This is a genomic window from Clostridioides sp. GD02404 (assembly GCF_045898275.1).
GTDB classification, from domain to species: domain Bacteria; phylum Bacillota; class Clostridia; order Peptostreptococcales; family Peptostreptococcaceae; genus Clostridioides; species Clostridioides difficile_A.
The window spans coordinates 1-57,671 of the sequence record NZ_JBJOCA010000025.1; the positions used below are offsets into that span (position 1 = coordinate 1).

Annotated in this window: 62 protein-coding genes, 3 riboswitches and 1 other annotated feature (1 of these 66 running past the window's edge); of the genes, 21 read left to right on the forward strand and 41 right to left on the reverse strand. The window is 27.5% G+C overall.

All coding sequences use genetic code 11. The annotated features are described in order from the left end of the window. Positions 1-272: 272 nt before the first annotated feature. Entirely contained in the window at positions 273-1,037 is a 765-nt protein-coding gene (locus tag Q3287_RS14425; protein WP_054270200.1) for a 1-acyl-sn-glycerol-3-phosphate acyltransferase, read from the forward strand. A 62-nt stretch (positions 1,038-1,099) separates the two neighbouring features. Then, the gene (locus Q3287_RS14430; RefSeq protein ID WP_021384547.1) at positions 1,100-1,384 is read left to right on the forward strand and encodes a hypothetical protein; all 285 of its coding nucleotides are present in this window, start codon (positions 1,100-1,102) and stop codon (positions 1,382-1,384) included. A gap of 75 nt (positions 1,385-1,459) precedes the next feature. Here Q3287_RS14430 and Q3287_RS14435 read toward each other — a convergent pair whose 3' ends face one another. The 19 genes from Q3287_RS14435 to recQ all read right to left on the reverse strand — a co-directional run bounded on the left by Q3287_RS14435 (position 1,460) and on the right by recQ (position 21,876). After that, entirely contained in the window at positions 1,460-3,004 is a 1,545-nt protein-coding gene (locus Q3287_RS14435) for a hydantoinase/oxoprolinase N-terminal domain-containing protein (protein WP_407964305.1), read from the reverse strand. 19 nt (positions 3,005-3,023) lie between these two features. Continuing rightward, positions 3,024-4,103 (reverse strand): DUF917 domain-containing protein, encoded by a 1,080-nt coding sequence (locus tag Q3287_RS14440; RefSeq protein ID WP_054270198.1) that lies wholly within the window; start codon positions 4,101-4,103, stop codon positions 3,024-3,026. A 53-nt stretch (positions 4,104-4,156) separates the two neighbouring features. Then, on the reverse strand, positions 4,157-5,446 hold the full coding sequence (locus Q3287_RS14445) for a cytosine permease (RefSeq protein WP_054270197.1): 1,290 nt from the start codon (positions 5,444-5,446) through the stop codon (positions 4,157-4,159). A 162-nt stretch (positions 5,447-5,608) separates the two neighbouring features. Then, positions 5,609-5,820 (reverse strand) — a binding site (T-box leader). A 454-nt stretch (positions 5,821-6,274) separates the two neighbouring features. Next, positions 6,275-6,706 carry an MOSC domain-containing protein gene (locus tag Q3287_RS14450; protein WP_054270196.1) on the reverse strand — a complete coding sequence of 144 codons (432 nt, stop codon included), beginning with the start codon at positions 6,704-6,706 and terminating at the stop codon, positions 6,275-6,277. Positions 6,707-6,739: 33 nt separating this feature from the next. After that, positions 6,740-7,210, reverse strand: a complete 471-nt coding sequence (gene moaC, locus Q3287_RS14455) for a cyclic pyranopterin monophosphate synthase MoaC (RefSeq protein WP_054276629.1) — start codon at positions 7,208-7,210, stop codon at positions 6,740-6,742. 3 nt (positions 7,211-7,213) lie between these two features. Further along, the gene (moaA, locus tag Q3287_RS14460; RefSeq protein ID WP_054270194.1) at positions 7,214-8,173 is read right to left on the reverse strand and encodes a GTP 3',8-cyclase MoaA; all 960 of its coding nucleotides are present in this window, start codon (positions 8,171-8,173) and stop codon (positions 7,214-7,216) included. Positions 8,174-8,219: 46 nt separating this feature from the next. Then, positions 8,220-8,723 (reverse strand): molybdenum cofactor biosynthesis protein B, encoded by a 504-nt coding sequence (locus Q3287_RS14465; protein ID WP_407964306.1) that lies wholly within the window; start codon positions 8,721-8,723, stop codon positions 8,220-8,222. Between the two features lie 478 nt (positions 8,724-9,201). Beyond that, the gene (locus Q3287_RS14470; protein WP_054270192.1) at positions 9,202-9,528 is read right to left on the reverse strand and encodes a heavy metal-binding domain-containing protein; all 327 of its coding nucleotides are present in this window, start codon (positions 9,526-9,528) and stop codon (positions 9,202-9,204) included. 141 nt (positions 9,529-9,669) lie between these two features. Further along, complete coding sequence (locus tag Q3287_RS14475) at positions 9,670-10,041, reverse strand: CoA-binding protein (RefSeq protein WP_054270191.1); 372 nt, start codon at positions 10,039-10,041, stop codon at positions 9,670-9,672. A gap of 47 nt (positions 10,042-10,088) precedes the next feature. Then, positions 10,089-10,592, reverse strand: a complete 504-nt coding sequence (locus Q3287_RS14480) for a molybdenum cofactor guanylyltransferase (RefSeq protein WP_407964307.1) — start codon at positions 10,590-10,592, stop codon at positions 10,089-10,091. Between the two features lie 128 nt (positions 10,593-10,720). Further along, entirely contained in the window at positions 10,721-12,088 is a 1,368-nt protein-coding gene (locus tag Q3287_RS14485; RefSeq protein ID WP_054270190.1) for a GTP pyrophosphokinase family protein, read from the reverse strand. A gap of 400 nt (positions 12,089-12,488) precedes the next feature. Further along, positions 12,489-13,883, reverse strand: coding sequence for a YfcC family protein (locus Q3287_RS14490; RefSeq protein WP_054270189.1), 1,395 nt, complete (start codon positions 13,881-13,883; stop codon positions 12,489-12,491). Positions 13,884-14,060: 177 nt separating this feature from the next. Continuing rightward, a complete protein-coding gene (locus tag Q3287_RS14495; protein WP_407964308.1) occupies positions 14,061-14,762 on the reverse strand; it encodes a thiamine phosphate synthase in 702 nt (233 codons plus the stop codon). Continuing rightward, on the reverse strand, positions 14,763-15,866 hold the full coding sequence (gene thiH, locus Q3287_RS14500; protein WP_407964309.1) for a 2-iminoacetate synthase ThiH: 1,104 nt from the start codon (positions 15,864-15,866) through the stop codon (positions 14,763-14,765). A 16-nt stretch (positions 15,867-15,882) separates the two neighbouring features. Then, a complete protein-coding gene (locus Q3287_RS14505) occupies positions 15,883-16,653 on the reverse strand; it encodes a thiazole synthase (protein ID WP_054270186.1) in 771 nt (256 codons plus the stop codon). 62 nt (positions 16,654-16,715) lie between these two features. Next, positions 16,716-17,519 carry a thiamine biosynthesis protein ThiF gene (gene thiF, locus Q3287_RS14510; protein WP_079739718.1) on the reverse strand — a complete coding sequence of 268 codons (804 nt, stop codon included), beginning with the start codon at positions 17,517-17,519 and terminating at the stop codon, positions 16,716-16,718. Beyond that, on the reverse strand, positions 17,512-17,706 hold the full coding sequence (gene thiS, locus Q3287_RS14515; protein ID WP_054270185.1) for a sulfur carrier protein ThiS: 195 nt from the start codon (positions 17,704-17,706) through the stop codon (positions 17,512-17,514). The genes thiF and thiS overlap by 8 nt, the downstream gene beginning before the upstream one ends. A gap of 44 nt (positions 17,707-17,750) precedes the next feature. Beyond that, positions 17,751-19,052, reverse strand: coding sequence for a phosphomethylpyrimidine synthase ThiC (gene thiC, locus Q3287_RS14520; RefSeq protein WP_407964310.1), 1,302 nt, complete (start codon positions 19,050-19,052; stop codon positions 17,751-17,753). Positions 19,053-19,192: 140 nt separating this feature from the next. Continuing rightward, positions 19,193-19,304: riboswitch (TPP riboswitch) on the reverse strand. A gap of 88 nt (positions 19,305-19,392) precedes the next feature. Beyond that, complete coding sequence (gene recQ, locus Q3287_RS14525) at positions 19,393-21,876, reverse strand: DNA helicase RecQ (protein ID WP_407964311.1); 2,484 nt, start codon at positions 21,874-21,876, stop codon at positions 19,393-19,395. Positions 21,877-22,063: 187 nt separating this feature from the next. Continuing rightward, positions 22,064-22,185, forward strand: a riboswitch (FMN riboswitch). Between the two features lie 132 nt (positions 22,186-22,317). On the opposite strand from recQ, the gene ribD reads away from it, so the two are divergent. The 4 genes from ribD to ribE all read left to right on the forward strand — a co-directional run bounded on the left by ribD (position 22,318) and on the right by ribE (position 25,910). After that, entirely contained in the window at positions 22,318-23,430 is a 1,113-nt protein-coding gene (ribD, locus tag Q3287_RS14530; RefSeq protein WP_074178306.1) for a bifunctional diaminohydroxyphosphoribosylaminopyrimidine deaminase/5-amino-6-(5-phosphoribosylamino)uracil reductase RibD, read from the forward strand. A gap of 32 nt (positions 23,431-23,462) precedes the next feature. Then, positions 23,463-24,128 (forward strand): riboflavin synthase, encoded by a 666-nt coding sequence (locus tag Q3287_RS14535; RefSeq protein ID WP_407964312.1) that lies wholly within the window; start codon positions 23,463-23,465, stop codon positions 24,126-24,128. Between the two features lie 22 nt (positions 24,129-24,150). After that, positions 24,151-25,344 (forward strand): bifunctional 3,4-dihydroxy-2-butanone-4-phosphate synthase/GTP cyclohydrolase II, encoded by a 1,194-nt coding sequence (locus Q3287_RS14540; protein WP_407964313.1) that lies wholly within the window; start codon positions 24,151-24,153, stop codon positions 25,342-25,344. A gap of 104 nt (positions 25,345-25,448) precedes the next feature. After that, positions 25,449-25,910 carry a 6,7-dimethyl-8-ribityllumazine synthase gene (gene ribE, locus Q3287_RS14545; protein ID WP_021384489.1) on the forward strand — a complete coding sequence of 154 codons (462 nt, stop codon included), beginning with the start codon at positions 25,449-25,451 and terminating at the stop codon, positions 25,908-25,910. Between the two features lie 186 nt (positions 25,911-26,096). Here the strand turns inward: ribE and Q3287_RS14550 are convergent, their stop codons facing one another. Next, on the reverse strand, positions 26,097-26,711 hold the full coding sequence (locus Q3287_RS14550; RefSeq protein ID WP_407964314.1) for a hypothetical protein: 615 nt from the start codon (positions 26,709-26,711) through the stop codon (positions 26,097-26,099). Between the two features lie 271 nt (positions 26,712-26,982). Between Q3287_RS14550 and Q3287_RS14555 the strand changes: the two genes are divergently transcribed. Then, positions 26,983-27,411, forward strand: coding sequence for a hypothetical protein (locus tag Q3287_RS14555; protein WP_074178310.1), 429 nt, complete (start codon positions 26,983-26,985; stop codon positions 27,409-27,411). A 177-nt stretch (positions 27,412-27,588) separates the two neighbouring features. On the opposite strand, the gene Q3287_RS14560 is transcribed toward Q3287_RS14555, so the two are convergent. Further along, positions 27,589-29,040 (reverse strand): sodium:alanine symporter family protein, encoded by a 1,452-nt coding sequence (locus tag Q3287_RS14560; protein WP_054270179.1) that lies wholly within the window; start codon positions 29,038-29,040, stop codon positions 27,589-27,591. Positions 29,041-29,508: 468 nt separating this feature from the next. Here Q3287_RS14560 and Q3287_RS14565 point away from each other — a divergent pair, with 468 nt between their 5' ends. Continuing rightward, positions 29,509-30,774 carry an ArsB/NhaD family transporter gene (locus Q3287_RS14565; RefSeq protein ID WP_054270178.1) on the forward strand — a complete coding sequence of 422 codons (1,266 nt, stop codon included), beginning with the start codon at positions 29,509-29,511 and terminating at the stop codon, positions 30,772-30,774. A gap of 38 nt (positions 30,775-30,812) precedes the next feature. Next, on the forward strand, positions 30,813-31,268 hold the full coding sequence (locus Q3287_RS14570) for a hypothetical protein (RefSeq protein ID WP_054270177.1): 456 nt from the start codon (positions 30,813-30,815) through the stop codon (positions 31,266-31,268). 134 nt (positions 31,269-31,402) lie between these two features. Here Q3287_RS14570 and Q3287_RS14575 read toward each other — a convergent pair whose 3' ends face one another. From Q3287_RS14575 to Q3287_RS14630, 12 genes are all read right to left on the reverse strand, one after another. Next, complete coding sequence (locus Q3287_RS14575; RefSeq protein WP_223195934.1) at positions 31,403-31,774, reverse strand: NifB/NifX family molybdenum-iron cluster-binding protein; 372 nt, start codon at positions 31,772-31,774, stop codon at positions 31,403-31,405. Positions 31,775-31,776: 2 nt separating this feature from the next. Beyond that, positions 31,777-32,145 carry a helix-turn-helix transcriptional regulator gene (locus Q3287_RS14580; protein WP_054270175.1) on the reverse strand — a complete coding sequence of 123 codons (369 nt, stop codon included), beginning with the start codon at positions 32,143-32,145 and terminating at the stop codon, positions 31,777-31,779. A 273-nt stretch (positions 32,146-32,418) separates the two neighbouring features. Next, positions 32,419-33,297, reverse strand: a complete 879-nt coding sequence (locus tag Q3287_RS14585) for an NAD(P)/FAD-dependent oxidoreductase (RefSeq protein WP_054270174.1) — start codon at positions 33,295-33,297, stop codon at positions 32,419-32,421. A 16-nt stretch (positions 33,298-33,313) separates the two neighbouring features. Further along, positions 33,314-33,631, reverse strand: coding sequence for a thioredoxin (gene trxA / locus Q3287_RS14590; protein WP_021384467.1), 318 nt, complete (start codon positions 33,629-33,631; stop codon positions 33,314-33,316). Positions 33,632-33,786: 155 nt separating this feature from the next. Next, on the reverse strand, positions 33,787-35,019 hold the full coding sequence (locus tag Q3287_RS14595; protein ID WP_407964315.1) for a sensor histidine kinase: 1,233 nt from the start codon (positions 35,017-35,019) through the stop codon (positions 33,787-33,789). Continuing rightward, complete coding sequence (locus tag Q3287_RS14600) at positions 35,009-35,680, reverse strand: response regulator transcription factor (protein WP_054270172.1); 672 nt, start codon at positions 35,678-35,680, stop codon at positions 35,009-35,011. The genes Q3287_RS14595 and Q3287_RS14600 overlap by 11 nt, the downstream gene beginning before the upstream one ends. A gap of 15 nt (positions 35,681-35,695) precedes the next feature. After that, a complete protein-coding gene (locus tag Q3287_RS14605) occupies positions 35,696-36,565 on the reverse strand; it encodes a hypothetical protein (protein ID WP_054276619.1) in 870 nt (289 codons plus the stop codon). A 25-nt stretch (positions 36,566-36,590) separates the two neighbouring features. Then, on the reverse strand, positions 36,591-37,244 hold the full coding sequence (locus Q3287_RS14610) for a DNA-binding protein (RefSeq protein WP_407964316.1): 654 nt from the start codon (positions 37,242-37,244) through the stop codon (positions 36,591-36,593). Between the two features lie 13 nt (positions 37,245-37,257). Beyond that, on the reverse strand, positions 37,258-37,986 hold the full coding sequence (locus Q3287_RS14615) for a DNA alkylation repair protein (RefSeq protein ID WP_407964317.1): 729 nt from the start codon (positions 37,984-37,986) through the stop codon (positions 37,258-37,260). A gap of 160 nt (positions 37,987-38,146) precedes the next feature. Continuing rightward, positions 38,147-38,836 (reverse strand): radical SAM protein, encoded by a 690-nt coding sequence (locus Q3287_RS14620; RefSeq protein WP_407964318.1) that lies wholly within the window; start codon positions 38,834-38,836, stop codon positions 38,147-38,149. A 5-nt stretch (positions 38,837-38,841) separates the two neighbouring features. After that, positions 38,842-39,405 carry an ECF transporter S component gene (locus tag Q3287_RS14625; RefSeq protein WP_407964319.1) on the reverse strand — a complete coding sequence of 188 codons (564 nt, stop codon included), beginning with the start codon at positions 39,403-39,405 and terminating at the stop codon, positions 38,842-38,844. A 1-nt stretch (position 39,406) separates the two neighbouring features. Beyond that, a complete protein-coding gene (locus Q3287_RS14630) occupies positions 39,407-40,375 on the reverse strand; it encodes a nucleoside hydrolase (protein WP_407964320.1) in 969 nt (322 codons plus the stop codon). 101 nt (positions 40,376-40,476) lie between these two features. Continuing rightward, a riboswitch (PreQ1 riboswitch) is annotated at positions 40,477-40,520 on the reverse strand. A 340-nt stretch (positions 40,521-40,860) separates the two neighbouring features. Here Q3287_RS14630 and Q3287_RS14635 point away from each other — a divergent pair. The 7 genes from Q3287_RS14635 (at position 40,861) to pcp (ending at position 45,641) form a co-directional block, all read left to right on the forward strand. Next, positions 40,861-41,481, forward strand: a complete 621-nt coding sequence (locus Q3287_RS14635) for a TetR/AcrR family transcriptional regulator (protein WP_407964321.1) — start codon at positions 40,861-40,863, stop codon at positions 41,479-41,481. Continuing rightward, positions 41,465-41,866, forward strand: a complete 402-nt coding sequence (locus Q3287_RS14640; protein WP_054270164.1) for an FMN-binding protein — start codon at positions 41,465-41,467, stop codon at positions 41,864-41,866. Before Q3287_RS14635 ends, Q3287_RS14640 begins: the two co-directional genes overlap by 17 nt. 2 nt (positions 41,867-41,868) lie before the next feature. Then, on the forward strand, positions 41,869-42,345 hold the full coding sequence (locus tag Q3287_RS14645) for a flavodoxin domain-containing protein (protein WP_054270163.1): 477 nt from the start codon (positions 41,869-41,871) through the stop codon (positions 42,343-42,345). Between the two features lie 205 nt (positions 42,346-42,550). Then, entirely contained in the window at positions 42,551-43,147 is a 597-nt protein-coding gene (locus tag Q3287_RS14650; RefSeq protein WP_054276611.1) for a GNAT family N-acetyltransferase, read from the forward strand. A 212-nt stretch (positions 43,148-43,359) separates the two neighbouring features. Continuing rightward, positions 43,360-44,025: a DUF969 domain-containing protein gene (locus Q3287_RS14655; RefSeq protein WP_054270161.1), complete on the forward strand. Its 666-nt coding sequence runs from the start codon at positions 43,360-43,362 to the stop codon at positions 44,023-44,025. A gap of 21 nt (positions 44,026-44,046) precedes the next feature. Beyond that, positions 44,047-44,979 (forward strand): DUF979 domain-containing protein, encoded by a 933-nt coding sequence (locus Q3287_RS14660; protein WP_407964322.1) that lies wholly within the window; start codon positions 44,047-44,049, stop codon positions 44,977-44,979. Between the two features lie 20 nt (positions 44,980-44,999). Then, a complete protein-coding gene (pcp, locus tag Q3287_RS14665; protein WP_054270159.1) occupies positions 45,000-45,641 on the forward strand; it encodes a pyroglutamyl-peptidase I in 642 nt (213 codons plus the stop codon). Positions 45,642-45,755: 114 nt separating this feature from the next. Here the strand turns inward: pcp and Q3287_RS14670 are convergent, their stop codons facing one another. Beyond that, entirely contained in the window at positions 45,756-46,088 is a 333-nt protein-coding gene (locus tag Q3287_RS14670) for a helix-turn-helix domain-containing protein (protein ID WP_054270158.1), read from the reverse strand. A gap of 169 nt (positions 46,089-46,257) precedes the next feature. On the opposite strand from Q3287_RS14670, the gene Q3287_RS14675 reads away from it, so the two are divergent. Beyond that, positions 46,258-46,878 carry a flavodoxin family protein gene (locus Q3287_RS14675; protein WP_054276609.1) on the forward strand — a complete coding sequence of 207 codons (621 nt, stop codon included), beginning with the start codon at positions 46,258-46,260 and terminating at the stop codon, positions 46,876-46,878. Between the two features lie 220 nt (positions 46,879-47,098). Here the strand turns inward: Q3287_RS14675 and Q3287_RS14680 are convergent, their stop codons facing one another. The 6 genes from Q3287_RS14680 to Q3287_RS14705 form a co-directional block, all read right to left on the reverse strand. Continuing rightward, positions 47,099-47,914, reverse strand: a complete 816-nt coding sequence (locus Q3287_RS14680; protein WP_231301345.1) for a TraX family protein — start codon at positions 47,912-47,914, stop codon at positions 47,099-47,101. An 11-nt stretch (positions 47,915-47,925) separates the two neighbouring features. Continuing rightward, entirely contained in the window at positions 47,926-49,329 is a 1,404-nt protein-coding gene (locus Q3287_RS14685; RefSeq protein ID WP_407964323.1) for a sensor histidine kinase, read from the reverse strand. Positions 49,330-49,332: 3 nt separating this feature from the next. After that, positions 49,333-50,058: a response regulator transcription factor gene (locus Q3287_RS14690; protein ID WP_054270154.1), complete on the reverse strand. Its 726-nt coding sequence runs from the start codon at positions 50,056-50,058 to the stop codon at positions 49,333-49,335. 111 nt (positions 50,059-50,169) lie between these two features. After that, on the reverse strand, positions 50,170-50,943 hold the full coding sequence (locus tag Q3287_RS14695) for an ABC transporter permease (RefSeq protein ID WP_219673101.1): 774 nt from the start codon (positions 50,941-50,943) through the stop codon (positions 50,170-50,172). 5 nt (positions 50,944-50,948) lie between these two features. Continuing rightward, on the reverse strand, positions 50,949-51,836 hold the full coding sequence (locus tag Q3287_RS14700; RefSeq protein WP_054270152.1) for an ABC transporter ATP-binding protein: 888 nt from the start codon (positions 51,834-51,836) through the stop codon (positions 50,949-50,951). A gap of 12 nt (positions 51,837-51,848) precedes the next feature. Next, positions 51,849-52,871 carry a hypothetical protein gene (locus Q3287_RS14705; protein WP_054270151.1) on the reverse strand — a complete coding sequence of 341 codons (1,023 nt, stop codon included), beginning with the start codon at positions 52,869-52,871 and terminating at the stop codon, positions 51,849-51,851. A 1,096-nt stretch (positions 52,872-53,967) separates the two neighbouring features. Between Q3287_RS14705 and Q3287_RS14710 the strand changes: the two genes are divergently transcribed. After that, complete coding sequence (locus Q3287_RS14710) at positions 53,968-54,144, forward strand: hypothetical protein (protein WP_009889562.1); 177 nt, start codon at positions 53,968-53,970, stop codon at positions 54,142-54,144. A gap of 680 nt (positions 54,145-54,824) precedes the next feature. Beyond that, the gene (locus tag Q3287_RS14715) at positions 54,825-55,145 is read left to right on the forward strand and encodes a TIGR04076 family protein (RefSeq protein ID WP_054270150.1); all 321 of its coding nucleotides are present in this window, start codon (positions 54,825-54,827) and stop codon (positions 55,143-55,145) included. Positions 55,146-55,558: 413 nt separating this feature from the next. Here Q3287_RS14715 and Q3287_RS14720 read toward each other — a convergent pair whose 3' ends face one another. Next, complete coding sequence (locus Q3287_RS14720) at positions 55,559-56,521, reverse strand: PLP-dependent cysteine synthase family protein (RefSeq protein WP_054270149.1); 963 nt, start codon at positions 56,519-56,521, stop codon at positions 55,559-55,561. 190 nt (positions 56,522-56,711) lie between these two features. Between Q3287_RS14720 and Q3287_RS14725 the strand changes: the two genes are divergently transcribed. Both Q3287_RS14725 and Q3287_RS14730 read left to right on the forward strand, forming a co-directional pair. Further along, positions 56,712-57,263: a helix-turn-helix domain-containing protein gene (locus Q3287_RS14725; RefSeq protein WP_054270148.1), complete on the forward strand. Its 552-nt coding sequence runs from the start codon at positions 56,712-56,714 to the stop codon at positions 57,261-57,263. Between the two features lie 174 nt (positions 57,264-57,437). Further along, positions 57,438-57,671: the 5' portion of a glyoxalase/bleomycin resistance/extradiol dioxygenase family protein gene (locus tag Q3287_RS14730; protein ID WP_054270147.1), read on the forward strand. 132 nt of this gene lie beyond the right edge of the window; the window shows 234 of its 366 coding nt (coding positions 1-234); the start codon lies at positions 57,438-57,440; the stop codon falls past the right edge of the window.

The following is a 57,671-nucleotide window of genomic DNA, read 5'->3' on the forward strand; positions in this document are numbered from 1 at the left end:
AATAACGTATGTAAGAACCGTAGGAACTACGGGGATAGCCTGTGGAGAATTGGTAAGACATATTTTAGTATGCGAAATTCTATGAAGCAGGAACCCTGTGACTTCAGTCATGGGAGGTTCAGAGAATATAACTGGTAAAATTAAAAGTATAAAATTTTAATATCTGTCTATTTTAAATATAGATTATATAACTGAATTAAAATAGACTTAAATTTTATTTTATGTTAAAATCTTTACAGTAATAAATAATTTTATTTTAAGGAGATAATTTTATGAATAATTACTTAAAATTTGCTACATATCAACTTATAGGCTTTACATCTTCTATACCTAGACTTATTAAAATTAAAAAGAATCCTGATAAATTTAGCTTAAAAGAAAAATTTGAATTTATGCAAAAGCAAGCTAGAAAATCTTTAGATATAGTAAATATAGACCTTAATATAATTGGAAAAGAAACATTACCAAAAGAACCTCTTCTATTTGTTGTAAATCATTCTAGTATGCTTGATAGTTTTATATTAGCAGCAAGTGTGGAAAGACCGATTGGATGTGTAATTGCAGACGAACCAGTTTGGAGAAATATACCTATATTTAAAGAATGGGCGAAACTATTAAGATGTGTATATGTAAACAGAAAAAACAATCGAGAAGGTATAAAAAGTATATCTGAAGCTTCTCAAAATATACTTAAAGGTCAAAGCATGGCTGTATTTCCAGAAGGAGATTTGACATGGATTAAAGAACCAAATTCATTGGTATCAGATTTTAGAAGTGGGGCCTTAAAAATAGCATACAAAGCAAAATGCCCTATTGTTCCACTGGTAATAAAAAACTCAAAAGATACTTATGAAGGATATCAACCTATTGGCAAGATTAATTCTCTTCCTGTTGAAGTTGAATTTTTAGAACCGATTTATGACCATATTGAAAATCCTAGACTAAAATCTTCTGTACTAGGTGAAAATATAAAAAATAATATGATAAAAGCAATAGAAAGCTTTAGAAAATCAAATAAAACATTTAAAGAATTTTAATATTAAAATTTATTGACTAAAAAAAATTTTAATGTTAAAATTCTTTTTAAGAGGTGATTAACATGGCAAAAAACACAAAACAAACAACGGTTCATATTGATGAAACATTACTCAAAGAGGTTAAAAGAATAGGAATTAATGAAAATAAGAGTATATCCCAGATAATAAATGAATCAATAATAAATTATGTATTGGTATATAGAGAAAATGAAGATAAGGAAAAAAATGAACATGATAAGAATTTAAATGAAACAATAAATGCGTTCAAAAAAGAAGAAGAAAAAAGAATACAAGCTAAAAGTGCTGCTAGAGCTATAGCAGAAGCAAAAAAACGAGTTCTTTATTAAAAAACAAAAATCGGTACAAATTAAGCACCGATTTTTTTATATTTAAAATAATTTTAAAAATAATTAAATTCTTCTTTAAATTAAATCACCAACAACTTTTACTTTTATAAGAAGTGCATTTCCAGGAAGGTATGCAAGTGGAACATCTTCTATGTTTAATACTTCTATAGTATCTTTTTTAGCACCAGCCTTTAGAGCTTTATTTACTGCCTCTTGCTTTGCATCTTCTATAGCATCTTCCCTAGACATTTTATCTAAGCTATACACCTTTTCTACATCTCCACTTATTTGTCCTAATGCAGCACCAATAGCATTTGCAGCAGTATAATGAGGAGGTCTTATAACATTACTTATGCCTCTTAATTTTTCAGGAACAATTATACTTCCTCCACCCGTTAAAACTAACTCAACATCATCTTGACTAGTTTTCATTTGGTCTACAGCATCTTCTAGTTTTAAAATTACCTTTTTATATACCTCATCACAATACTCTTTATCTAAATGTTCAACATTAGTTTTTCTATCTTCAAATGCCATATCTAACCTTGTAACAACATCTGATAAAGTTAAAGTATCTCCACCAAATATTATTGCATCTTCAGTTATTTTGTAACCAACACTTTCAGGACCTATCTTTATATTATCTTTTTCACCTTTTACACATGTCCCACCAGCAAGTCCGACAGTTAAAACATCAGGCATTCTAAAGTTTGTATGTACTCCTCCAATTGTAACTGGAATTGATGATTCTCTAGGGAATCCATTATATAGTACACCTAGGTCACTTGTAGTTCCTCCAACATCCAATACTATTGCATTTTTTACTTCTGATAAGAAAGAAGCTCCTCTTATAGAATTTGTTATTCCACATCCAATTGTAAAAATTGGATATTTCATTGTATACTCTAAATTCATTAATGTTCCATCATTTTGACTAAAATAAATTTGTGCATCTATACCTAAATCTTTAAGTGCTTTTTCAAATCCTAAAGATACTGCTTTGCCTACTTGAGATAATGCAGAATTTAAAATGGCTCCATTTTCTCTTTCTAGTATACCTATATTGCCTATTTCATTTGATAAAGATATAGGTATATCACCTAGAATTTCTCTAACCCACTTTGCAACTTCCTCTTCTTGTTGTTTATTTACTGGAGCAAATACTCCACTTATTGCAACACTTTCCACTCTGTCTTTTATTTTATTGCAAAATTCTACAACTTCTTCTTTACAAAGTTCATTTATCTTTCTACCATCAAACTCATATCCACCAGACACTAGTATTGAATCTAGTTCTATCTTTTCTCTTAAATCTTCTGGCCAATCTATAAAAGGAAGAATAGCAGTTGTCGCTGGCTTTCCTATTCTTATCATTGCTACATTATTAAGTCTTTTTCTTTCTACAATAGCATTTGTACAATGAGTTGTACCAAGCATAGCATACTTTATTAAAGAATGGTCAATCTTACTTTCATCTATAACTTTTTTTAAAGCATTATAAACACCTGTTTCAACATCTTTTGTAGTTGCTACCTTAACTGAATGAATTACTTTTAATTCCCCATCCAGTATACAAGCATCTGTATTTGTTCCTCCAACGTCAATTCCTACACGATACATCAAAATTTCCTCCTAAACTTTATTTTCCTTGTAATTCTTCTACTGTTTTATATTCCACATCATATCCAAAGTATCCAGGTCCAACTGTCTCAATTCCTTTTTCTGTTCTCCATTTTTCATTACAAGGAAAAGCTACTACCATAACACGCGAACCGTATTTTATTCTTTCTGTAGTTATTGGAAATCCAGTTTCTAAATCTAATACTGCTATTAAATCTGGTGTAATACAAAGTGGTGTATCGCCTTTTTTTGCAATTAAATTCTCGTTTTGAAATAATATAGAATACTCTCCATCATATTCATTAATTCCAGCAAAAAAAGCATGCCCTCTAGTAAATCCACCTTTCAATTCTCTCTTAATATCAATTACCTTTCCTTCAAATAACTTATATCCTTTTAATTCTTTCAATATATTCTCAACAGCACCTTTTGAATCAGACTTATTTTCAAGCAAAAATCCTCCTATAGTTTCAGCTATTGTAAGTGTATTACCTATAGCAGCTTTTTTAACTTGAGCTCCACTTAAATTGTAATCACTGATAGAAGAACTTCCTCCCATTTCCACAGTTAGAGTTCTGGCTAATCTTTCTGACCAAATTCCATCTACAGGATAAAGGATAGCAGAATTTCCTTTTTCATCAGACATTACAGCAGGTGATGCCTCATACCCTTCAAGATAAAAAGTTACCATTTGAGCTTCAGGAAAAGCTCTCCCCATAGAATCAGCATCCAAAATAGGTAGTCCTTTTTTTGCAGCAACTGCTATTGGCATAAGTGAGTTTATTCCTCCTATTTCTATAGGAATTATAACATCTACTTTTCTATTTATTAACTTCTCCATTATTTCTAAAGGTGTAGTTAATTCTACCTCAGAAAGTAATTTTTCTATTGTAATTACAGGAGAACCCATACCAGATACTGGAACTACTAGAGCATCATCATCAAGTTCATCCAAACTTATTACTTTTACAGGACCATACTTTTTAATTGCTTGTTTTGCAACAAGTTTACCTACATATGGGTCTCCTCCTCCTCCAGTTCCAAGTACTGCTGCACCAACTGCTATTTTATCTATACTTTCTTCTGTTAAAAATCTCATGTTACTTTCTCCTCATATTTCAAATTTATTTTATACTTTATAAACAAATTTCATTACACTGCTTTATCTACATTTTCCTTATTTTTTGCTGAACAAAGCACTTTTCCAATAATAGATTGTACTACAAATCCTGCTATAAACCCATCTAAAGGAGCTATAGTAGTAAGAGTTATAAATCCATATGTTGAAAGATAAGTTATCAATATCCCAATTACCCAAGATACTATTGAACGTTTAACTATTGGTTTATATAATACACCCTTATCAAAACCTTTAAGCTCTTGCTTTACTATGTAATATTCTGCTGTATATACACCACCAACAGGTGCAATTACGATTCCAAGTAGATTTAAGAATCCTATAAAACCTTCATATATTCCAAATACAGCTAATAATGTTGCTACAATACCAAGAACTATAGTTAATACTTTCTCAGGTGCTTTTTTAAGTACAAGTGCTATACTTAGTGATGCTGAATAAACATTACTTGTATTTGTAGTCCATTGAGCTAATGTAAGCACAATTATACCTGGTATAGCAATTCCCAACGTAATAAAAATTCTCATAATATCTGAAGTTCCCATACATTTTACTAATATTATAGAAACTACTATCATAAAGGCATTTCCAAATTGTATTCCCAAGAAACTTGAAAGTGCACAATCTCTTCTACTTTTAGCCCAACGACTTATATCAGGAGATACTATTGCACCAACTATTATTATACTCATTGATAAAGAAACTCCACCTGCAAATGTCATAGTAGACTTCATATTATCATCAACTGGAATTCCATTTGCTCTAAAAGCTAAAAATATAGTTAACATCATAAGAATTAATAAGAATGGTACTGAATATACACTTAATTTTTCCATTGCCTTATATCCATAAATAGCAGTGCTCATCATCAAGAGACCACCTATTAGGCTTAGAATTTGCATACTTACATCCAGATTAAATATATCTTTTATTATTATTTGTGCATTTTGAGCAAAGAAACCTACTTGAACTCCAAACCACCCTAATAGAGAAACCCCTATAACTAGAGAAAATATTTTTGCTCCAGTCTCTCCAAACACATACTTTGTTATCATAGATGTAGATAGACTTGTAGATGAACCAACTAAAGAGCATGTAGTATACAAAATTGCAGAAAAAAATGAACCAACAATTACTGATAATATTGCTTGTTTCATTGGCATACTCTGTGCCAATTCAGCCCCTAAAATAACAGATGATAAATCCACACCTATTGCTACTAAAACTGAAAACATAGCTACCCAGCCACGTTTTTGATGCTCTGGAACCTGCTCCAGTGCATAGTTAATTTTTTCTTCTTCCATTTTCATCCCTCCATTTAAATCGTAAAGTCACTGAGTCCAGTATATTTTACAATTTTCTAATTTATAAATTTATTAACTATCATATATTTATATTTTTCATTTAATATATAGTTTTAAATTTTCTGAAATAATCCTATAATAAAAAACGCCTCTTGGAAAAATCCAAGAGACGAATATAAATCCGTGTTACCACTCTTATTAGTAAAAATTAATTTTACTCACTCATTTTCTTAAGGCGAATTAAACCACTATTATAACAAGATTATAATAGTATTCTCCAAAGTCCTTTTCACACAAATTCCAATATTAGTTCTCAGCCAAATCTAATTCTCTGTAAAATTCCTTTATGCTACTTTCTTCTTCTACGAATCTATAATATTTATTTATAGTTAATTTATGATTTATATAATAATATATATGCAATATTTTGTCAACTCAAAAAGTAAATTACTTGTATTTTTTAGTTTTATATGTAAATTTTTATATTATTACTATATTTATATAATGTAATTTTTAAAATTTCATCAAAATTTATACTTTATTATCTACAAATTTACAGTATAAACAGTTTGTATAAAAAAATTAATTCTTGTATAAAATATAATTCTAAATATATAAAGAAAACATTTCTTCTTAAAAATTAAAAAATAAAAAGCTATGATTTTACATTCATAGCTTAATACAACTACTGTTTTAATTTACTAATACAATATTTCATTAACATTTTTATAATGATTAATCATTGTATTTTAAAACAGATACTTATATATTAATAATATTTTCATTGAATTATACGTCATATATAATTACATTTTAATAGTAATTTTACTAAATTATATCTACTGAATCATCCACATGTATAATTCCTTCTTTTAGAACCTTCACAAAAATTCCTTCTCGTGGCATTACACAGTCTCCAGTTAATTTCTTAATTTCACATCCATTGTGACACTTTTTACCAATTTGAGTCACCTCAACTTCACATTTACCAATTCTTAGTTTTGTCCCAACAGGTAAAGAAAATACTTCTATCCCTTCTGTAGTTATATTCTCAGCAAAATCTCCATATTTTAATTGGTCAAAACCTTTCATCTTCATTTTATCTATACTTTCTTTTCCAAGCAAGCTTATTTGACGATGCCAATCTCCCGCATGCGCATCTCCAACTATTCCATGATTTATTTTTAGTTCTGCACATTGTACAGGAACTTTAATTACACCTTTTTTCTCACTTATATTTATTGACACTACCTTAGCCATATTTCCTCCAAATTTTCACCCATATATTATTAATTACTCAAACTTAAAATCTCCTGATTTTCCACCAGTCTTCTCTACAAGATGTATATTACTTATAACCATTTTTTTATCAACTGCTTTACACATATCATAAATTGTAAGTGCTGCCAAAGAACATGCATTTAAAGCTTCCATCTCCACTCCAGTCTTTCCAAGAGATTTACAAGTTGCATATATCCTAATAGCAGACTCAGAATCATCTATATCAAATTCCAAATCACATCCTACTAATTTTATCTGATGGCACATTGGTATATTTGAAGATGTATTTTTAGCTCCCATTATACCTGCGACCTGAGCTACAGATAGTACATCTCCTTTTTTTATCTGACCATTTTTTACTTTGTCTAAAGCTTCTCTACTAAGAGTAATTGTAGCTGTTGCTATAGCAGTTCTTTTAGTGTCATCTTTTTCACTTATATCTACCATCTTGGCATACCCTTTTTCATTTATATGTGTTAACATTACTTATCCTCCAATTTCATACATACGTCTATTTGTATCACTACATTTATTTTCTATTAGATGATGTTTTTCTGGCTTCTGTTTTATTATATCTTTCATTGATTCCCTAAATAACAATGGTTTATGTAAAAATGGTTTTATGTCTATTTCTTCTTTTGAATGTAGACACAATTTTATTGCACCACTAGAAGTAAGTCTAATACGATTACATGTATTGCAAAATGAACAACTTAATGGAGTTATAATTCCTATTCTTCCTTTGGCCCCCTTAAACATATAATATTCTGCTGTACTTTTTTCTTCATTTTTAACTTTATATAGTCCATATATTTTTTCAACCATTTCTTTTACATTAAAATAACCTTTTTTATAAACTCTATTAGCTTCACCTAATGGCATAAGCTCTATAAATCTTACATCAATTGGTGATTTAACAGTTAAAAACATAAAATCTTTAAGTTCATCATCATTAAATCCACTTATAGCAACACAGTTTAATTTTACTTTTATGCCTAAATTTAAACAAGATTCAATCGATTTTAAGACATCTTTTAAATTTCCACCTCTTGTTACAGACTTATACTTATATTCCTTCAAAGAATCTAAACTTATATTAACTTTATTTAAACCACATTTTTCAAGCTCAGAGATTCTATCAGAAAGCCCAATAGCATTAGTTGTCATTCCAATATTATTTATTCCACATTCTTCTTTTGTAAATTTTATAAGTTCATTTAACTTAGGATATAAAAGAGGCTCTCCCCCAGTAAATCTAACCTTGGTTATTCCTTGTTCTGACATAGCCTTTATAATGAATTTATAATCTTCAAAACTTAGATTTTCATTTATATAATTTTTATCAAATTTTACATCTGGTGGCATACAATAGACACACCTTAAATTACACTTATCTGTAAGTGAAATACGAAGGTAGTCTATTTTTCTTCCATACTTATCAATCATACTCTATCTACCTCTTTGTCTATTTTTTATCTATCTAGATTATATACTATTTACTTTTTTTAGTTGCACATTCTGTAGCTTCTCCTCTTAAAATTTCTATGCCATGGTCTAAAACATCAATTATAAAACTTAAATTTTCAACTGCACCTTTTGGACTTCCAGGTAAGTTTATTATTATAGAATTATTTCTTATTCCACTTGTACCTCTACTTAGTATAGCTTTTTTGGTAATTTCTGTAGATTTCATTCTCATATATTCACTTAAACCTGGTATTTCTTTTTCTAATACTTCCTTAGTCGCTTCTGGAGTTACATCTCTTTTTGAAAAACCAGTCCCACCATTAGTAAGAATTAAATCTATTTTATTACTATCACAAAGTTTTATAATATTTTCCTTTAACATTTCCTTGTCATCTTTTATCAATACATATTCAATAACTTTATAATCTCCTGTATTTTCAACAAATTCAGTTAGTTTTTTTCCTGTTATATCTTCTCTTTTTCCTTCATAGCCTTTATCGCTAAGTGTTATAATTGCAACATTAAACATATAATTTCACCCCTTTATACATTAACTAGACCTTTAAAAATAAAAACCAATTTAATAAAACCTACTCTATTTTATTTCCATTTTTCTCAGTAACATAACATATTATATCTACATTTCTTATCATATAACTTAATAGTACATACATTTTTATTATTCCAACGTTCACAAAATAAAAAATATTAACTTATAACTATTCCAAATATAAAACTAGTATATATGTAATCTATTTAACAAATGTACAATTACTTCCAATTTCTATAACTATTATAACATTGTCTATATTTTCTCTACTAATAAATTTTTTAAGTCTATACCATATATTATATAATATAATTTTATTTATTTATATAATATCATCCCATTTTATTATCATAACGATTAAAATTCTTTCTTATATCAGTTTTTTCAAATAAAAAAAGGCATCCATAAAATTTTTAAAAGATGCCTCTTTTTAACTATTTATATTTTATTTTTCAAATTAATTCTTATCATCTTCTAAAATAACTGCTGTTCCATAAGCAAGCATTTCTGCTGCACCTTGCATAACTGAAGCCGAAGATAATCTAAATGCTATTATTGCATTTGCACCTTTAGCTTCTGCATCTTCAACCATCCTACCTATAGCAATTTGTCTTGCTTCAGTAAGCATTTCATTATATCCTGTAAGCTCTCCTCCAACAAGGTTTTTAAAGCTTGCTCCTATATCTTTTCCAACATGTTTTGCTCTTATTGTACTTCCTCTAACTAGTCCTAGAACTTCTGATATTTTTTTGCCTTCGACCTTTTCTGTGGTAACTATTAACATAATATATCAACTCCTTTATATCGTATTTAATATATTATATCATGCAACTTATAACTTTTTTAATAAATATTGTAACTTAATGTTTCATTAGTTAATCTATACTATAAAATAATGTGTTTGGTTAACTAGTTGTACCTTTTATTATTTAGTTAACTCATCATGTAAATTTAAATTATATTCTACATTCAATTTTAAATCTTTAATCTTTTTAATCATCATTTCACTAAAGCTTCCTTTTTCAAACCATATGTTTTGTATATCTAAAAGTTCTACTTCTTCTAAAATCACATCCATCTTAGATTGTTTGTCAATAATGGCCACAACGTCAATATTGTGTGGTACATCTTTTAAACACTCATACACATCTATACCTTCAATAGGTTTCTTTTCTTCATCTATAGCAACAACTTTGTACATATTCTTTTTAAGTTCATCTAATATTTTATATGCTTTACTTTCTTCATCGCTATTATTTAATATTACTGCCCAAGAATCGCATTTAAGTAAATTCATAAACTCTCCTCCATATAAATCCTACTCTATTTTATAACCATATCTAATTAAGCTCCAGTTAATTTTTTATATTCATTAACAGTATTTACATTTAAAAATAAATCTTCATCATCAAAGTATATATAGCTTTTATCTATTTTGTCTATAAGGCTTCTGAGCTTTAAATCATTTCCTTCTATACATAAGGATACCTTATTTATTATACTCTTTTTATACCCAGAACACAATGGTTGTAACTTACCATTTGTCACTGAAATCACGCTTTTATCATCCATTTCATTAGCTATTCTTTCTACTATTTCACTATTTAGATATGGCATATCACATGCAACTATAACTATATCATACTTTGCATATTCAAGAGCAGTATATATTCCTCCAATTGGACCAACATTTTTTATTATATCATTATAAACTTTAATATTATATTTAGAATATAATTCTTCATTATTAGATATTATTATTACTTCATCAAAATTTTTAAATACTTCTATTGCAATTTCAATAAAAGGCTTTTCATGTAATTCTAGAAAAGCTTTATTTCTTCCCATTCTAGAATTTTTTCCCCCTGCTAAAATTACACCTGTTTTCTCTATATAAATCTCCCCCTTTAGAATATTTTTCTAAATTTATACGTATTTGAAAAATGGCGCATTAGCGCCATTTTAAAATTAATTGATTACTCAAATATTTGAATAATTTTTTCTTTAAATGCATTCATAAGCTTTTCTTTTTCTTCTAAGTATTCACCATAGCATTCATATTCTCTGCATATACAATTTATAATTTCACTTGATGTAAAGTTTATCTTTTCAAGATTATAGTTATACAAAATTTCAACACTATCAATTTCACTTATGCTATTGAATATACATTCATACATATCTTCAATTATAAGTTGACTATTTTCTTCAAATTGACATAAAAGTTGTTCTCTATTTTCTTCTAGTAATACATTTTCTTTTATAAACTCTACAAAGTTTTCAAAGTCTTCTGTATTGTTACATGGTTCTATTTCAAATAGTATTCTAAAAAATAGATTCCATGGGAATTCTGTATTTAATCTGCTTCTAAAATGATTTCCTAGGTCTTTACAAAATTTATCATCAAATGTTGGTTCTCTTTCAAATTCTATTTGCTCATTAAAATCTATGTCTTTATTTACAATCTCATTTAGTCTTGCAAACTCATCAAGCATGAAATTGCCCAAAACTTCATCACTTATATCCTGTTTATTAAAAGAATAGCTTAATATAGTCTCACAGGGTTTTTTAAAATCCACAACAAAACCTATACTTTTATTCATCTTTTCAGAAAAAGCATCATATACTAATTTCGCAAATAGTTTTTCAATTTCTTTTTTACTTACTTTCATATTAAAAGACTTTCCTGAATGAAAGTTTTTATAAATGCTTAAAAGCTGATTATCAATCATAGTAAGATTATTCTTTATAGAGTCCATCATATCCTTTATAAATTTATCAGCAAGTAAATATGTGTTATTTTTATAAATTATTTTATGTTCAATTTCACTCCAAAACACATTTACAAGAGACTTAATTTGAAGCTCAAATTTTACTTCTCTATCTAAATATGCAAAAACTCCATCTATTTTATATATTTCAAATCCATTTTTTTGTTTATTAGGTTGTCTTTCAGACAATTTTAATTTAATATTCTTATTTTCTTTATTATAATAGTTTACCTTGTCGTCTGTTTTATTAAAGTATCTTCTTAGAAGTCTATATATCTTGTTTTCATCCTCAATAAATCTGCATTCAATTCTCAAACCTATTAAGTCAGAGACATTGTGAATAAGATTACTTGCTTCTCCATATTTTTTTAAATATCTATTTCTAATTATCTTTTCTCTTAAACTTGATTCTGATTTTATTCTAGAGGTTACATTTATATATTCTTGATTTTTTTCATCCAAAATATTTTCAAAATACTCTTCTATTTCATCTGATATAGTTTCTAATGTTGGAGACATTGTCCTCAACATTTCAATAGACTCTTCAATAAAATCAAATTCTTTTAATCCCATAAATTTTTACACTCCCATATTTAATAACTGTTAGCTATTTCAGTTCTTTATATTTGATTACACTCTTATTTTAACATTTTTTCCTACTATAAGTAAGTATTCTCCAAAAACCTTCATATATATTTCAAATTAGAATTAATTTCTTTAGTTTTTTGACTTTTAATTTAATTTTATTTAGCTAATTTGATATAAAAAATAAGAGTAAGTAGATTAAATGTATATAATTTAAGAGATTGAAAGAGAAAATATACACTTACTAAGATATTTTGTCATTTATTATATAAAAAATAAATTGCCACTAAATTATTTTTAGTGGCAATTTATTGAAAATCATATTTTAGGTATTCTATTTCTTAGTATCTTATATAATCTCTAGCTATATTGAATAAACTATCTTTAATTAAAATCCTATATATATACCTATTGTCAAAAAGACTAGAGATACAGCTGTCAAAATCAACAATATAGGCATTATAAATCTTACCCATTTTGAAAAAGGAATATGAGCTACTGCAAGTGCTCCCATCAATACCCCTGAAGTTGGAGTTATGAAGTTTGTAAGACCAACCCCAAATTGATAAGCAGTTACTATTACTTGAGCTGATATATTAACCAAATCACCAAGAGGAGCAAGTACAGGTACTGTAAGTGAAGCAAGACCTGAAGATGATGGAATTAAAAATGCCAATGCAGCTTCCAAGAAGAAAGATAAATATACAAATATAACTTTTGGAAGGCCACCTAAAAAAGCTGCTGCGGAATTTAATATAGTATCTATTATAAATCCATTTTGAGCAATTATTACGATTCCACGAGCTAATGCTATGGCAAGAGCGGCTGATGCTAAATCTTTGGCTCCATCTATAAAACTTTCTGAAATTTCAATTTGAGATAATCTACCAACTAAACCAGAAAGTACTCCTATGGCAGCAAAACACATTGATATCTCTGGAATATACCATCCTTGGCTTAAGACACCCCAAATCATTATTGCCATACCTATTCCAAAGATAGCAAGAACAGATACTTCTTTAAAAGTAAATTCTTTTATTTCTGTTGAAGTTTGATTAAGTATTGACTTATTATTTTTATCTATTTCATATACTATTGAACTTTCAGGATTTTCTTTAACTTTCTTAGCATAATACATAACAAACGCTATACTTATTAATATATAAGCTATAAAAATAACTACTCTATATGCTACTCCTGAACCTGGAGCAAGTTGAGCTAGCGCCTGTGCAATACCAACCGAGAATGGGTTTATTGTCGAAGCTGCAGCTCCTGCTGCTGCTCCTATAAATACAATTGCTATGGCGGTTAGAGAATCATATCCTAAGGATGTCATAAGTGGAACAAATATCATATAAAATGGTAATGTCTCCTCTGCCATCCCAAATGTAGTACCTCCAAGACCAAATAAAATCATTGATATTGGAATTATAAGAAGTTCTTTTCCTTTAAATTTAGATATAACTGATGCTATTCCTGCTTCTATAGCTCCAGTTCTATTTACAATACCAAAGGCACCTCCAACTATTAATACAAAGCCTACAACCTCTGCTGAATCGATAAAACCTTCTATTGGTGCCTTAAAAACATCTGCAAACCCTTGAGGATTGCTTTCAACACTTTGATAAGTTCCTGGTACAACTACCATTCTACCTTCTACATCTTCTCTACTAAATTCACCACTTGGTACTACCCAAGTCAATATTGCCATTAAGACTATTAGTAAAAATATTATTGTAAAAGTGTGTGGTATAATAAATCGTTTCTTTTTACTGTCAGTCATTATAATGTCCTCCATACTTTACTAAATTTTAAATCTTTTAGGATATTGTTTAATCTCTCTGACTAAAGTTTTCCCTTTTTACAATTTTTTATTAGCAAAGATACAAAATAAAAAAGTTATCTTTTAAATTTTAAAAGATAACTTTTTTATTTTTCTTTAAATTAAGGATTCCATATACTATTTTGGTAATTCAATTTTTTCATTATAATCTGAGATTGTTTTTTTAATATCTTTAGATTTCATTATAGTTGACATTATGGCAAAATCATCACAGTATTTCAATGTTTCTTTGACATTGGATGGTAAAATTCCTCCTAGTGCAACTATCTTAATATCAGTAATCTTCTTAGCTTCTTTTAGAAGCTCAATTCCTTTTGGATGTAAACCTTCTTTACATTTAGTTTCATATATATGTGACAAGGTTATGTAATCTACTCTTATATTTTTATTTCTCATCAGATTTTCTAAATGTTCTACTTCCTCTATTTGATGTAAAGATAATCCCAGTATTTTATCTTTATTAAAACTGTAATTATTTTCAAGTAAATCCAAGAATACTTTAAAAGGAAGATGAATCCCTTGGCAATCTGTTTTTTCAAAAAATTCAATATTACTATTTACTATAAAGTTAACCTTAAGTTTATTAATACTTTCTTTCTGATTTATATTAATCTTCAAATTTTTATTCAGTATTTTCTCTTGAAAATCTATACAATTGATTTTGGTTTTTATTTTCATATATAATTTGTTTAATTCTTCATATTCTAAATCTTTTTCTCTTATTATAATGTTTTTTATACCACTCAATATAGACTCTTTAATAACTTCTAAATATCTTTCTTCATTACATAATAATTTTCTGTTTGTTATCAAATACATCTAAAATCTTTCCCAGTCTTTAAATACATGTTGATATCCAATTGAGTTTAACATCTTCTCTACATCTGCAACAGTGCTTTCATCATTTATCTTAAATTGAGCAGTATCATGCTCATCTTGAGAATGCCCGCCTACATCAGTAGAAACACCTGCACTCAATTTAGTTACTCCTAAAGGTATTATATGACTTCTCATTTCCAAGTTTTCTCTAGTTGATATATTTATTGCTGCATGTGGGTCAAACAATCTCATACATATCATAGCTTGAACCAAATCAGTATCACTTATATCTACTAATTCTTCAAAACAACCTTTAAAAGGTCTCATTCTTGGTGTTGAATATGAAAGCTCAATATGAGGATATTTTGTTTTTAAATATTTCCCATGCAATATTGTAAAAAAGGTTTCTTTTCTAAAATCATTCAACCCTAAAAGTGCTCCTATCGATAAAGTCCTCATACCTGCTTTTGCCCCTCTTTCAGGAGCATCTAACCTAAATTTATAATTTGCTTTTGGGCCTTTTATATGCACTTTTTTGTATATTTCCTCGTCATAAGTTTCCTGATATACTGTTAGACCTTCAACGCCTTTATCTACAATATACTTATACTCTTCTACTTCCATTGGATAGACTTCTATACCTATAGAGGGAAATTTTTCTCTTAATATTTCTATAGCCTCACCTATATATTCCACACTTGAATGAAAACTACTCTCTCCAGTCAAAACAAGTAAATGTTTAAAACCTTCTTTTGAAATTACATTTCCCTCTTCTCTAATTTCATCCATAGTTAATTTTTTTCTTTTTATTCCACTTTTTATATTATAACCACAGTAAACACATTGATTTACACAATAATTTGCTATATACATTGGTGTATATAAACATACTGTTTTTCCAAAATATTGAACACTTAATTTATGTGCTTTCTGAGCCATGCCTTCTAAATGTTTTACAGCAGTTTTAGAAAGCAAATTTAATATATCAAAATCTTCAAGCTTGTCCTTTGATAAACTTCTTAAAACATCATTATCAGTAACATTATTTAAATATCCATCAAAATCAAAATCTCTATATTTTTCTATTACATCATAAAAACTCATCACCAATCACCACTTTCTATAAATTGCCTAAAAAACCTGTTAAGGGAGAAGATGCGTTTGCAAATTCTGATACACTTCCTGTTTTTGCGAGATATGCTTCTCTTCCACCCTCTACAGCTAGTCTAAATGCTCTTGCCATTTGCACAGGATTTCCTGCTGAAGCTATCGCAGTGTTAACGAGTACAGCATCAGCTCCCATTTCCATAGCTTCCATAGCTTGAGATGGTTTGCCAATACCCGCATCCACTATTATTGGTATGTCTAATTCATCTATCATTATTCTTATCATTTCTTTCATTTGAAGCCCTCTATTTGAACCAATTGGAGCCCCGAGAGGCATAACTGCTGCTGCATTGGCTTCTATAAGTCTTCTTCCAGCATAAAGGTCTGGTGTCATATATGGAAGAACTATAAATCCTTCATCAGCAAGTATTCTTGTAGCTTTTATAGTTTCTTCATTATCAGGAAGTAAATATCTAGTATCTGATATCACTTCTATTTTTATAAAATCTCCACATCCCATTTTTCTGGATATTCTAGCTATTCTTACTGCTTCTTCTGCATTAGTAGCTCCTGATGTATTTGGAAGTATTGTCATTTCTTTCGGAATATATGTTAATATATTCTCTTGTTTATTATCTAAATCCACTCTTCTAAGTGCCATTGTTATTATCTCACTGCCACTTTCTTTTATTACCTCAGGCAATATATTATTTGAACCATATTTACCTGTTCCAACCAACAATCTACTATTGAATTCATGTCCACCAAGTACCAATTTATCCATATTATTTCCCTCCATGTACAACTTTTTTAATATTCAATCTTTTTAGAATTTAATTTTAGTATTTACATATCTATAAGTATTTGTGTTGCCAAGTTTGCCATGTGATTTGCACAGATAGCGACCCTTGGAGCCATAAGACCTTCACCAAATTTAGCTTCATTTACAAAATCACCACATATATAAAACTTGTCTTTTATCTTCTTAGTAGTTATTATATTTGAATCATAATAACCTGCCATACCTGATGATGCTATTAGATATTTATCTTTTAAATTTATTAACACATAGTTACAAACCTGTGCCTTACATGATGCATCATCAAAAGCTTCAATTATCAAATCTGAATCTTTAATAGCATCCATATTATGTTTATTTAAAAAAATATCTTGTTTCTTTAACTTTATAAACGGATTTATTTTTTTTATATTTTCTATCATAGCATCAGTTTTTAATTTTCCAATATCATCTATAAAATACTGCTGTCTATTTAGATTAGAAGGTTCTACAACATCATAGTCTATAAGTAAAAGTTCTCCTACTCCAATTCTGGCTAAAGAAATAGCTATATTGGACCCAAGTCCCCCTAACCCCAATATAGCAACCTTCCCTTTTTTTAACTTATTATGTATATTTGGAGTATGTCTCGCAATCAATAAGTTTTCTAATTCATCAAATGATGGCTTGACTCCCTTTTGTATAAGTGTTAATTTATCGTTCTCACAAAGAGGAATATCTGTTTTAATTGGATATCCATTTAACACTAATACATCACATTTACAATTATAATCATCTCTAACTTTGTAGGCAGTCGTATTTTCTTCAACATCTGTTAATAATTCATTTACAAATATCTTTATTTTAACCACCTCCAACAAAACTAATAAGCTCTATAATATCTTCGTCTTTCAATATATATGTACTGTAGTTGGATTCTTCAATTATTTCTAGATTTACTTCAACTACAACTCTATCACTCTTTAAGTTATATTTATTTAATAAATCTATTATAGTCAAATCTTTTTTAAATTCAACATCCTTCCCATTAACCTTCACCAAATCACCTCCTCTTTTTAAATCTATTTTATTCTAATCACAAATTATATTAAATTAAGTTCCTCATTATTTAGTATTTTCTTAACTGTTCTCATTGAACACATTTTTCCACACATAGTACAGCTATCTTCATGAGTAGGAGTTGATTCATCTCTATATCTCTTAGCTTTTTCAGGGTCTATTGCAAGTCTAAACATTTCACACCAATCTAAATCAGCTCTGGCTTTACTCATCTTATTATCCCATTCACGAGCACCTTTAACGTTTTTAGCTATATCTCCTGCATGAGCAGCTATTTTTGCAGCTATTATACCTTCTTTCATGTCATCTAAATTAGGTAATCTTAAGTGTTCTGCTGGAGTTACATAACATAAAAAGTCTACTCCTTTAGCACATGCCAAAGCTCCTCCTATTGCACTTGTTATATGGTCATAACCTGGTGCTATATCTGTAACTAATGGCCCAAGAACATAAAAAGGTGCTCCATGACACAATCTTTTTTCTAATACTACATTTGCTTCTATCTCATCAATAGCCATATGACCAGGTCCTTCTATCATTACTTGTACATTTCTCTCCCACGCTCTTTTAGTAAGCTCACCTAATACTACTAGTTCCTGAATTTGAACTCCATCAGTAGAATCTTTTATACAGCCAGGTCTACAAGCATCTCCTAAACTCAATGTAACATCGTATTCCTCGCATATATCCAATATTTTATCAAAATTAGTATAAATAGGATTTTCCTTATTATTCAATTCCATCCATGCAAATAACAGAGAACCTCCACGAGATACTATATGAGTTAATCTTTCATGATTTTTTATCTTTTGGCAAACATTCCTTGTAAGACCTGCATGTATAGTGATAAAGTCAACTCCATCAATAGCATGCTGTCTTATTACATTCAAAAACTCTTCTTCTGTTATATCTTTTAATTCTTTTTCTAAGTATCCCACTGCATCGTACATAGGTACTGAACCTATCATTGCAGGTGACATTTCAACCACTTTTTCTCTAAATTCTCTAGTTTTACCATAGTTACTCAAATCCATTATAGCTTCAGCTTTCATGTCTATTGCTACTCTAACTTTTTCAAGTTCTTTTTCTATATCCTTACAATCTCTTGAAATTCCTAGATTTACATTTATCTTTGTTCTTAAATTTTTACCTACACCTTCTGCACTTAAAGATTTATGATTTTTATTAGCAGGTATAACAACTTGTCCATTTGCTATTAATTCTCTTAGTTCATTCACATCTACTTGCTCTTTTTGAGAAACGATTTCCACTTCTTTAGTTATTATGCCTTTTCTAGCAGCATCCATTTGTGTTGTATAATTCATATTACAATCCTCCAAGATTAAAGTTATAGTTTTTGAAAATAAAAAAAGTGCTTTTCCTTGTTTGGAAAGCACTCTTATAATCATATATACACTTAGACAAATTTTCCCTAACATTAAATAATTTGTCTATTTATGTAACAAAATTATATTAAAAGCTTCCCTTCGCAAGCATTATCTTGATCAGGTTATTAGGGTTTGTAAGTTACGGCTTTATCTCTCAGCTAGCCAATTCTAGCGCCCCTAGCTCTAATTTTTCATTATTTTTACAAATTCAGTATAACACAGCAAAATTATTAGTTCAACACAATAATACAAATTTTATTTTTGGAGATATTAAAAATTACTCTGACATAATATCATTTTTTAAATTTTTAAGATAAGAATCAAGCATCACAGCTCTTATGTTTTCATACTTTATTGAATCTGGAAGTTTTCTTTTTATGTTATTTAAATTATCATATCCTACTTTTTCACAAACTTCTAAAATCATTTGCTTTTCATCTTCATTGTAGAAATTTTCTAATTCTAAATCAAACGATATACTATGTCCATCCTTTACATAGTCATGGGCATATCCAATAATAGTCGATAATGAAATCTCTAGTTCTTGGCTAATACTCTGTATATCCTTGCCTTGATTTAATAAATCTAATGCTATTTCATTATTTTTTCTACTTTCTCCATCTAGTATTAACTTCCTTTTACCCTTTTTTTCCCAAGTAACATTAATATCATTTTCTCTTACATATTGTTTGACTTCATCCAAAATACTAGCTCCATACTTTTTAATTTTTACTCCACCTATACCTGAAATGTCTTTCAGTTGCTCTTCATCAATTGGATATCTTCCACTTATTTCTTTCAGTGTCTTATTGGATAAAATCATATATGGGAGTACTTTTTCTTTTATTGCATATTCACCTCTAATACTTAATAGTTTTTCATATAGAGCTTTATCTGAATTAACTTCAAAGAACTCACTATTAACATTATCTAAATCAACATTTTTTTCTTCACTTTTTTTGTTTATGTTGTTTTTTTCGACATATTCTTTAATTATTGTTTCAAAATCCCTACCATATTTTTGATACTTAATTTCCCCTACTCCAGATATATCTAACATCTCTTCTTTATTAATTGGATAACTGCTAGACATAGCTCTAAGTGTCCCATCACCAAATACCATATATGGAGCTATTCTTTCTTCACTTGCTATTGAATGTCTAAGCTCTCTTAAAGCACTATATAACTCATCTTCTACTTCTAATGATTTTGTCATCACGATTTCTTTAAATTCAACTTTCACTTGACCTTTTAAAACTTTCATAGACATATCATTCAATCTTATGGTTGGAAAACTTCCTCTATTTCCATTACCTAAAGTCTCAACTAAATCCAAGAATCCATGGGAAACCAATGTATTTATAAAGTTCTTTAAATCTTCACTTGAATAGTCTCTCATAATATTATATGTAGATAAAGTATTCAATTCAAGTTGTAAAATCTTTTTATTCTTAGACCCTCTAAGTACATCTACAATGGTAGTAACACCATAACTTCTTTTCATTCTAGCTACACATGAAATAACTTTTTGAGCATCTATAGTTTTATCTACTATTTCACCTTCTACTAAACAGTTACTACAATTATTACAATCTTCTATATAATTTTCTCCAAAGTAATTTAGTATTGTCCTTCTATAACATGAATTACTGTAAGCCAAGTCAATCATATATTGAAGCTTTTTGTGTTGAAACAACTTCCTTTCAGGATTCTCAACTCCAATATCGATTAAATATTTTTGTATATGTACATCTCCTGGAGAAAACAAAAGCACACATTCACTTTTCTCTCCATCTCTACCAGCTCTACCTATTTCTTGATAGTAATTTTCTATACTTTGAGGCATGTTGTAGTGTATAACCCATCTTATATTAGGTTTATCAATACCCATTCCAAATGCATTTGTCGCTACCATTATATCCACATCATCATTTATAAAATCTTCTTGATTTTTACTTCTTTCATTTTTAGATAAACCTGCATGATATTTTGATACAGATATATTTCTCTTAGATAATCCATTATGTATGTTTTCAACTTCCTTTCTAGTTGCAGCATATATAATTCCAGACTCATTTTTATGATTTTTAATATAATCTAAAATATATTTATTTTTACTAGACGATTTTACTATGTTTATTGATAAGTTTTCTCTATCAAAACCGGTTATATAACAGTCTGGATTTTCTAGACATAATAAATTTATTATATCAGCTCGTACCTCTTCTGAAGCGGTTGCTGTAAAGGCTGTAATTATAGGTCTTTTAGGTAAATTCTTTATAAAATCAGAAATCCTTCTATAACTCAATCTAAAATCATGCCCCCATTGAGACACACAATGTGCTTCATCTATTGCAATTTGACTTATGGTGTTATTATTTATTAGTTCAATAAACTCATGTGCATCTAATCTCTCTGGAGCAATATAGAGTATTTTATAATTATTTTTTCTAATATTATTTAATATCTCATTAAATTCTTTATTGCTCAGTGAACTATTTATGAAGGCAGCATTAATCCCCATAGTCTTTAAAGCATCTACTTGGTCTTTCATAAGAGATATAAGTGGAGAAATTACTATTGTCATCCCATCTAATATCAATGCTGGAAGTTGATAACAAATAGATTTACCACCTCCAGTTGGCATTATAGCTAGTACATCTTTTTCACTCAAAATAGAATTTATTATAGATTCTTGACCTTTTCTAAAGCTTGTATATCCATAGTATTTTGATAGTATTTCTAAAAGTTTTTCATTCATATATTTCTCTCCTAATTTAAATTAATTAGACTTCTTTCCTGATTATGTTCAAATTTTTATTTTTATATTCACAATCGCAGTATTCCAAAGTTTATAGACGTTCTATATTATATATTAACATATATTTTGAAAAAAATTGTTTGCAAAGTAAAATAATTTATGATACATTCTAAATATAAATTTAATACTTAATCTTCGGGGTAGGGTGAAATTCCCAATCGGCGGTATAGCCCGCGAGCCAAGCTAAAACTTGGTTGATTTGGTTAAATTCCAAAGCCGACAGTAAAGTCTGGATGGAAGAAGATATGTTTAATGAGTTTTTTGTAGAGCTGTTTTATTGTGCTCTTATTAAACATTTATTGTAGATTATTCTAAACCCTGAGTTAATTCTCAGGGTTTTTTGTTTAAAAATTATCTAATTAAACAGGAGGTGTACACATCTTGAATTTTGTGAATCAAAAAGAAAAAGATATTTATTATATGAAAAAAGCTCTTGAATTAGCTAAAAAAGGGGAAGGTTTTACAAGTCCAAATCCACTGGTTGGGTGTGTAATTGTTAAAGATAGTGAGATAATAGGCAAAGGATATCATGAGAAATTCGGCTCTAATCATGCTGAAGTAAATGCTATAAACAGTGCTAAACAAAGTTTAAAAGACTCTACTCTTTATGTGAATTTAGAACCATGTTCTCATCATGGTAAAACACCACCTTGTGTTGATAAAATTATTCAAAATAAAGTTAAAAGGGTTGTCATATCTACACTAGACCCAAACCCACTTGTTTGTGGTAATGGAGTAAAAAAATTAAAAGATAACAACATTGATGTTACTGTAGGAATATTAGAAGAAGAAGCAAAACAATTAAATGAAATATTCTTTTATTACATAAAAAATAAAAAACCTCTTTGTATTGTAAAATCGGCAGTAAGTCTAGATGGTAAAATTGCTACAAAATCACTAGAATCAAAATGGATATCTAATGAGTCTTCAAGATACCTAACTCATAAATACAGAAATAAGTATCATAGTATAATGGTTGGTATAAACACAGTTTTAAATGATAATCCCTTGCTAACTTGTAGACTTAATCAAGATGAAGTGTCTCATCCTACAAGAATAGTAATAGATACAAATCTGAGATTACCAGTTAACAGTAATTTAGTTAAAGATAAAACTAGTAAAACTATAGTTTTCACATGTTGTGAAGACAGTAAAAAATTATCAGTATTAAAAGAAAAGAATGTTGAAGTCATAATTTCTCCTAAGAAAAATGGCTTAGTTGATTTAAAATTTGTAATGTATAAACTAGGAGAACTAAACATTGATTCTGTACTAGTTGAAGGGGGTTCTACACTTAATGACAGTCTATTTAGAAATAAATTAGTTGATAAGGTCAAACTATTTTTATCCCCTAAAATTATAGGTGGTAAAGACGCACCTACATTTGTTTCTGGAGAAGGAGTAACTCGTCTAGCAGATTCAACACAACTAGTAATTAATGATGTAACTTTAATAGATGGAGATGTTTTGATAGAATCTGATGTTTTAAAATAAATTTTATGAATATATGTACAAAGGAGGTCATAATGTTTACTGGCATAGTAGAAGAAGTTGGAATACTTAGAAAAATTACTGCTAATGGCAAAAGCGGACAAGTAACCATACTATCAAACAAAATATTAGATGGTACAAATCTTGGAGATAGCATTGCTGTAAATGGAGTTTGTCTAACTGTTTCAAAACTAGGAAAAAATGAGTTTACAGCAGATGTTATGATGGAGACAATTCGTTCTACAAATTTAGGCTCATTAAATACAAATGACAAAGTAAACCTTGAAAGAGCCATGAGCCTTTCTTCAAGATTCGGAGGTCACATAGTAACAGGGCATGTTGATGGTAAAGGTACTATTTGTAAGTTTGAAAAAGACGAAAATGCAGTTTTAGTGAACATACGACCAGTAAAAAAACTCTTATCATCAATGATACTTAAAGGTTCAGTTGCCATTGATGGTGTAAGTTTAACTATATCATATTTGGATGATGAAATATTCAAAGTTTCTGTTATACCTCATACTAAATTGAATACTACTCTTTTAACAAAAAATGTTGGAGACTTTGTTAATTTAGAAAGTGATGTAATTGGAAAGTATGTTAATAATTTTATGATTAATAACTACAAGGAATTAAATTCTAATAGTAGTAATTGTAAATCAAATATAGATAAAGATTTTCTATTTAAAAATGGTTTTTAAAAATGATAAAGGAGTGAATTATATGTTTAATACTATTGAAGAAGCTATAAAAGATATAAAAAATGGAAAGATGGTAATTGTTGTTGATGATGAAAGTAGAGAAAATGAAGGAGATTTACTGATGGCAGCTGAGATGGCTAGCCCTGAATCAATAAATTTTATGGCTACATATGGTAGAGGTCTAATTTGTCTACCTGCTACTGAAAAAAAATTTAAAAGTTTAAATATACCTCTTATGGTCAGAGAAAATACAGATACATTTCAAACAGCATTTACTGTTACTATAGATGGTGCAGATACTCTAACTGGTATATCTGCATATGAAAGAGCTGAAACTGTAAAATTATTCTGTGATGAGAATTCTACAAGTAAGGATTTCAAAACTCCTGGTCATATTTTCCCTCTAATAGCAAAAACTGGTGGAGTCCTTGTTAGAGATGGACATACAGAAGCTTCTGTAGACCTAGCTAGACTTGCAGGGTTTAAAGAAATTGGTCTTATATGTGAAATAATGAAAGATGATGGTACAATGGCAAGAGTTGATGATTTAATGATTTTTAAAGAAAAACATAATTTGAAAATTATCACTATAAAAGACCTTATAGAATATCGTAAAACAAATGAAACTACTATAGAAAAGGTATCTAGCGCTTTCCTTCCAACAAAATATGGTAACTTTGAAATCATAGGATATAAAGATACATATTCAAATGAAGAACATATTGCCCTTACTTATGGAAATATAAATAAAGAAAATACTCTAGTTAGACTTCATTCTGAATGTTTAACAGGCGATGTGTTCCACTCTTTAAAATGTGATTGTGGATTACAATTAGAATCTTCTATGAAGAAAATCGTAGAAAATGGAAATGGTGTTTTAATTTATATGAAACAAGAAGGTAGAGGTATTGGTCTTTTAAATAAAATTAAAGCTTATAAACTTCAAGAAGAAGGTTATGATACTGTAGAAGCAAATCTAATGCTTGGATTTGAAGAAGATATGAGAGATTTTTATATGGCTGCTCAAATACTAAAAAATTTAAACATAAAAAGTATAAGCCTTTTAAGTAATAATCCTGATAAAATAAATCAGTTAGAGAAATATGGAATAAAAATCAACAATAGAGTTCCTATTAACGAAGAGATTAATGACTTTAATAAGCTATATCTAAAAACTAAAAAAGATAAAATGGGACATCTATTGGATATTATATAAGTTATTAATATGATTTTTTTCTACTAAGTAATTATTTGCAATTAATATTAAATATATTTATAAATATAAATCTATAACATAAATAAAATTGGAGGAAATAAAAAATGATATATGAAGGAAAACTTATTGGAAAAGATTTAAAGATAGGTATAATAAATTCTCGTTTTAATGAATTTATAACATCAAAACTTTTATCAGGTGCTGAAGATTGCCTTTTAAGACATGATGTTTCTCCAGAGAATATAGAAATAGCTTGGGTACCTGGAGCTTTTGAAATACCTCTTGTTGCTCAGAAAATGTCTAAAAGTGGTAAGTATGATGCTATAATCTGTTTAGGATGTGTTATAAGAGGAGCTACATCTCATTATGATTATGTATGTAGCGAAGTATCTAAGGGTATAGCAAAAGTATCTTTAGACAATGAATTGCCTGTTATTTTTGGAATCGTAACTACAGAAAATATTGAACAAGCCATTGAAAGAGCAGGTACAAAGGCTGGGAATAAAGGTTATGATTGCGCTATGAGTGCATTAGAAATGGTAAATTTATTTAAATCTCTAGATTAAACAACATCATTATTAAATAGTAGTATTGATTAAATATTAAAATCTGTCTAAATAACATAAAATACTAAATACCAAAAGGACAAAACATATTTGTTCTTTTGGTACTTAATAATTTCAAATATAATATATCTAACCTCCTACCCATTAGAATATATAAAACCTGTATACTTTTATATACTAACAATTCTATCTTGATGTATTTTTTTCAATATATAGTTTTTTGAAATTATTTATAATATCATCTACCTGAACTATCTCTCCAATATCTTCATAATTATTAGAACTTCCTATATTATTCACATATATTTTTAACTCAGAATATACACAATCATTATGTAAGTTTTTAACGATATAAGACAGATTCTTAAAATCAATCTCATTGTAATCAAAAAAATCTACTGCTTCAGCTCCTCCATTTTTTACATATGAAATGGCAATTACTCTACTTGTAAAGGATATGGAAATATAATTTTCTTCACAATTACTCAAAACAATATTTTGTTTAGAAAAAATTATTTTTCGACATCCTAACTGCATAAAAAATTCTTGCAATATTTTTATGTCTATACTTAATGCATCATCTGGAATTAATATATACAAAGCTGATTTCTTAATAGAAACTTTTGCTTGTATATCTCTAATAAATTTTTCAGTCTCTCCTTCAAATAGATAATAATAAAAAGGCACATTTGGAATGGGATGTATTGAAAATGATACACTCTCTTTTAGGTCATTATCTTTATTATAAAAAATAAAACAATCATGGCATACTACAACAATATATTCCTTCTTATTGAACAATTTGCATACCCCCTCTAAGATATAAATTAATCATCAAAGTTACTTTAAAAATCTTAAAATAATTATAAATACGACTCTAAATATAAAATGCCACAAAGATATATATATTACTATTAAAGCTATTGTTTTTATTTATAACATAGATTAATACTATACTAATTATCTATTTTATTATTTTTTTAATATACAATACAATATAATTAAGAGTAAGTGGCAATAAAATACTATGATTTAATATGTGCTTATTAAATATTTATGAGGAGAATAAATTATGAAAACATATTCAATACAAGATTTAACACCAGATAAACGTAACCTTATAGAAAAATATTCTCTTACTTTAAATGAGAATTTAATTTGGGAGTTTAAACATGGTAAATACCACACTATAAAATACTTCACACACAAGTTTGCAGTTAAAGAATCTGTTCTGGCTCTTTTGTTCAACATACACAAATTGTGCTATGCTAAAATAAAATACTTTGAGTCAAATTTTTCAAAATATGAACCTTATAAGTACAGTTATCAAGATGGATTTGTTAAATGTGAAATATATGATATGAGTTTTATGTTGCATAAATACAGTAATATAATGATAGATTTGAGAAATTTACAAGAAATCAAAACTATAGAAGAGTTTAGATTATTTTGTAATCACTTAGAAAGTTTTGAATACAATTTACAAGATTTAATTATATAACATTTTGGAGAAAATAAATCTTAGGAAAAAATTTATAGTAAGTAAACTATTTTAAAAAATAAACTATATAATAAAAAATATTACTGGAATTAAAAATTCCAGTAATATAAATTAATTAAAGATTTTATTTATATAACTTACGTGTACTTCAATCTATCAAAATAGTTTTGTGATTTCTTATCCTAAATTTTCCTCTGGTAATTCCTTGTGCCACTCTGATACATTTTCTAAACCTTCTATTTCATCTGCAATAAATACAGGGTCTTTTATTCCAGATTTTTTTTGACTTGTGTAATCTTTTAAAGCGATAAATGCATACTTTCCTAAAAGCGATATTGCGATTAAGTTTATTATAGCCATCAATGCCATAAATAAGTCTGCTAGATTCCAAACTACTTCTACTTGAGTAAGAGAACCAAATAAAACCATACCTACAACGAAAACTCTAAATATATTAAGTTTAGTCTTGCTTCCACTCATAAATTCCATATTTGATTCTCCATAATAGTAATTACCTACTATAGAACTAAATGCAAATAAGAATATACAAACTGCTATAAATATGTTCCCCATTGGTCCTATATGATGAGTTAAAGCTTCTTGAGCCAATTCAATTCCAGTTGCCCCACTACTAGCATAATCTGAATATAATAATACCATAAATGCTGTACAGCTACATATGATTATAGTATCAGTAAAAACACCTAAAGATTGAATTAAACCTTGTTTTACTGGATGAGTTACATGTGCTGTTGCAGCAGCATTAGGAGCACTACCCATACCTGCTTCATTAGAGAATAGACCTCTCTTCACTCCAGTCATTACAACTCCCATAAAAGTACCAATTGCCATTCCTTTAAAATCAAATGCACTTTCAACTATTAACGCTATAATTTTTGGTATCTCTGTTATATTCATTCCAACTATAGCTAAAGCAACCAATATATATAATCCTGCAAATACAGGAACTATTATCTCAGAAACTTTTGCAACTCTATGTACTCCACCAAAAATAACTATTGCAGTTAAAATTCCAAGACCTATTCCCATAGCCATTTTACTTATTCCAAATGCATTATTAAATGCAAGCGAAACAGTATTTGCTTGAACTGCATTGAATACAAAACCATAACATATAGTTATAAGTATTGAAAATAAAACTCCCATCCATTTCTTATTTAGACCTTGCTCCATATAATATGCTGGACCACCTCTAAAAGCTTGACCATTTTTAACTTTGTAAATCTGAGCTAATGTACTCTCAACAAAGCTAGAAGCAGAACCAATTAATGCTATAAGCCACATCCAAAATACAGCACCAGGACCACCTGCCACTACTGCAATTGCTATTCCAGCTATATTTCCAGTCCCAACTCTTGAAGATGTACTTATACAAAATGCTTGGAATGAAGATATCTTCCCTTCCTTTTTTGCACTTTTATTTGCTGTACCATCACCCAGAAGTCTAAACATTTCTATAAAATATCTGAATTGTACAAAATTTGTTTTAATAGTAAAGTAAATACCAACTACAACCAACATTATAATTAAGATATACGACCATAAGTAATTGTTTACAAATACTACTGCATTATTAATGCCTGTTAAAATACCATTTAAAAAATCCATTATATTAATTACCCCCTATTTAGTTTTGTTTTCTTAATAAATCTTAAAATCAAAAAAATGAATAATTCCTTGTTAAAAATTCATTAATTTAATTATAATATTTATAAAATCAAATTACAAGGTTTGAAATGAATAATTTTTTTAATATATTGCAGTTTTATATTCAAAATCAATTTTTTTTTATTGTTTTTATAATATAGATATATTTAATATTTTATAATTACTTCTAAATACAATAAATTCTATTTCTAATAGTATATTTTTTTGTTTGTCGTTTAATATTATTACTAATGAGATTATTTTAAAATTTATTTAAATAACAAAAATTTTCTTTAAATTCTGTCAATTTCTCAGAAACTTTGTTAAATAATATACTTTTATGCATCCATTGAAAAAACAATAAAAAAGTAATACTATATATAGTACTAGCATTAGGCACAAAATAATACAAATGGAGGTACTTATATTATGGAATTTCAACAAATAATAGCTATATGTATATTTTTAATAGTTATGGCAGCTATTATTACAGAGAAGGTAAACCGATCTGTAGCAGCTGTTGGTGGTGCACTATTAATGATAATTTTCAATATACTTACACTTGATGAAGGATTGAGCCATATAGATTTCAACACTATTGGTGTATTAGTTGGTATGATGCTATTTGTCGCTGTTGTCAAAAACTCAGGGCTATTTGAATACATAGCTATCTGGACTGCAAAGAAAGCCAAAGGAGACCCGTGGAAAATAATGATTTGTTTTGCTATTATAACGGCTATTTTATCTGCTATATTAGATAATGTTACCACTGTCTTACTTATTGGTCCAATGACTATAGTTATCACACAAATATTGGGACTTAATCCAGTTCCCTTTTTAATAACACAAATTTTAGCTTCCAATATAGGAGGAACATCTACTCTTATAGGTGACCCTCCAAATATTATGATTGGTAGTGCTGCTAATCTTAGTTTTATGGATTTTGTAATAAATTTAGGCCCTGCTGTTATAGTAATACTTATTGTAACTATAATATGCTTCAAATTTATTTATGGCAAACAACTTATTGTAGATGACAAAGCTAAAAATACAATATTAAAACTTGATGAAAAAAAATCTGTCAAAGATAAACCATTACTTATAAAAAGTCTTATAGTAATAGCATTTATACTTTTTGGTTTTATGTTTCACAGTACAATCCACATAGACTCTTCTGTTGTTGCACTAACAGGAGCATCTATAATGCTTCTTATAGGAAAACAAGATGTAGATGAAATTATGGCTGGTATTGAATGGTCTACAATTTTATTTTTTATGGGCTTGTTTGTAGTAGTTGGTGGATTAGTAGAAGTTGGCATAATAAACAAATTAGCTCAAGCATTGATTGGACTTACAGAAGGCCATCTTGTATTTACAATGTTATTAATATTATGGTTATCAGCAATAGTTTCTTCTTTCTTAGATAATATTCCATTTGTTGCAACATTAATTCCTCTTATTTTGACTATGCAAGCTGAAGGAATTGATGTTATGCCATTATGGTGGGCGACATCTCTTGGAGCTTGTCTTGGAGGAAATGGTACATTGATAGGAGCATCTGCCAATGTTGTACTAGCAGGTATAGGTAATAAACATGGGCATCCTATATCTTTTAAAGAGTATTTTAAGATAGGTTTTCCACTTATGATTATATCTATTATTATATCTACTTTTTATTTAATTATAAAATTTTAAAAAATATAGTATAATAATACTAAAGGGGATGTGTATATATGAATATTAATACTGTTCAAGGAGATTCAATTGAAGTTCTTTTAAGGCAACTTGGAGCAACAAAAATATCAAAAGTAAGTAGTACATTGTATTTTATCAAGTTTGATTTAGGAGACGGTTGGGAAATATCTTATACTTATAATATTAATGCTAAAGATCAATATTTTTTACAAAGAATTGAACCATATCCTATTGGTAGAGGTCTGTTTAACGATGAATATGAAATAATGTCATTTATATCAAAGGATTTAAACAAATTTTTAAATGCTAAGAATAGTAGTAACTTCAAAACATTTGTTGAAGTTACTAGGAAAGTTAATTCTATCATTGATAATGTAGAGGAACTATTTTTAAACTACAATGTGGATGGTGATGATTTGAAAACACTTAATAAAGAACTTAATGATATACTAAATGATATTAACTATATAGAGCAACATACAAAAAAAATCTAGTTTAGTATACTTATAAACTTTAAAATCCACCAGAAAATCATGAAAACCTAAATTTGAAAATTTGAAATGCAAAACTTTATTTATCAAAAAAGAAAATAGCTGATGAAGCATATGCTTCATCAGCTATCTTATTTTTAATGATGTCCACATCCATCATGTGAACAAGTATGATTTGATGGAAATTCTACTAATTTTCCATTTTTAAGTAAGTCTAGATTAGCACTTATAGTATCTGCTTCTGCTCTATAAACTTTGATTCCCATTCCATTTAATTTAATTATAGCACCTTGTCCTATTCCTCCAACTACTACTGCATCCACAACTGTGCCTGATAATGCTTTTAGTGGTTGACACTTTCCATGCTCATGCCCTAAATCTCCATTATCTAGAGATTTAACTTCTCCACTCTCTAAATCACACACAACAAAAATTGGAGCAGAACCAAAATGACCATATGGTTTACTATCCAATCCTTTATTCTCTTCTACTGGTATACATACTTTCATTATTATTTCTCCCTTCTCTTACAACATTTTTTAATAGATTTACACTCTTTACTACATCCTAGATGTATTGTATTTATATCAAATACATCTATAAAGCTTTCACTAGAATTACTTAACATAGAGTTTATAAAATCTACACATATATTAAATGATTCTTTATTAATATGATATAAAACGTAGTATCCTTCTTTATGCCCTGTTATTATTCCAACATCTTTTAATATTTTTATATGTTGTGAAACAGCAGAATCTGAAATTCCTAGATATTTAGAAATTCCTTTTTGGCATATATTTCTCTTAGATACTAATATAAGTATGTTAATTCTAGTTTCATCACTCAATGCTTTAAATATTTTAACCAAATTTTCCATAAATACCTCTTTTTGATTAAGTAATTACTTAATTAAATTATAGTACTCTTAATTAGATTTTTCAACCATTATTTTTAAATTTTGGGATATATTATAAATAATTTAGATATTTATTATTATAACTTTAGAAATTTCTCAAAGAAATATACTTAAAAATACATTTAAGATAATTTAAATAATAAGAATTAATAAATAAAAAACTGCTTTAAAATAATTTTATTATTTTAAAGCAGTTTTTTATAAATATGTTTAAAAAGTTACTCAGTATAAATATTAAATTCTCTTTAATTTATCTAAATAGTAAACAGCATTTAAAGCTGCTATTTGTCCTTGACCTGCTGCTTTTATATAAGAATATGGTTTTCCAACACAATCTCCAGCAGCAAAGCATCCATCTATACTAGTTTTCATATCATTATCAACTTTAATATGGATACCCTCAATTTCTATTCCAGGAATCAATGAACTTGGAGCTGTACTATCTTTTATAACGAATACTCCATCAACTTCAATGTGGTTTTCTTTAAAAGATATTTTGTTTACAAGTTTATCTCCATCTATTTGTACGGGTCTATCATGTATAACTTCAATAGATTCATCTAAGTTATCTGAACCTCTCATAAGATTCTCTTTTTTGTACATAGGTATAAAATAAGTTTTTGAAGTTAATTCACTTAAAAAATTTGCTTCTTCTTTAGATTCTTCATTATATCCTATAACTGCCACCTTTTTATTTCTATAAAGTGGTGCATCACATGTAGCACAATACCCTACTCCTCTGCCTAGAAATTCTTCTTCGCCTTTAATTGGTCTAGTGTATTCTACACCAGTGGCAAGAATTACAGTAGTAGCTTCATACATATCATTTCCAGACATTATTGCAAAGTATTCTCCCATAGCATAAATATTATTTATTCTCTTATTTTCAATTGAAATATCCATACTATCTATATGCGATTTAAACTTGTCTTTTAATTCATCTCCACTTATATCATAAAAACCTAAATAATTATCTATTGAAGGAGCTTTAACAAGCTTATTACTTAAATTATCACTACCAAACATGATAATTGTTTTATTTCTTATTTTTGCATTTATAGCAGCAGATAATCCAGCAGGACCACTACCTATTATAGCTATATCATATCTCATAACACTCACCCATTTTTTATAAATATGATTTTACTTTCATTTCAATTTTGTTCTTTGGCATAAATCCAATTAGTGTTTCTACTGGTTCTCCATCTTTAAATATAATCATAGTTGGCACTGTAGATACACTAAATTGTTGAGCTATTTCTAAACTCTCATCTATGTCAACTTTTACAAATCTAGCTTCATTTTTCATTTCTTCACCTAACTCTGCAAATACAGGCCCTAACATGTTACAAGGTCCACACCAAGTTGCAAAGAAATCCACTACAACTACTCCTTTACTACCTTCAACACTACTTCTAAATTCAGATGTATTTATAACTTTTGCCATTTTTTTAATCCTCCTATAAACTTTAATTATCCCTATACAATTATACTATGAAATTCATAAATATAATTTTACTTTTATAGGGTCTTTTTATATTTTATTTTATACTAATTAGTATACCCATTCTTTATTTCTAAAAACAGCTTTTTATATTTTTATTATTTTAACTTTTGTGGTATCGATAATTCAAATGTAGTTCCAATACCTATCTCTGAAGTTACATTTATATCAATATCCAAATTCAAACTAATCATACGAGCTATTGAAAGACCTATTCCAGACCCTTCTAAATCTTTATTTCTTACATTTTCACTTCTAAAAAATCTATCAAATATAAGAGGTATTTCTTCTTTTTTTATACCTATACCAGTATCTCTTATAAATAAAGTTACTTCATCTTCTATATCTTCTTTTAATTCTAATACTATCTCATCACATTGTTTTGTGTATTTAAAAGCATTATCAATAAAAATTAATATAAGCTGTCTTAATTTATTTTTATCCGTTATTATAACTTTATTCTTAAGCTCAGAATTAAATACAAATTTTTTTTCCTGAAATTCTGCAATATCAATATAATCTTCTGATATTTCCTCAAGCAATCTTTCTAAATCTACTTCTTCCAAGTTGACTTTAACAATGGAATCTTCTTTAGTAAGAGACAATAAATCAGTTATCATTTTTTTAAGCCTTCTTGTCTCTTTCATTGCAGTAGCTATTGTTTCAACTTCATCATTTACTGTACTCTCTGGGGATTTTAACATACTTTCTAATTTTGATGAAACTATTGTTATTGGCGTTCTTAATTCATGAGAAGCATCTTGTATAAACTTAGCTTGATTTCTCCATGCAGTTTCTATTGGAATTAAAGCTTTTCTAGTAAGATACACAGCAACAAAGTAAGTAATTATTACAGAAATCAGTATACCAATTATAAGAACGGATGTAAGTTGCTTTAAAGAGTTCATCTCAGAGTCGATATTTCTAATTATCTGTATTTGATATCTTCCTACATCTACATTTAATTCTCTAAAGGTATATCCATTTTCTGTATATTTAAAAAATGAATTTTTCTTATCCAATCTTCTATCTGGAAGTAACTCATCAAAATACTCATTTTGAGTATAGTAACTTATTCTACCATCCTCATACACATAGACCATATCTTTTGGATCTTTAAGTCTTATTGGATTTAAAAACGAGGTTCTTTTAAATTGAGAAACTATATATTCAAGCTCCTCATTTATCTCACTATCAATTCCACTATATGTTAATCCTCTAAAATATGAATATATAAATATAGAAAATATTATTAAAAAGCTACCCACTACAACAATATACATTTTTATTAGATGATTTTTAGTACTAGTGAATACATTCTTATTTATCATCGAATATATATCCTACCTTACGTTTAGTTTTAATATACTTATCATATCCATATTTACTGAGTTTTTTCCTTAAATTACTTACATATACCTCAACTATTTCAATGGTTGCATCTGAATCAATTCCCCATATTCTATCATAAATCTGCTCTTTTAATAAAATTGAACCCTTATTTAAGACAAAATATTCAAGCAAGTTAAACTGCTTATTTTGTAACTTTATTTCTTCTTTTTCAATATATACTCTTTTTTCTAATGTATCCAAATATAAAGATTTAAATTCTATTCCATTTCTTTCTTTTATTTTTCCATTAGTTCTTAATATAGCGTACACTCTTGCTACTAATTCTTCCATATAAAAAGGTTTTGTTAAATAATCATTAGCTCCTATGGTAAATGCTTCTACTTTATCATCTAATGCTTCTTTGGCTGTCAATATAAGCACAGGTGTGTCTATATTATTAACTCTCATTCTTTTTAAAATATCAATTCCATTTATGCTAGGAAGCATTAAATCTAAAATAACTAAATCATATATATTTTGATTAACTAAGTATAAAGCTTCTTCTCCATCTTCACATTTTTCAGTTTCAAAATGCTTACTAAGTTCTTCTACTACACTTTCTAAAAGTATTTTATTATCTTCAACTATCAAAACCTTCATAAATATCCCCTGCCTTTATTTGTCTATCTTAACTTTATGAGATTTTAAGTCAATATCTACATTGGCTTTTTCTTTTATATCATCGTATGTGTATCCCACTATTTCAACACTTTTTGCTTTTGTTGAACATAGTATATCTATATCTGTCTCTTCTGAAGCCTTTAAAATTTTATATGATGGTATACGATTTACCACTAAATATTCTCCATTTTCATTAACTTCTGCTGTCTTAAGGATAATATTTCCTAAATCTTTTGATGATGAATTTTTTACTTTTATTTGATATGTGATTCCCTCTTTTGATTCATTTACTTTTTTAAGTTCTGATGTAGATAATACCTCATACTGACTACTATTTTCTAGCTTAATATTGTTATTTCTTATATTAATATCATTTTCTTTTAAATTAATATACACAATCTTACCTTCTGCTTCATACTCATATGCATAAACTTCCACACTCTTTGTAAAAGTTTTGTGCGCACACTCTACATAAGCAACTTTACCAGGCATTAGAGTCATATCCAACAAAGCCTTACTATCTGAGGAAATAATTTTTTTATTCTCATCATATTCATTATATACTAATTCAATATTTGATATATTAAATGTCGAATTATTTTCTATCTTTGTGGATGTGTCTACTTTATCACCTTCATCTACATTTATAATCTCTGATTTACCTATATTTAATACTTTTGCATTTTCTTCATCTATTTTTACCTCATTCTTATCTTCAACTTGAATACCAGCTGAATCTTCCTTATCTTCAGATTGAATATCAGCTGAATCAGGTTGTTCATCTTTTTCGCATGCTGTAAGTGTAAAAACAAATATTGTTAATATAATCATTAAAAAAATTGATTTTTTTATTATCTTATTCATATTAAGCACCTCATATAGTAATATTTTATAGTAGATTTTTATACTTTTTCATAAATTCTTTCAATGCTTGTGTAAGTATTTGATGCTTTTCAAAGTTTGAATTACTACAAAGTCTTTCAAAATCATTCCATACTTCTTTATCTATACGTATTCTTGTTGTTTTTAATTCATCTATGGATTCATCATCTATATGTACATCTTTTTTATTAGATATTTTTTTTGGCTTTATATTATAATCCTTTACCTCTAAATACCAATCATATACTTCACAAAGCTTATCTAAGTCTTCCTGAGTTATATTTATTTTTCTATCTTTTTTAGGCTTAACATTTTTTTTTGATTTTGTATTTTTTAAATCAGTATCATTAAACTTGATTTGTTCAATGCCTTTACTCAAAACCTTTTCATTAGAATTCTTTTTTTTGGTGCTTACTTTTTTTCTATCACTTATATTTTTTTTAAAATTTTCTTCTTCCAAGTTTTTCTTATCCAGATTTTCATTATAATTTAATTCGTCTTTTAATATGTATTTACCTTTTTCTGATTTATATCCTTTTTTATTTAAAAAATTTCTTAAAGTACTTTGACTAATTTTTAGATTTCGGGCTATCTCTGTAAACTTAATCCCCTTACTTTGAAGTTCTAAAAATTTGTCAATTCTTTCCTCGTTGTTATTCATTAATACTCCTCCGTCAATATCTTCTTGTCTTTCTCTTCATTCCCCTTATTATATTTTTCTTTTCTGAATCTACCCTATTAGATTCAATTATTTTTTGCAACATTTTATTATACGTAAAATCATCTAAGTTATTATTTTTTATATAGAGAAATGTTTCTTCTTCATATTTAATAAAACAAATTGATAGCAACCACGCCATTCCCATTTTAACATAATATTCTTCACTTTGTATATTGTTACAACATTCAAAGATTTCTTCAATATGTTTATCATCAACATAATATATTAAAAACATAACTAATGCAAATCTAATTTCCCATGGATTTTCTGAATAAACATATTTTTTAAGTATATCATACATGTTTTCTTTATATTTTTTTGTACATTTCAAGCCACAACAGAATCCATCACAAACTGACCAATTATTAATTTTAGGTACAAACCTTTCTATATAATATAGAGTCTCTTCAAATGTGCTATTTATATTACCAATTACCATGCCTTGTAATACAGTTTCTTCATAATATGTATCCTCTGATACATTTAAGAATTCCTTCCAATTTCCTTTACTTATTTCTTTAGATAACTCTCTCAAATTAGGAACCCTAATACCTATTATATTTTCTGTATTTGGTATGAGCTTTTTATTAAAATCTCTATACTTGATATCTTGTATAGATTTCATATATTCTAGGAGCTTCTTATACTCTAATTTATTCCATTTTTCCCTATTAAACATCATTTATTTACTCCTTAATTCCTTTTCCTTATTGTAACATAAAAGTACATAAAAAAAAGCTTCCAAGTATCAGAAGCCTTTTTAAAAATATACTAAATTTTTTAAGTTAAAGTTTAAATTAAATTAATATTTACTGCAATATAATACAGACTTAAAAACTTTACTAATCTCCAACACCAAAATCTGTATTATTATATAAAACCTCTATATTTGGATTTTCATCTAAATATTTATATTTATTAGTGAACCACTTAACTAACTCTTCATCCCTTTTGATACTTGAAGAATTATTTATAAAAACATTCACAGTTGCTTTTTCAAAATCATTTGATATAATCTCTATATCCCTATCTATCATCTCTTTTGTTTGACCTTCAATTCCTACCATAATACAAGGTGAATCGAAATAGTCTTTTACATCTTCTGGTGTTTTAAATTTTGCATTTTTATTTAAAATGTTATTTCTAAAATCATTGTCAAAAGTCTCAACTCCAATTTTAAATACTATAGGAATTCCAAAATAGTCTCTCATCTCTTTAATCCTATTTTTGTAAGACCAATGACTTTCTAAAAATAATTTTTTTATTTTCTTCTCTTTTATAATACATTTTATTTCTGCTAAAGTATCTTTTGGTAATTCAAAACAACTACCAGAGTTTATGACTTCAAGAACTCCATATTTTCCAGTTATATTTTTCAAAATCTCTATATTTAACCTGTTCATTTCTTCTTCTAAATTAGAATTATCATCTATATAATCACAAAAAGAACACTTTCCCCATATACAGGGAAATCCTTTAAGTAAAACAATTTCTCTTTGATTTTTATTTGTTATTTCACTATATCTATCCATTTTTTCTATCTTCCTCCAGTCAATGATAGTTTTAAAGTTTTTGGAACTGCATTTAATCCTAAATTCACTAAAACAACTGCTCCCAATTTGTCTGCATAGTCTGTGAATACTTGAGTTACAAATACACTAAATACATCTCCTAATCCTAATACTTTCAAAATTTGTACTATGTAGGAAGAACCTGATGATGTCATACCTCCAAAGAGAAAAGCTGAAATTATTGAACTTATTATAGATGTTGGAATAGCAAATAACAATACCCCTAATGGAGTTTTTAATCCATTTAAAAAATTCTTTTTAAATGCTATTCCAGCAAGTAAACCTGTTGATATCTGAACTGGTGCAAAGTAAAGAGAATACACATCAAATGTAATTCCACTTATTAAACTTCCAAACACACCTGTAACTACAGCGTATTTAGGACCTAAAAGCGATGCTATCATTATAGTTCCTATTGAATCTAAGTATATAGGTAATCTTAACCCCATAGCTATAAACGCCCCTATTATATTTATAGAGATACCAAAAGCTATAAGTGTAATAGTTTTTACACATATTTTTCTTTTCACACTATATCACTCCTTCCACAGAGTCTATAATGTCTTCATAACCTTTGAAAAGCCTCTTCAAAAACATATACATAAACTTATTTTCATCAACTTCATTTAGAACAATTGCATTAGGACATTTTTTATAGAAATTAAAAGAATCCACTATAGATTGACCCATAGCTATACCATCTTCTACGACTTCTACATATGCTTCAAATCCTTTACAAATACTTCTATCTACAAAGTATGCTACTGCTAGAGGGTCATTTATCACACAACCAATTATTCCTTCCTGCTCCCAATGGAAATCAATATAAAACCTAGTTATTTCAGTTATATACTTTGCCATTTTCTCATCAAGTCTATTTATAAACTCAATAATATTAGGAGTAAGTACAATTTTTCTAGTTACATCCAAACCTACCATGTGAATTTTTTTAGATAAATTCTTGTAAACATAATCCGCTCCATGTGGGTCTACCCAATAGTTAAACTCTGCTACTGGAGAGCAATTTCCATGAATTCTAAATGCTCCTCCCATAGACACAAACTCATCAAGATTTTCAAAGACTTCTTTATCTTTCATAAGTGCCTTAGCTATATTTGTAAGTGGTGCAAGTGCTATTATTGATACTTTTTCATGATTATGTAAAGTATTTATTATAAAATCTACTGCCCCATCTTTTACTTTAGCTCCTGTCACTTTTTGATAAAAGTTTTCTCCAATACCATCTTCTCCATGTGTATCTTGAGCTGTTACAAGTTTTCTTTTTAGTGGTGCTTCCTCTCCTTTATATACTGGTATATTTAGTGAAGAGCACATTTGAAGTGTTTTTAGTGCATTTTCTGCACCTACATTTGCTGGAACATTTCCACAACATGTGGTAATTCCAAGTACTTCTAGCTCTGGTGAGTTTAAAGCTAGAAGAATGGCCAAAGAATCATCAATTCCTGGGTCACAATCAATTATTACTTTTCTTTTTTCCATACTTTTATCCTCCTTGATTTGTGGTCGAGGAGAACTACACATCTTTTTTCCACTTTCAAAAAGGTGTGTCTAAGGGTATTAATTATATACTGCCACTATATAATTCCTTAGTTTTTTATACTTGGAGTTCTCGAACAAGTACAGATGTTAGTATTGTTTTAGTCTATTTATTGTAGACCTTCAAAAAAGTTCCATCTGATTTAATAACTACAAAATGAATTTTGTAGTATAAAAGAATTTATTATATTTTGATGTGTCTTGTTAAAGTTTATTTAAAATTATAAGCTAACTTTAACAAAATGTGGCACTTTTAAACCGATTATTATTATACAACAATAGTTAAACTATTACAATTAATAACTTAAAGATTTCAGCTATAAAAATTTATTAAATTATATTATTCATAGTTTATTGACAATATTAAATATAAAGCATATAATTACATCGTAAATTAAATTAACACTGTTAAGTTATGAGGTGATTATATGAGTATTAAAGAAAGACGTGAAAATGAAAAAGCAGAAATGAAGAAAAAAATTATGGATGCTAGCATAGAAATTATCAATCAATATGGATATGAAAACTTATCAATAAGAAAAATTGCTTCAAAAATAGATTATTCTCCAACTACAATTTACCTTTACTACAAAGACAAGGCAGAGATTATCAGCGATATGACAAAAAAACTTTATAACACTGTAGAAAGTAATGCTATTGATATTATACATAATTGCTCATCTCTCCCAATAGATAAGCAAATCATAGAAATTATGACTAGTTTTATAAAGACTCTTTCAAGTGAACCTGAAATGTCAAAAGCTATTATGCATAGTAGGATGAACATTATATTTGCATCTGAAAGTACAAATAGTGAACCTACTAATAATGGTATAGAAATACTAGATGAACTTCTTTTCCTTGGAATTGAGCAGGGTATATTTAAACAAAACGTAGATAAAACTTCATGGATGCTTATAAGTGCACTATTAGGATTTGTTTTATGTATTGTTGAAAATCAATTGTATTCCTTACATAATTTCACTCAAATTATAGAGAATTTCTTAGATATTTTAGTAGGAGGGCTTTACAATGAAAAACCACAATGAAACTAATAAGAAGAAAAAAGTTTTTAAAATATCTATAATCCTATTTCTTGTGTTTATATGCATTATTATTTTAATTATAACTAACTTAAAGCCAGAAAAATTAGTGGTAAAAAATATAAACCCTGCTAATGTGAAAAATGGTATTTATACAGGAAGTGCTGATAATAAACTTGTGAAGGCTACTGTATCTGTTGAAGTTAATAATGGCAGAATTAAAAATATTAAGATACTAGAACATGACACTCTTTTAGGTAAACCTGGTGAAAAAATCATAAAAAATATAGTTGAACAACAATCTTTAGAAGTAGATGCTATAACATCTGCGACTTATAGCAGTGATACTATACGAAAGGCTGTAGAAAATGCTTTGAGAAAGGGAGAATAAATATGAATACTATTATTATATATTCAAGTAAATATGGTTGTACGAAAGACTGTGCAAACATACTAAAAAATAAACTATCAGACAATATCACTATTGTTGATATCAATGATAGTAATCCTAAAATTGAATTATCAAAATTTGATACAATTATTATTGGAAGTTCTATATATGTTGGTTCAGTTTCAAAAAAGATTCGTATATTGTGTAATGATAATATAGAATTATTAAACAAAAAACGAGTTGGTGTATTCCTTTGTTGTGGATTTTCTGAACAGGCAGATAAATATCTAAAATCAAACTTTCCAGCATCTTTATTAGAAAATGCAAATGCAATTGGAATTTTTGGTAGTGAAGCTCGATTAGAAAAGATGAAATTTTTAGATAAGCTTATTATGAAGTCGGTTTCAAAAGGTAATTATGACAGTTTTAAAATATCACAAGATAGTATAGACGATTTTTTAAGAAATCTCAATAAATAAAATTATTTATTTCAAATCTCCTTACAAGATAAAAAAATTATCTAAAATGTAGTATTATAAATATACTCTGAAGTTTGTAAATATTGATAAAGTAGTTATATATCTATACAATATTATATATTATACAATATTTTCTTATATTTATTTAGACCTATGTATTATATAAGAAAATTCTACTACATTTATTATATTGGAGATGATATTTATGAAATATATTGAAATTAGGATTGCTAATGAAACGGATGCAGAAGAAATATTGGAAATATATACTCCATATATTACTGATACTGCAATTACTTTTGAGTATAGCATTCCAAGCATTGATGATTTTAAAAACAGAATAAAAGAAATCTGTTCAAAATATCCTTACCTAGTCTGTTTAATTAATAAAAAAATTGTTGGATATGCCTATGCTCATGAACACAATGAACGAACTGCTTATCAATGGAATGTTGAATTATCAATTTATGTTGATAAGAAATTTATTAGTAATAAAATAGGAATTGCTCTTTATAATTCAATCATAGATATATTGAAGTTACAAAATATTCAAAATTTGTATGCTAGTATTACGTCACCAAATATAAAAAGCGAAAAACTTCATCAAAGATTTGGTTTCAAACTATGTGGGATTTATCACAATACAGGATATAAATTTGATTGTTGGCATGATGTTATGTTGTTTGAAAAACATATAGGTAATCACTCTAAAAATCCTAATTCTATAAAAACAATCAAACAAGTTAATTCCAAAGAAATAGCTGCTATTTTAAATGAGAATATTAATTTAATAGCACTTTAGATTTAATATAATTTAATCTATAAAATATGAACAAAAGAAAAAATAGGGAAGATATTTAAAATATTAATTTTAATATTTTAAACATCTTCTCTATTTTTTTCTTAAATTTCATAATAATAGTCTTATTAAAGCAAATACTATAAAAAGAGTTTATCTTTATTTACTAACCGAATTTAAATTTAAAATATAGAAAAATGGAAGGAGAATAATTCATGATAAAATTAATTGGTATCTTGATAGTCGTAATTGGTTTTATACTTAAAATGGATACACTATTTACTGTATTATTAGCAGGCATAGCAACAGGGATTGTTGCAGGATTAGACTTTAATCAAATCTTTACAATCTTGGGTGACTCTTTTGTTTCAAACAGAGGTGTATCATTATTCATACTAACATTACCAGTAATTGGTGTGTTAGAAAGATATGGATTGAAACAAAGAGCTGTTTCCCTAATAGAAAAATTAAAGAAACTTACAACAGGAAAAGTACTTACTATATATATGATAGCTAGACAAGTAGCTGGTGCTCTATCAATAAGAATGAGTGGACATCCTCAGTTTGTGAGACCACTCGTTAATCCGATGGCACAAGCTGCTGGTTTAAGTAATAGTGACGAACTAAAAGAATCTGATGAAGAAGCTATAAAAGCATTGTCTGCTGCATCAGAAAACTATGGAAACTTTTATGGTCAAAATCTATTTGCAGGTAGTAGTGGAGTATTGCTTATAGCTTCTACACTGACTCAGTTCGGATACAATGTAACTGGACTTAACATTGTAAAGGCCAATATTATCATGGCAGTAATAGCACTTGTAGTTGCTACAATTCAATTTACTTTATATGATAAGAAATTAAATAAGAGTCACAAGAGATAGATTTATTTAGGAGGAATAAAAATGCAAAATTTTATAAATATATCATTAGAAGTTTTTTATGCACTGATGGGTTTTCTGATGGTTGTAATAGCATATAGGTCTTTTACTACAATAGATAACAATAAGAAATATGGTACATCATTATTTTGGATACTGATATCATTACCCTTCATATTTGGTAGACTGATTCCAGCTAATATAATCGGAATAATTCTAATATTATCTAGTTTTTTGACACTTTCCAAACAAGTTGTATTTGCAAAATATGAAGAACCGAATGAGAATTTTGGGAAAGAACAAGCAGATAAACTTAAAAATAAAATATTTATACCCTCATTAATATTAGCATTTGCTGCAGTAGTTGTGGCTATGAGCCTTACTAATTTTGACAATTCTTCACAGTTCGCAATAGGTGTGGGTTCAATAATTGCATTAATAGCAGCTCTTATAATAACTAAAGCAAAGCCTACTACATCAATTCAAGATGGCTCAAGATTACTTCAGCAAATGGGACCTGCTAGTATGTTACCACAACTTTTGGTTGCATTAGGCGCTCTATTTACTCAAGCTGGAGTTGGTGAAGTCATTTCAAATATGATATCTGGTGTAGTTCCTGCTGATAACAGATTATTTGGTGTTATAGCATATGTATTAGGTATGGTTATATTTACTATGATAATGGGAAATGCATTTGCTGCGTTTTCAGTCATAACAGCAGGAATTGGAATTCCTTTCGTATTGTCTCAAGGTGGAAATCCTGCTATAATTGGAGCACTAGCATTAACAGCAGGATATTGTGGAACTTTACTTACTCCAATGGCTGCTAATTTTAATATAGTTCCAGCAGCTTTACTTGAATGCAAAAACGACTACATTGTTATAAAATACCAGGCACCAGTTGCTTTAGTATTAATTATAGCTCACATATTAGTAATGTATTTTTTAGGATTTTAATACAATTAGGAGGTAAAATAATGAAAATTTTATTAACAGGATTCGACCCATTTGGTGGAGAACCAATAAATCCAGCTCAAGAAGCAGTTGAAAGGGTTAATGATAATATAAATGGCGCAGAAATTATAAAAATAACTATACCAACAGTTATGACAAAATCTGTTGAAGCTATAGATAAAGCTATCCAACAGCACAATCCAGATATAGTAATATCAGTTGGACAAGCTGGAGGTAGATTTGATATTACTCCTGAGAGGGTAGCTATAAATGTAGATGACTTTAGAATAAAAGATAATGAAGGTAACCAAGTCATAGATACTGTTATAAAAGAAGATGGTCAACCTGCATATTTTTCAAAATTACCTGTAAAAGCTATGGTAAAGCATATGAATGAAAATAAAATTCCAGCAAGTGTTTCAAACACTGCAGGTACATTTGTTTGTAATCATGTAATGTATGGAATTCTTTACATGATAGACAAAAAATATCCTAATATAAGAGGTGGCTTTATACACATACCATATATGACTTCACAGATAATAGATAAAAAGAATACACCTTTTATGTCTCTAGAAGAAATAGTGAAAGGCTTAGAATTAGCTGTGGAAGCTTGTACTATCTATAAAAATGATATAGAGGAAATTGGTGGTGAAATTTCATAATGACTCTTTGAATATTTTTATAAATTTCAAATAAGAGTTATTCAAGTAAAGACTGTAAGTAAATTTGTTTAGATATTTACTTACAGTCTTTTTATAATACATACAAATATAAAATTAAAGTTTATTCTTCTCTCCCCACTCACACATTGCATCTAGAATTGGAATCAAAGATTTTCCTCTTTCAGATAGACTATATTCTACCTTAGGAGGTATTTGAGGATATTCAGTACGAATAATCAAGTTATCTGCCTCCAATTCCTTCAATGATAAACTCAAGGTTTTATAGGAAATTGTATTTATATAACGCTTTAATGCATTATATCTGACAACCTTAAATTCTACAAGACAATAAAGAATTATCATTTTATATTTGCCATTAATCAATGAAAGTGTATAGCTAAATCCTGTTTCACTTAAATCTGTATTTGAGATATAATCTATACCCATATGTTACACTCTCCTTTTGGTTAGTATTGAACAAAAATGTGCGTACTTGTTTTTAAGATAATTTATAATAAAATTATAGTGTAAGAATAATTGAAAGTCAATTTGATAATAGGAAGTGTAATATATAGGTGAAAATCTATTAAATAAAGTTTATTGGAGGAAATTTATAATGAAAGTTTTATTGATTAATGGTAGCCCAAACCAATATGGATGTACTTATACAGCATTAACTGAGGTTACTAAAGTATTAAATAAACATGATATTGAAACAGAAATACTGTATTTAGGTAAAAAAGCAATCCCAGGATGTATTGCTTGCTCATCTTGTTTCGAAACTGGAAAATGTATTTGTGATGATAAGGTTAATGAATTAGTTGAGGAACTTGATAATATTGATGGTATCATTATTGGTTCTCCTGTTTATTTTTCTAGTGCAAGTGGTCAATTAACTTCATTTCTTGACCGTTTATTTTTCATAGCTGGTAGTCGCATGGCTACAAAATTAGGTGCTTCAATTGTATCCTGTAGACGTGGTGGTGCAACTGCAACATTTGACCAACTCAACAAATATTTTTCAATTAGCAATATGCCTATTGTATCATCACAGTATTGGAATCAGGTACATGGTTTTACACCAGAAGATGTTATGAAGGATGAAGAAGGCTTACAAACCATGCGAACTTTAGGCGAAAACATGGCATGGCTTCTTAAATGTATTTCAGCTGGTAAGAAATCTGGAATTAAAGAACCACAGTATGAAGAGAAAGTTATGACTAATTTTATAAAATAGATAATGAAAATATAGTGGAATTTATTAATAATGAAAATGCTAATCTATAAATAAAAATATATATTACAAAAAATAATAAAACAGAGTTATTAAATGTATATATCAAATCTCTGTTTTATTGTTTTTTATTAAAAAGTTTCAAGTTCCAGTAATATTATACTTATATCCAATGTTATTTTTAAGCAGAAGTGTTTTAATGCACACATTTTATATTTTAAAATTATATTAAGTATACCCCTAAAATATACAACACATATATATGGACTGGATAATATAAATAAAACAAATATTTCATACTCTTACCTTTTTCTCTATTGTAAAGCAACATGAAAGGTAAAGAGGCAACCATCATCCATTGGTAATTTTGTAAAGTAGAATTTTTTAAACTAAAATCTCCATTTGCCATTGTTATAAATACAAAGATACACATTAAAATATAGCAAATACTTAAATTAAGTTTCTTCTCTCTACACAAATAAAAAATAATTCCAAGTGTAATAAGAATTGGTCCACCTTCTACTAAAAATGGTACTGGTACTAAAGTCATAAATAAAGCTAGAAACTCATTAAATGATTTGAAAAGTATAGTTATTATAAATATTCCTAATATTATAGGGGCTATTATCATTGTTAACCCTATAATAAGATATTTTACTTCTCTTTCTTTTCTAAATTTCTTTATAAATTCTATTGCTTGTAAATAAATTGCTATCAAAAATATTGTTGAAAAAATATTGTTTATAATTATTACCCCTTCTGGATGTGGAAATACACTATTAATTATTTGATTTCCTATTGCCATAATAACAGACCAAATATACAACCTAGTTATGTACTTTTTCCTGTTACTAGTGTGATAAAATCCTTCCACTGCCATAAACGTAAATAAAGGTGCTGATATTCTACCTATCCAATGAAACCAAATAGGTATTTGCATTGTTTCTGGCATAAATGCTGCTATATGGTCAAATGTCATAAATATTAATGCCAACATCTTAATAGTAAACCCATTTATTCCTTTTTTAAAAAAATTCATATTATTCTCCCCTAATTTTGATTTATTTCTATAATAATTTCTGTCCCTACTCCAATTTTACTATTTACATAGATATTTCCTTTATGAATCTCTATTATCTCTTTAGAAATAGCCATCCCAAGCCCTGAACCTTTATGTAATTCGCCTGTATTGGTACCTCTGTAATATTTCTCAAAAATATGTTTTAAATCATTTTCGCTTATCCCAACTCCACTATCTTTTATTATAATTTCTATATTATCTTTTTTTATAATTTTTATCTCTATCAAAGTATCCTCACTATTATGAACTATTGAATTAAATATAAGATTAGTTATGGCTCTTCTTAACAATATTGGGTCTACATGTACTTCTATTGACTCTTCATAACATTCAAACTCAATATACCTATTTTTATATCTATTATCATTTAAAATATCCACTATTATATTTCTAACCAAACCAATTAAATTTATTTTTTTCTTATTCAAAACTATATTATTATTTTTTAGTCGAGTAGATAAATTTAGGTCATCAACCAAATCTTTTATATACTTAGATTTATTGTATATAATTTCTGTATATTCTCGTAATTCATCTTCTACAAACTCATAATCTTTGTCATTGATTATTTCTGCATATCCTTGTATAGATGATAAAGGAGTTTTTATATCATGTGTTATATTTGCTAGCCATTCTTCTCTCAATTTTTCATTTTCTTTTCTCTCTGCTTCATTTATTCTTAAAGTATAAGCCAGCATATTGATGTTTGCAAACACTTCTTCATATATACCTCTATCTTTAAGGTATAAACTATAATTTCCATTGGCCATAGTCTCAACACTCCATAACACACTTGATATTGGTTTTGTAAGCTTTCTACTAAATAAGTAGCCAACACCCAATGCTACCATTCCATCAATCACAAGTGTTATAATAATGATTTTATTTAAAGTTTCTTTAACACTATCATTAGAATAAGTAAAAATTATTCTTGATGTATCTCTACTAGGCATACCAACTATTACATTTAAATGTTTTTTGTTTAGAGTTTTTTCTAAAATAAAATTAATGTAATTTGTTTCTCTATACTTGTAATTATTAACCATCTGAAATGGCGTATATTTTTTAGGAGTATCCTTTGGTACATTCATTCCATAGACTTCTTCACCTGAATCATTTAAAACTTGTAACCAAGAATTTGATTTTTCTAGTTTATCAATTCCAATCTTTGATAGCCTAAGCACTCCATTTTTTTCATATAAATCTTTTTCAAAAGAACGTGCAAATTCTTCAGGATTATTTTTAGAGTCCACCGCTTTAAAAAAACTATTAGTTGAAACAACATACAGTATAGAAATGATATTTATAATAACTACTGATATAACTACAAATACGATTGTGAGCATAAAGTTTCTAGTAATCTTCCATCTCATACTCTAATCTTCCTTTACTGCTAATTTATATCCAAGGCCTTTTATTGTCAAAATATATTCTGGTTTTGAGGGATTATCCTCCAATTTTTCTCTAATCTTTCTTATATGAACCATTATAGTATTATCAAAACCCACATAATCTTCTCCCCACACCTTATCCCATAATCTCTCTTTACTTATAATCTGATTTTGATTGTGTGCAAATAAAGATAATATTTTTAATTCTTTTGCGGATAATCCTATGGACTGCCCATCTTTTATAAGTTCTGCTCTACTTTCATTTAATTTATATGGTCCAAATGATATAATTTTTTCTTTATCATTGTCTAAATCCACGCTTCCATTTTGGCTCTCATTAAAATAACTTAATCTTCTTAAGTGAGCTTTGACCCTAAAAGCTACTTCCTTAGGACTAAATGGTTTTGTAACATAATCATCTCCTCCAATTGCAAGTCCAAGTAATTTGTCTAATTCTTCTGTTTTAGCTGACAAAAATATTATTGGAGAATTAGAGTTTTTTCTTATTTCTTTACAAATATCATAACCTTCTCCATCAGGTAACATAATATCTAGTATAATTAAATCAGGGTTAATATTTTTAAATATTTCTAATCCTTCTCTTCTAGTTTTTGCAGTATATACGTTATTAAAACCTTCTTTCTTTAATACAGTTTCTAAAAGTTTTAATATTTCTACCTCATCATCTATTATTAAAATACTATTTTCCATAAATAACCTCCTATTATAATTTACCTATATATTAGCATACATTTTCTTAAAAATTTATTTATATTGTTTTAAAATAGGTTAATACATAAATAAAGTTACTATTATTTTTGGTTAAAATCTTTCACTTGATGTAAAATTTTTATATGTTATTTGGGTTAATATTATCATTAATGTAATTGAGATTACTATTGATAAACCTATCAATGTATTTGGTACATTGTATCTAACAATTTGTTGACTCATCATAATCCAGTTTGGAGTTATTGACATAAATTTTATGGCTTTATCTGGAATAAAACCTACGCTAAAATATGGTATTGCCATTATCAAGCCACCTAGTATAAATGGTATTATAGAGGATTTAAATATAGATGAAAGTGTTAAACCTATTTGTGCAAATATAAAAGAAGCCAAAATAGTTGTTACTATAACAATAAGATACATTTGGATTACTGTAAGATTTAAATTACTATTTCCAAAATACCATAAGTTTTTAATTGGTTCATCCAAATATTTAAAGTCAAAAAAACTAAATCCTCTAATTCCTACTAATAGTATAAAAGAAATATTAATTATAGACAAAATTAAACCATTAGCTACTAGTTTTGATAATACTACTGATTTTTTCCCATTTTTAGTTGTATTTATTAAACCAGTCATATTAGAATCATATTCTTTTGTATAATTTCCAGAAGTTATTATAAACATTACTAAACCTATTAAAGGTATAGAACCTTCTATCTTGTAAAATATATCTGAGTACGTATCTAAAACATCAAATTTTCTAATCAGAACAAAACCAAAAAATAGCAGAAACAACCAAACCATCCAAATACTTTTTGATTTTAATATTTTTATCATTTCAGATTTAACTAAATACATCATTTATACTATACCTCCTTTGCATCTTCTAAATCAAAGTAAAACATATATACATCTTCAAATTTTGCTTGAACTGCTTGTGTATTAGTTTCAGTTGGAATATCATCTGAAACTATTCTAAGTACTATTGAATTAACATCACTTTGAATACTTATAACCTTATACTTAGATTGAATTTTATCAATTTCACACTCATTTTCAACTTGAATATGATATACTTTATTTTCCATGTGACTTAATATTTCTTTGTGTGTTCCTTTCACTAGAAGTTTACCATTTTTAATCATTATTGTTTCTTTTGCAACTGATTCTATGTCTGAAATTATATGAGTAGAAAGAATTATTATCTTATCTCTAGATATTTTAGCTATTAAGTTTCTAAATCTAGCTCTTTCTTGTGGGTCAAGACCAGCTGTTGGCTCATCAAGGACTATTATTTTCGGATTATTTAATAAAACTTGTGCTATGCCAACTCTTCTCTTCATACCACCAGAAAATTTTCCTATAGCCTTATTTCTTACATCATAAAGTCCTACTAATTCCAATAATTCATCTATATTACTATCTAAATCTTTTCCCTTTAAACCTTTTAATGCCCCTATATACTGTAAAAATTGTTTTGCCGTAAAGTTTTTATAAATTCCAAATTCTTGTGGCAAGTATCCTAAAATGTTTCTATAATCATCATCCATCTTAAATATATCCTTACCATTATAGAGAATTTGGCCATTGTTAGGTTTTATCAATGTTGTTATTTGTTTCATTAAAGTAGATTTTCCTGCTCCATTGGGTCCTAAAAGACCATAAACTCCATTTTCTAGCGTTATTGTAATATTATCATTTACTACTTTTTTACCATATATCTTTGAAAGATTTTTTATTTCTAACTTATTCATCTTAACTCTCCTTTATTTACTTATATAATCTGACTTTATTACTAAGAAACATAATGACATAGCACCTACGAATATTGCTATCAAAGACCCTATTGATAGATTAACAATATCTATATGCATTTTAAATATCATAATCTCTCCTAGATAATTTCCTATTATTTTATTAAATCCAAATATCAAATCATAATAATTTACAGTAGAAATAACTAAAAGTAATTGTTTAGGTAATACATGAATTACTGACATTATCTTAGTTATAGCTATGATAAATATAAAAAAACTTATTGATGTTATTGAAGATTTACTTATAAATGAACCTAATATGGCTATCATAGCCCATCCTTCAAACATTAAAAGCTCAATACCTATATTTGATATCACATAATTTATTATGCTTAAATTTGATTTCAAAGTAGCTATGTTATCTACTATTCTTAAAGCTTCTAAATCTCCATTAGTTGGCATACCTTGTTGCATACAAGTTATGATGAATATTCCAATCAAATAAACAGAATAAATTATTAGTGGAACTAATAAAGCAACAACTATTTTTGACTTTAATGCTTTTTTCTTCTCTTTTGATGATAGTATGATATCTCTTACTGAATAAACCACTTCGTCTATATAAATATTTGAGATAATTATAGCGATAGTAATTAACATCCCTACATTTATAAGTGTATTTGTAGCTCTATAATTAAACACCTTCCAAAAACTAACATCTTTATACTGATTCACACTTAAATTATAAAGTTTGATATTTGACATTGACTTAATTTTTTTAGAAAATACATCTGTATCTTTTTGATTTGAAAGTTGATTTAAAATATTAATCTTATTTTGAAATTTATAATTACCTATATCATCACTACTTCTTGTATCTTCTATACGCCCTCTTTCTTTATCTATATAATAGTTTTCCGTCTCTAAAACTGGTTTAACAAAGATATTGATTGATAGTATTAACATTAATATCCCTAAAGATATAAACATATTTTTAGATTTAATCAGTTTTTTCATTTCCCAATTTACCAATGTACTAATCCTCCTAAATTATTTTGATTACACATATATATTAAAACTTGAATCTTATATCAATATAGTCTTAACCTTAAATAAAGCTTAAATTATTTGATTTATTGAAACTCATCAAAAGTAGGCTTTTAAATTTACTATTTTATAAAATAGCTTGTAATATGTTTATTTTTTATTGTAATCTTTTAGATTCTCTTTTTTGTAAGAGACTTGCTATACTTTTATTAGTAAGATTAAATTTAAAATAAGTTGGTGATTATATGAGAAATATAGATATTTATACAAAGTTGAAAATAAGCTTTTTAGCATCCATCAGCATGTTTATCATTGCAGCTGCCTTTATTATTTTTATTGGAAATTATATGTTTTCAATTATTTTTATTCTTTTTGGTATTTTTATTGAGTGGCAATTTTACCGTTGTCCAAACTGTAATCATTGTCTAGATTCAAGGATGGAACTTTTAAAGAGTGGCTCTTACTGTCCTTATTGTGGAAAGATTATTAAATAGTTATTCTTTTATCCAGTTTATTTAATATTAATTAATAAAATTTACTCTATGTGTATTTCTAAATTTCTTATTAAGTTATAAAATTTTTAAATATATTAAAAAGATATAAAGAATTGTTATGCACAATTCTCTATATCTTTTGTTGTTTATAAAGACTTTATATATTTTTTTATTATATATGCCTTAAAAATTTTTACCAATAGTAAAATAAATTTTCTATTTTGCTATTTTGTTTTAAAAATTTTATCCAGCTACTTTTTATATTTACCCATTTGAAATTAAACTAGTTAATTTCAAATCACAATTTTTAATATAAATAATTGAATATAGACTTATTTATCATTAGTTTTTCTTTTAAAAGCAATAAGTATAATTTCATAATATTTTTCATTTTCAAACAAGCATGTTGAATAATAAAGCATCTTCTAGTATTATATATTTGTAGAATAAAACTAAATTGGTAAAACTAGGAAGATTTGGTTTTATAGAGTTATAGGAACTAGTACTAAAAAATTTTATAAGTTTTGTTATTTTGTTACTAAAATACAATTTTTGATTTTACTAAATTTTTTAGGGGGATGAATAATATGTTTATTGGAGAAATAGACAAATGTACACATATATTAACTGCTTATATAAGTAGTTCATACGATTATTGTAATTTTTTAGATACACAATTAGATGATTTTATATCAGAATATGGAGAAACTGTAGTTGAAACATGCTTACATCAAGTTTTATTATTAGTGAGTCGATATAATTAAAATTAAGTTTTTCCTAGGAAAGCCTTTTTGGATTTACCTACCTTAATAAATATATAATTTTTTTGTACTTTATAAGTAACTATAACTTCTGCTAAAGTAAAGATGTATTGGGAGTACATCTTTACTTTTTCATTAAAACAGTTAAAAGCATACATATAAAAATAAATCATCCAATACAAATTATACATTCCTTATACCTAACTTAATGTATGAGCATTTTTCTATACATATATTCTGTAATCTCATCAAATATAGCCTAAATTTTTACTATTTTGTACATTCTCTATAAATCATACAAATAACATCTATAAAATCCCCCTAGTATGTTTAAACCACCTATAAAATAACACCAATATTTAGAATATTCAATATCAACTGCATAACTGGTCAATAAAAATGTATAACTAGACAAAATTCTTATCTTTTCTTTATGTTTATTTATATTTTTATTTATTATTTTTATGAATTAGTTTATTTAAAGTTCATTTAATACAAGTTATCTTCATGTCAATAATTTACTAATTTTCATGTTATCTACACGATTGTAGATTTGTGTATAACTAAGTTCTATATTAAGAGTACTCTCCCAAACGTTAGTACTTTACTTAAAAGTAAGTACTTGTTTAAACATAAAATAGAACATATACTTATATAAACAAATATATAAGGAGATGATTTTTATGAAAAAATGTAAAATAGAAGTTATAAAAACTACATTCCATCAAGATTTAGCAGATAAATATGGATGTGAAGGTATTGGAAAATGCCCTATGCATAAAGTAGGAGAAGTATTTTTTGGAGATTTTGCTAAACCTGAGAAATTATGTGATGAAGCATGGAAGGCAATGTATCAGTATGTATTTGCTTTATCTCATGGTAGTGAATTGTTTTACTATGGAGATTGGATAGATAAAGAAGGAATTGCTATATGTTCTTGCAATGATGGTATTCGTCCTGTTATTTTTAAAATTGAGAGAACAGATGAAGAATCTAAAATGTAGTATAAAATACACTTATACTAATAATTGATTCTATTATCTAGTCAAATTTTATATACCTTCATGTTTCTAAAGTATAAATCTAATTTCAGAATTTAATTTCTTTCAAAAACTAATTTACATCTACAAGATTACTTTTTTTAATTAGTTATAATAGGTAAAGCTTACTAAATAAGAGTAGCTTTATCTATTTATACTTATGTCTAATTTTATACAATCTAAGAAAATAGTTACAGTATATGCCCTCTTACATATTGATTCATTTCCCACTATTTTATTATTACGCCTATGGTATTCTATGTTTATAAAATAAAAAGCATCTCCTTTATAATTTTCAAAAACTACATTGAGATACTTTTTATAATTTAAATCTATATATTTAATTTAAGAAATAATATATCACTGTTCTAACATTATTATAATTCTTCGTATAAATCAGTACTTAAATATTTTAGACCACTATCATTAAGAGTTAAAACTATACTTTTCCCTTTTTCTGTACTTTGTAATAACTTAATTGCTGCGCATACATTTGCACCAGAAGAAAAACCTGCAAAGACACCCTCTAATTTAGCTAATTTTCTTGCTACATCAGTTGCTTCATCATCTGTTACTTGAATGTATCCATCAATAAGTTTTTTGTCTACTAGTGGCAAATCCATAGAGTAGCCTCCACCTTGTATTTTATGCCCTTGGTCAGTTATTTCTTTACCTGAATAAATTGCTGCTGTTGCAGGTTCAACCACATAGCATTTAATAGAAGGATTATGTTTTTTAAGTGTTTTTGAACAACCAGCAAAAGTACTACCACTTCCAAGAAAATCTACAAATACATCAATATTTCCATCTAATTGCTCCCACATTTCTTCTGCTGTATAACATTCATGTGCGTGGTTACAAGCTTCTAGATTGAATTGGTCTGCTCTAAATGCATTTCTTTCTTTTGCTATTTTTTGAGCCTCGACTTCTACAAGTGCTAAATCTTCACCTGATACTTGTCCATGAACTGAATTTGGCATTTGGTCTACAAGAACTACTTCTGCTCCTAAAGCTTTCATCATTCTTGCTCTTTCCATAGAATTTCCTTTTGACATACATGCAATAAATTTATAACCTTTACATGCACAAGCTATTGCTAATCCTGTTCCTGTATTGCCACTTGTTAATTCCACAACTGCTTGACCTGGAACTAATAACCCTGCATTTTCTGCTTCTGTAATCATTTGTAATGCTACACGATCCTTTTTACTGAATCCTGGATTTAAATATTCCATCTTTGCATAGATATTACCTTCAACTCCAAATTCCTTTGCTATTTTAGATAAACATAACATATGAGTATTGCCTATAGCTTCTGTAACATTATTAAGTACATGCATTACAATTCCCCCTTAATCTCTCAACTAACATCCATTGAAAAACAGTCCTTTATGCATTATAATTTATATTACGGATGTACAGTATACTTAACGTTCATTATATTATACCTTTGTAAATTATAAATAACGTTAAATAAATTATACATTCGTAAATTATATTTGTCAATAATTTACATTTTAAGGAGTTAATATGAGTATTAATACTATTATTGCTAAAAATTTAAATAGATTACGTAATGAACGTAACCTAAGTCTAGGTCAACTTGCAGAATTATCTGGTGTAAGTAAGGTCATGTTATCACAAATTGAAAAAGGCGACTCTAATCCAACAGTAAATACAATTTGGAAAATTGCAAGTGGATTAAATGTTCCATATACTGCTATACTTGATCAACCTCAAAATGAAACTTTTATTGTGTCAAAAGCTGATATAGATGTACAAGTTTCAGAAAATGAAGATTATCGTCTTTATTGTTATTATCCTAATACACCAACTAGAAACTTTGAGTTATTTCAAATGGAATTAGAAGAGGGTCATAGTTATACATCTGTTGGTCATTCTGAAAAATCACAAGAATACATTATGATTCTAGAAGGACAATTAAAATTAGAAGCAAATGATTGCGTTTATCAACTTAAAGAGAATGACTCTATTTGTTTTTCAGCTGAATCAGTACATACATACCATAATCAAGGGGAAAAAACATTAAAAACAGTAATAATAAATTACTATCCAGTTTAAAAATAGAATAATTATTTCTTATACAAAAATATAAATTCTTTAAACTAAGATTTATATCAGGCTATCAACATAAAACTGTCGATAGCCTTTTTAAATTGATTATGATATAATGCAGACAACATTTAGTCGTATAATGTAAATGATATTATAATATAAAACACAGGAGGGATTTTAATGCTCATAACTCATATATATTTTAACGGAAATTGTAAAGAGGCGATAGAGCTATATAAGAATGCACTATATGCTGATGTTAAAACGCTCATTGAGGATTCCAATTCAAGTCTTGTCGTTCATGCAGAACTAACAATTCATGATGGATTGCTCATACTAAATGATTTTGGTAATAGTGATGGAGTTTCAAAGTCTGGAGGATATCAGTTATGTCTCCAGTTTGATAATGAAGAT

Bases quoted from the DNA above. Each gene is read 5' to 3' on its own strand.
- Q3287_RS14560 (WP_054270179.1), bottom strand. From the start codon at position 29,040: ATGGATTTTTTAAATGGTATTTTAACAGGCATTAATAATGCAGTAGTA.
- recQ (WP_407964311.1), bottom strand. From the start codon at position 21,876: ATGAATGAAAAACTTTTAGAAATACTATCAAAATACTATGGATATACA.
- thiH (WP_407964309.1), bottom strand. From the start codon at position 15,866: ATGAGTTTTTATGATGTAATAGAAAAATATAGAGATTTTGATTTTGAT.
- Q3287_RS14715 (WP_054270150.1), top strand. From the start codon at position 54,825: ATGAAAAAATGTAAAATAGAAGTTATAAAAACTACATTCCATCAAGAT.
- Q3287_RS14595 (WP_407964315.1), bottom strand. From the start codon at position 35,019: ATGATAAATAAGAATGTATTCACTAGTACTAAAAATCATCTAATAAAA.
- Q3287_RS14660 (WP_407964322.1), top strand. From the start codon at position 44,047: ATGCAAAATTTTATAAATATATCATTAGAAGTTTTTTATGCACTGATG.
- Q3287_RS14725 (WP_054270148.1), top strand. From the start codon at position 56,712: ATGAGTATTAATACTATTATTGCTAAAAATTTAAATAGATTACGTAAT.
- Q3287_RS14630 (WP_407964320.1), bottom strand. From the start codon at position 40,375: ATGGAAAAAAGAAAAGTAATAATTGATTGTGACCCAGGAATTGATGAT.
- Q3287_RS14670 (WP_054270158.1), bottom strand. From the start codon at position 46,088: ATGGGTATAGATTATATCTCAAATACAGATTTAAGTGAAACAGGATTT.
- Q3287_RS14620 (WP_407964318.1), bottom strand. From the start codon at position 38,836: ATGGATAGATATAGTGAAATAACAAATAAAAATCAAAGAGAAATTGTT.
- Q3287_RS14610 (WP_407964316.1), bottom strand. From the start codon at position 37,244: ATGAATAACAACGAGGAAAGAATTGACAAATTTTTAGAACTTCAAAGT.
- Q3287_RS14465 (WP_407964306.1), bottom strand. From the start codon at position 8,723: ATGTTTAATGTTGCAATTATAACACTTAGCGATAAAGGCTATGAAGGA.
- Q3287_RS14655 (WP_054270161.1), top strand. From the start codon at position 43,360: ATGATAAAATTAATTGGTATCTTGATAGTCGTAATTGGTTTTATACTT.
- Q3287_RS14430 (WP_021384547.1), top strand. From the start codon at position 1,100: ATGGCAAAAAACACAAAACAAACAACGGTTCATATTGATGAAACATTA.
- Q3287_RS14700 (WP_054270152.1), bottom strand. From the start codon at position 51,836: ATGAATAAGTTAGAAATAAAAAATCTTTCAAAGATATATGGTAAAAAA.
- Q3287_RS14600 (WP_054270172.1), bottom strand. From the start codon at position 35,680: ATGAAGGTTTTGATAGTTGAAGATAATAAAATACTTTTAGAAAGTGTA.
- Q3287_RS14710 (WP_009889562.1), top strand. From the start codon at position 53,968: ATGTTTATTGGAGAAATAGACAAATGTACACATATATTAACTGCTTAT.
- Q3287_RS14490 (WP_054270189.1), bottom strand. From the start codon at position 13,883: ATGACTGACAGTAAAAAGAAACGATTTATTATACCACACACTTTTACA.
- Q3287_RS14650 (WP_054276611.1), top strand. From the start codon at position 42,551: ATGAAATATATTGAAATTAGGATTGCTAATGAAACGGATGCAGAAGAA.
- Q3287_RS14450 (WP_054270196.1), bottom strand. From the start codon at position 6,706: ATGGCTAAGGTAGTGTCAATAAATATAAGTGAGAAAAAAGGTGTAATT.
- Q3287_RS14425 (WP_054270200.1), top strand. From the start codon at position 273: ATGAATAATTACTTAAAATTTGCTACATATCAACTTATAGGCTTTACA.
- Q3287_RS14540 (WP_407964313.1), top strand. From the start codon at position 24,151: ATGTTTAATACTATTGAAGAAGCTATAAAAGATATAAAAAATGGAAAG.
- Q3287_RS14690 (WP_054270154.1), bottom strand. From the start codon at position 50,058: ATGGAAAATAGTATTTTAATAATAGATGATGAGGTAGAAATATTAAAA.
- Q3287_RS14685 (WP_407964323.1), bottom strand. From the start codon at position 49,329: ATGAGATGGAAGATTACTAGAAACTTTATGCTCACAATCGTATTTGTA.
- Q3287_RS14435 (WP_407964305.1), bottom strand. From the start codon at position 3,004: ATGTATCGTGTAGGAATTGACGTTGGAGGAACAAATACAGATGCTTGT.
- Q3287_RS14565 (WP_054270178.1), top strand. From the start codon at position 29,509: ATGGAATTTCAACAAATAATAGCTATATGTATATTTTTAATAGTTATG.
- Q3287_RS14635 (WP_407964321.1), top strand. From the start codon at position 40,861: ATGAGTATTAAAGAAAGACGTGAAAATGAAAAAGCAGAAATGAAGAAA.
- Q3287_RS14475 (WP_054270191.1), bottom strand. From the start codon at position 10,041: ATGAATTTACTTAAATGCGATTCTTGGGCAGTAATATTAAATAATAGC.
- Q3287_RS14605 (WP_054276619.1), bottom strand. From the start codon at position 36,565: ATGAATAAGATAATAAAAAAATCAATTTTTTTAATGATTATATTAACA.
- pcp (WP_054270159.1), top strand. From the start codon at position 45,000: ATGAAAATTTTATTAACAGGATTCGACCCATTTGGTGGAGAACCAATA.
- Q3287_RS14485 (WP_054270190.1), bottom strand. From the start codon at position 12,088: ATGGGATTAAAAGAATTTGATTTTATTGAAGAGTCTATTGAAATGTTG.
- trxA (WP_021384467.1), bottom strand. From the start codon at position 33,631: ATGGCAAAAGTTATAAATACATCTGAATTTAGAAGTAGTGTTGAAGGT.
- Q3287_RS14645 (WP_054270163.1), top strand. From the start codon at position 41,869: ATGAATACTATTATTATATATTCAAGTAAATATGGTTGTACGAAAGAC.
- thiC (WP_407964310.1), bottom strand. From the start codon at position 19,052: ATGAATTATACAACACAAATGGATGCTGCTAGAAAAGGCATAATAACT.
- ribE (WP_021384489.1), top strand. From the start codon at position 25,449: ATGATATATGAAGGAAAACTTATTGGAAAAGATTTAAAGATAGGTATA.
- Q3287_RS14640 (WP_054270164.1), top strand. From the start codon at position 41,465: ATGAAAAACCACAATGAAACTAATAAGAAGAAAAAAGTTTTTAAAATA.
- Q3287_RS14480 (WP_407964307.1), bottom strand. From the start codon at position 10,592: ATGGGAAGAAATAAAGCTTTTCTAGAATTACATGAAAAGCCTTTTATT.
- Q3287_RS14470 (WP_054270192.1), bottom strand. From the start codon at position 9,528: ATGTTAATAGTTACCACAGAAAAGGTCGAAGGCAAAAAAATATCAGAA.
- Q3287_RS14680 (WP_231301345.1), bottom strand. From the start codon at position 47,914: ATGAATTTTTTTAAAAAAGGAATAAATGGGTTTACTATTAAGATGTTG.
- Q3287_RS14445 (WP_054270197.1), bottom strand. From the start codon at position 5,446: ATGGAAGAAGAAAAAATTAACTATGCACTGGAGCAGGTTCCAGAGCAT.
- Q3287_RS14695 (WP_219673101.1), bottom strand. From the start codon at position 50,943: ATGATGTATTTAGTTAAATCTGAAATGATAAAAATATTAAAATCAAAA.
- Q3287_RS14555 (WP_074178310.1), top strand. From the start codon at position 26,983: ATGAAAACATATTCAATACAAGATTTAACACCAGATAAACGTAACCTT.
- Q3287_RS14570 (WP_054270177.1), top strand. From the start codon at position 30,813: ATGAATATTAATACTGTTCAAGGAGATTCAATTGAAGTTCTTTTAAGG.
- Q3287_RS14495 (WP_407964308.1), bottom strand. From the start codon at position 14,762: ATGTATTTGATAACAAACAGAAAATTATTATGTAATGAAGAAAGATAT.
- Q3287_RS14535 (WP_407964312.1), top strand. From the start codon at position 23,463: ATGTTTACTGGCATAGTAGAAGAAGTTGGAATACTTAGAAAAATTACT.
- Q3287_RS14720 (WP_054270149.1), bottom strand. From the start codon at position 56,521: ATGCATGTACTTAATAATGTTACAGAAGCTATAGGCAATACTCATATG.
- Q3287_RS14615 (WP_407964317.1), bottom strand. From the start codon at position 37,986: ATGATGTTTAATAGGGAAAAATGGAATAAATTAGAGTATAAGAAGCTC.
- Q3287_RS14575 (WP_223195934.1), bottom strand. From the start codon at position 31,774: ATGAAAGTATGTATACCAGTAGAAGAGAATAAAGGATTGGATAGTAAA.
- Q3287_RS14440 (WP_054270198.1), bottom strand. From the start codon at position 4,103: ATGAGATTTTTAACAGAAGAAAGTATAGATAAAATAGCAGTTGGTGCA.
- Q3287_RS14505 (WP_054270186.1), bottom strand. From the start codon at position 16,653: ATGGATAAATTGGTACTTGGTGGACATGAATTCAATAGTAGATTGTTG.
- Q3287_RS14675 (WP_054276609.1), top strand. From the start codon at position 46,258: ATGAAAGTTTTATTGATTAATGGTAGCCCAAACCAATATGGATGTACT.
- moaA (WP_054270194.1), bottom strand. From the start codon at position 8,173: ATGATTGATAAGTATGGAAGAAAAATAGACTACCTTCGTATTTCACTT.
- moaC (WP_054276629.1), bottom strand. From the start codon at position 7,210: ATGTTAACACATATAAATGAAAAAGGGTATGCCAAGATGGTAGATATA.
- Q3287_RS14580 (WP_054270175.1), bottom strand. From the start codon at position 32,145: ATGGAAAATTTGGTTAAAATATTTAAAGCATTGAGTGATGAAACTAGA.
- Q3287_RS14585 (WP_054270174.1), bottom strand. From the start codon at position 33,297: ATGAGATATGATATAGCTATAATAGGTAGTGGTCCTGCTGGATTATCT.